Source organism: Pseudomonas sp. PDM05, assembly GCF_014851685.1.
In the GTDB taxonomy this organism is placed as follows: domain Bacteria; phylum Pseudomonadota; class Gammaproteobacteria; order Pseudomonadales; family Pseudomonadaceae; genus Aquipseudomonas.
Genome location: NZ_JACVAC010000011.1, coordinates 112,560 through 170,230, shown reverse-complemented (window position 1 = coordinate 170,230; position 57,671 = coordinate 112,560). Strand labels below are relative to the sequence as shown.

Below are 57,671 nucleotides of genomic sequence, written 5' to 3'. Positions count from 1 at the left end.
TATACATAGTTGTCGCTACGCATATAAAGACTGACCAGTTCTTCGGCGGCGACAAACACCATAGCTATCGCATCTTGTTGTTCAGGGAGACTATGGTTCGAAGCGTTGTCTTTCATGTCTGCCAGGCAGATCAGTTCAAGTAGATATTTTATCCCTCTACGGGCTGACACTGCGTAGCCCTGCCAGAATATTTCTTCCTCTTTAGGAAGCAGGCCGAGTTTGTATTTATTGGAAATTTGTCCGTAGCGTTCATATTGCTGCACTAAGAATGAAGCGAACCCCCTGGAATTTATTATGCGTAGGTGTTCGGCAAGGATTTTCCGATACAGTTCGAACATGTGATTCACGATGTTTTTTATTTCGGCCCTGTCGGTGTAGATCCCGGGTTCGAATTGTTCGAATACGCCTCTTTTGATTCGTTGGAAGATAAGGTCTTCATGACGTTTGCTCGCCCTGTAGATTTCAATCCCGCCCAACGCTTTCGGTACGAACATCCTATTATTCCTGTCGTAAGTGACTTGCCGATTTTGTGGCTAAATTCGCCACCCGAGGTTCGCGGCCAACCCATTCACTCGGTTGCAATCGTCCACATAGTCGGCATTGCTCAACGCCGCTCGGCGGTTATCTCAACCCAGGCTAAGGGGAAGAAAGAGGTCATTGCTCCCACTGCTCCAGCAGTATCGAGACGAATTTTTCCGCTGCCGGAGAGAGTGAGGCGCCTCTTCGGTACACCAGTCCCAACGATCGGTTGACGATGGGCTCTATCAACGGGACGCTCACCAATGTTGGATGATCCTCAGCAGGCATTGCCAGGCTCGGCATTGCCGAGACGCCTAATCCAGCTTCTACCAGACCCAGCGATGTAGACAGGTGTTGCACCTCATAGAACCACTGTGGACGCCAGCTCAAGCCCGACAACGCGTGGTCAAGCAGCATGCGGTTGCCGCTCAGGCGACCGACCCCGATAAGGCGGTAATTGCTGAGTTCCGACCAGGTGACTGCGCTGCGCTCAGCCAGCTCATGGTCGCGTCGACACGCTAAAACAAAAGGCTCGTTGACCAACGGCACGAACTCTATGTCGGGGTGCTGGCCGCTCATCATGTTGATGCCAAAGTCGGCTTCGCCACGCAGAACGGCCTCCAGGCCTTCGTTTGCACTGAGATCGAGCAAGCGAATGCGGATTTGTGGATAGCGCTCGTTGTAGAGGCGGATCACCGTCGGGAGGAAGTAGAAAGCGGCGGTGGGGATACAGGCCAGGGTTACACGGCCGCTCTGCCGCTCCGCCAGTTCCCGGATGTTAAGGATCGAGTCGTCGAAGTCATCCAGTAAGCGTCGTGCCTTGGGTAGGAAGTCTCGCCCAACGCTAGTAAGACTTACCCTCCTTGTCGTGCGATCGAGGAGGGCTGTTCCTAATCCCTCTTCGAGCTTCTTCATTCTCCGACTTAGGGCTGGCTGGGAGAGATGCAGTGCATCGGCAGCCTCGTGGAAGCTGCCAAGTTCTGCGATTTTCACGAAAGATCGGATGTCGTTCAGCTCATAATTCACGTTTTTTATCTCAGCAGACGAGAGTTGTTCAGTCCGCTCATCCTAAAATCATCATTCGTCAAACGCAATAATCAGGCTGATATTTGCATTGGAAACAAATTTTAAAGCCTGCGACTCTTGCTCACAAGGCAACAATTACCCCGATTGATCAACAAGAGTCAGTATTCATGCAACGAATTCCCTGTGTGCTAATGCGCGGTGGTACTTCCAAAGGCCCGGTGTTTCTCGCCTGGGATCTACCTGTTGCGATCGACGAGCGTGATGAGCTGCTGCTCAACCTGATGGGTTCTGGCCATGAGCTGGAAATTGACGGCATCGGTGGTGGTAGCCCACAAACCAGCAAGGTGGCGATCGTCAGCCCATCGCTGCATCCTGAGGCGGATGTCGATTATCTGTTTGTGCAAGTCATGGTCTCCCAGCGTCGAGTCGACACCGCACCCAATTGCGGCAACATGCTTTGCGCCGTTGGCCCATTCGCTATTGAGCATGGGCTGGTAAAAGCCTGCAAAGATCTGACTCGCGTGCGGATTCGCAACCTCAACACGGGGACTTTTGTGAACGCCGAGGTACAGACCCCCGATGGGCAGGTCAGCTATGAAGGCGACACCGCCATCGACGGTGTGCCGGGTACCGCCGCTCCTGTGCAACTGACCTTCCTGGATGCTGCGGGCAGCAAGACCGGCAAACTCTTCCCGACTGGGCAAACGCAGGATTTGATCGATGGCATTCCAGTGACCTGCATCGATATGGCAATGCCGATGATGATCATCGAAGCCGGCCAACTGGGTAAGCGCGGTGATGAAAGTCCTGCTGAATTGGATGCCGACAAAGAGTTCTTGCGCCGCCTGGAAGCCTTGCGACTGCAAGCCGGGTTGGCAATGGGCCTGGGTGATGTCAGTGACAAAGTGATTCCCAAGCCTGTACTGGTGTCTCCGGCCAAGGCTGGCGGCACCATCCAGGTGCGCTACTTCATGCCACACAACTGCCACCGCGCCTTGGCGATCACCGGCTCCATCGGCCTGGCCACCGCGTGTGTCACGCCAGGCAGTGTTGTCGCACAATTGCTCGGCGGGGCTAGCGAGCCGCGCTTGAAGCAAGTACGCATTGAACATCCAAGCGGCGGGATAGATGTCGTATTGTCCTACACCGGTGCTCAGGGTGAGACAATTCGTGCCTCGGTGGTGCGTACATCACGCAGGCTGTTCTCCGGTTTTGTCTACGCCACGGCTTCCCAACGACTCGCCGGATAATTTCCTCTAGTCATTGCCGTCTTTGCATCAGCACAATTCTAAAAATGGGTGATGCCATGAAAGTTGTAAAATCGCTCTACTTCCAGATTCTCTTCGCCGTGTTGTTGGGCGTGCTGGTCGGGCACTTCTGGTCGCAACAGGCCATTGCCTTGAAACCGCTGGGTGATGCCTTCATCAAACTGATCAAGATGATGATCGCTCCGGTGGTGTTCTGCACCATCGTCACCGGTATCGCCGGCATGAGCGACAAACGTGCGCTCGGTCGTCTGTTGAGCAAGACCATGTTGCTGTTCCTGGCGTTGACCGTGATCAGTTTGATTATCGGCCTGGTGGCGGTCTACCTGTTCAAACCCGGTGTGGGCATGAACATTGACCCCACCCAGTTGAGCACCAAGGGCCTGACGCAGTACACCGATTCCGCCGCGAAGTTGGGAGTGGTCGAGTTTTTCATGCACATCATCCCCGATACTTTCATCGGTGCTTTCAATAAAGGTGAAGTGCTGCCGGTGTTGTTCATCGCGGTGCTGTGTGGTTTTGCTCTTTCAGCCATAGGCGAGCGTGGCAAGCCGGTACTGGATGTACTGGAATCCGCCTCGCACATGGTGTTCAAGATCTTCTCCTACCTGATGCGCGTTGCTCCGATCGGTGCCTTTGGCGCTTTGGCGTTCACTGTGGGCCAGTACGGTATTACCTCGTTGGGTTCGCTGGCCAAGCTGATCATGACGTTGTACATCGCCTGTGCCTTCTTCGTCTTCGTGGTGCTGGGCAGCATTTGCCGGGCGAATGGCTTCAGTCTCTGGAAGTTGCTGCGCTACTTGCGCGAAGAATTCCTGGTGGTGCTAGGGACTTCCTCCACCGAGCCGGTGATGCCGCGGATGTTGGAAAAGCTGCAGGCCTTAGGCTGCAAAAAAGGTGTGGTGGGGCTGGTGCTGCCAACGGGTTACTCGTTCAACCTCGACGGCACGGCGATCTACCTCTCGCTGGCAGCGGTGTTCATTGCTCAGGCCTGCAACATTGAACTGAGCCTGATGCAGACCGTAACCATGCTGGCCATCATGCTGTTGTCCTCGAAGGGTGCAGCAGGTGTCACCGGCGCCGGTTTCGTCGCACTGGCGTCGACGCTGACGGTGATCCATGACATTCCCCTGGCTGGCCTTGCCCTGCTGATCGGGATCGACCGCTTCATGTCGGAAGCCCGGGCGCTGACCAGCCTGGCCAGCAACGCCGTGGCTACCGTGGTGATGGCCATCTCGGAGAACGCCTGCGATCGCGAAACACTGCTGCGGACGCTGGACGGTAAACCTTCGCCCGCTGTGAACCCAACCCCGGTTCAGAACGCGGACTGGGATGGCCTGAGGGTCACGGAACACGTCTAACCGGCCGCGGCTGACTCAAGACCCTTTAATTACCTCAAGAACAACCCCCCGCCAGGTAACGTTGATCGGGCCATCTGGCGGGCACGGGGTCGTACGCCTGCGCGTCGGCCACGCTACTCATAAGAACAAGAGAACTTACCTATGCTCGCATTGCTTGGCTTGGCCATGGTGGTGGTCTTCACCGTCCTGATAATGACCAAACGGTTGTCGCCGATTGTCGCCCTGACAGTGGTGCCGATTGTGTTTGCCGTCATTGGCGGTTTCGGTGGCACTACCGGCAAGATGATGCTCGATGGCTTGAAAATGGTCGCGCCTTCGGCTGCGCTTCTGCTGTTCGCGATCTTGTTTTTTGGCTTGATGATCGACGCTGGCCTGTTTGACCCGCTGATTCGCAAGATCCTCAAACGCGTCAACGGCGACCCGATGAAAATCGCTGTTGGCACAGCGTTGCTGTCGCTGGTGGTGGCCCTGGACGGTGATGGCACCACCACCTACATGATTACCTGTGCGGCAATGCTTCCCCTATACAAACGTATCGGGATGAATCCAATGATTCTGGCGACCATTGCCATGCTTTCTCTGAGCATCATGAGTGGCATGACCCCTTGGGGAGGGCCAGCGACCCGGGCGATCGCGGCGCTGGGCCTGGATGCCGGTGCCTATTTCGTGCCCTTGCTGCCGACCATGATCGGCGGTGCGATGTGGGTGGTCTTCACCGCCTTCCTGCTGGGTCGTGCCGAGCGCAAGCGTATCGGTAATATCCAATTGGAAAGCGGCGGCGGCGACTGCTACATCAAGGCGATTCTTGAAGACACTCCGCACAAGCGCCCGAAGCTGGCCTACGTCAACCTGCTGTTGGTGATCGCGGTGATGATCGCACTGGTGATGGGGATCATGCATTCCGCGATCCTGTTCCTGATCGGGTTCGTACTGGCGCTGATGATCAACTATCCGCAACTGGATATTCAGAAGGAGCGCATCCTTGCCCATTCGGGCAACGCGATGACCGTCGTACTTCTGGTATTTGCCGCCGGTATCTTTGCCGGGATTTTTTCGGGCACCAAGATGGTCGACTCTCTGGCGCAAACCCTGGTTGACTGGATTCCGCCGTCTTGGGGGCATCTGTTCCCACTGGTAGTGGCAATTACCAGCATGCCGCTGACCTTCGTGCTGTCCAACGATGCTTACTACTTCGGCGTGGTGCCCATCCTGGCGAATGCCGCTGCGGCGTATGGCATTGACCCGGTGGAGATCGCCCGCGCATCGATTCTCGGCCAGCCGGTACACCTGATGAGTCCGTTGGTAGCTTCAACCCTGTTGCTGGTGGGCATGGTTGATCGCGACATCGGCGACTTCCAGAGAGCCACCGTCAAATGGGCGGTACTCACTTCCCTGGTGATTACCGCGCTAGCCCTGCTGACCGGGGCGATCAGTCTCTTCACCTGAATCAGCCTACACCACCTGTTTTTTCCTGACGCGCCTCGCAAGCGAGGCGCGCACTGTCCTGCACTCTAAAAACAACAATGAGTAGTTTGCCATGACCACTTTGCACACCCGACGGGCGCTGTTTTCACTTCTTGGTTTGTTGCCGCTGACCAGTGCCAATGCAGAAGGATTTATCGATGACAGCAAGCTCAAGCTGCAATTGCGCAACGTCTATTTCAATGAAAATTTCCGCGACGAGCATGGTTTGAGTGCGAAATCGGCAAGCACGGCCAAGAGCGAGCGAACCGAGTGGGCCCAAGGATTTCTGTTGGATTACCAGTCAGGGTTTACCCCCGGCACCATCGGGTTTGGGGTGGATGCCCTTGGCCTGCTCGGGGTCAAGCTCGATTCCGGCCGTGGCCGCAGCGGCACTGGCTTGTTGCCCGTCCATGATGACGGTCGCGCGGCTGACGAATTCGCAAGCCTGGGTATGACTGCCAAGGTCCGGCTGGCCAAGACCACGGTCAAATACGGCACCTTGTTACCCAAGACTCCAGTGCTGATCTACAACGATGCGCGACTATTGCCGCAAACGTATCAAGGCACACAGATCAGTAGCGTCGACATCGAGAACCTCACTCTCACCGGGGGTTACCTGGATCGATTCAAGCTGCGTGACTCCACCGACAGCATGCCGATCGTGCCCGACGGTTATCGCGGAGATAAATCAGGGGACTTCAGCTATGCCGGGGCCGAATACAAGTTGGGGAAAAGCGTTCGTTTGAGTTACTTCTACGGCGAACTGGAAAACTTTTATCGTCAGAATTTTGCAGGTATCCAGCACGATCTACCCTTGGGCGGCGGCGTGCTGACCAGTGATTTACGCTACTTCAACAGTATCGATACGGGCTCTGCCTACGGGGGCAAGATCGACAACGACATGCTCAGCGGGCAACTGTCCTACGCCATTTCCGGCCATACCTTCGGTGGCGGCTACCAGACCCTCAGGGGTGATGCCGGATTGCCTTTTATCAGCGGTGCAACGATCTATTCCTTCAGCAACGCCGGCATAGGTAAGTTCGTCGAGGAGGATGAAAAAACCTGGATGCTCAACTACGGCTATAACTTTGCTGCCGTCGGCGTGCCGGGCCTGACGTTCTCCACCCGGTATCTGAGTGGTAACGACGGTAAGTCCAACACCGCGGTAAAAGAGTGGGAGCGTGATGCCGAACTGGCGTACGTCGTGCAACAAGGCACCTTCAAGGGTCTGGGTGTGCGGTTGCGTAACTACGTTTATCGCTCTGATTATTCCCGTGGCCGTGACAGCAACCGGATCTACTTTACCTACGACATCGCCCTCTGGTGATCTCCTGAACGCGGCCTTGCGATTGTCGCAGGCCGCCTCTTCTGCGGCGGCTTCATAGGATTGGGTAAAGGATTTCAACGATGTCGTTCAAAACCAAAATACTGTTGCTGACCTTATTACCAGTGATGTTGTTTGCTCTGGTTTTAGGTTTGAGCGCCCGCGGCACTTTGCAGTCCCAGGCCGAGCAGGAAGTCACTCAGACCCGCGAGCGACTGCTTGAGGAGAGCCGCATACGGCTCAAGGATTACGCGAGCATTGCGCGCACTTCTATAGCCGAGCTTTATGATCGAGCTGCTCCCGGGGATTCCTCCAGCCGAGCCTTGGCAATCAGCCGCTTGTCGAAAGTGAAGTATGGTGATGACGGCTATTTCATCGGGTATGACAGCCAGGTTGTGCGCCTGTTTCGCGGTGACAGCAGCGAAGGCGTGGGCATTAACATGAGTGACCGCAAAGACATCAACGGGATTTTCTTGAACCGTGAAATGGTTGCAGCGGCAAAAAATGACACTCACTTCGTCAACTATTCAGGTGGAGTGGTCAACACCGATAAAGTCGTGCCGAAGCTCGCATACAGCTTTTATTTGCCCAAGTGGGACATGATCGTGGTCACCGCGATCAACCTGGACAGCATTGAGGTTCAGGTCGCCAAGGTGCGGGCCGACGTTGATCTACGGGTACGCCATTTGATGTACAGCATTGCCATCACCGCTACCGCACTGATTGGCATTATTGGGGCTCTGACGCTACTGCTGGTCAGGCGCAGTTTGCGGCCCCTGACCCTGATCCGAACCCATCTTGACGAAATCGCGGCGGGTGAGGGTGATCTGACGCGGCGTCTGCCGCGTGTCAGTCGAGATGAGCTGGGACAACTTGCCGGTTCGTTCAATGCGTTTATCGAAAAGATTCACAGCCTCGTCAGCCAGATCGTTGCCATGAGCGAGCACTTGAATGGATCGGTGAGCCATGTGGCCGAGCAGAGCAGGCAAATCGACCGCGCTATGGATCAGCAGCGCCAGGAAACCGACCAGGTGGCTGCGGCGATAAACGAGATGTCATCGGCGGCACAAGAAGTGTCGGTCAGTGCACAAAGTGCTGCAGATGCAGCCGTCGAGACCGACAGACAGTCCCGCCACGCCAGGCAAATAGTCAATGGCAGCATGACTCGAATTCAGGCGCTGACCGTGGAGCTTGATGAGAGCGGCGTCGCCATGAAGAGTCTTCAAGACGATGTGACCGCAATCGTCACCGTGCTGGATGTCATTCGCTCGATTGCGGAACAGACCAATCTTCTGGCACTCAATGCAGCCATTGAAGCTGCCCGTGCCGGTGCTGCCGGGCGCGGGTTTGCGGTGGTGGCTGATGAAGTGCGAGCCCTGGCCAGTCGTACTCAGCGCAGTACCGAGGAAATCCAGGCAATGGTTGAGCGTCTCAAGGGCACCACGGGTGGCGTAGTCAGTGCCATGCACCAATCCACCCAAGCCGCTCAAGGCGCTAATGCTCAGGCCGATCAGGCGGGGGAGTTTCTGGGTAACACGGTTGAACTGATCGCCACTATCAATGCGATGAACGCACAAATCGCGAGCGCTGCAGAGGAGCAGACCTCGGTGGCTGAAGAGATCAACCGCGGGGTGCATCAGATCGCACGCGCCATTGACAGCGTGGCCGGCCAGACTCAGCTCGGGGTCAAGACAGTCGATGAGTTGTATATGATCGGTAATCGCCTGCAAAGCTTGCTGGGACAATTCAAAATCTGATGCCGTGCTGTACGGCGCCAGTCAGGTCGATGGAGGGGCAGGGCGTTGGACGGGATAGGTGCGTTGTCGGCCCGCATTGATACGTAGACGAGTCAATGCAGGCCAAGGCCAGATATTTATTCAGCGCAACGTCCTGATTTCCGCCCAGCCCTCGCTTTCATCAAGCGTTGACGGGCAGTGCTTTTGGCCTGCGATACAGGATCGTTGTCGCTGTGAATCCGCACAACGCTGCAAACATCAGCCAGTAGGCGGGCGACGCCTTGTCACCTGTTGTCTGCACCAGGATTGTTGATACGGCGGGGGTAAAGCCGCCGAACACAGCCGTCGCCAAACTGAATGCCAGGGAAAACCCTACGACTCGTACGTTCTGAGGCATCACCTCGGTCAATGCCGCAACCATCGCGCCGTTGTAAATGCCAAAGAAGAAAGAGAAGTACAGCAGCACAGCGAGCAGTCGTTCGAAACTTGCCGCCGCGGCCAGCCAATGCATGGCGGGATAGGCGGTGAAGATGCACAGCAAGGAGACCGCCAATAGCAAGGGGCGACGGCCAATGCGATCAGAAATCGTACCGCCGATGGGCAGCCAGATGAACTTGCTAAGGCCGACGAAGAGCGTGACCACCAGACTGTCACTGGTACTCAGGTTGAGTACCGACCGGCCGAAAGTCGGGGTGTAGACGGTAATGAGATAGAACGTGGTGGTGGTCATCGACGCTAACAGACCACCAGCCAGTACCGTGCGCCAGTTGTCCCGCATTGAGCGAAAGACTTCACTGGCGCTTGGGTGATGGCTGCGCGCTTTGAATGCATCGGTTTCCTGTAGCGAGCGGCGAATAATGAAGATGAACGGGATAATCAGGCAACCAATGAAAAATGGGATACGCCAGCCCCAGGCGGCAACGTCGGCAGCCTCCATGGAGGCGTTAATTGTATAGCCCAACGCAGCCGCAAGAATGATGGCCACTTGTTGGCTGGCCGACTGCCAACTGGTAAAGAAGCCCCGGCGTCCGGGCGTGGCAATTTCAGCCAGGTACACGGAAACACCACCCATTTCCGCACCCGCGGAGAATCCCTGCAACAGGCGCCCGAGCAACACCAATATCGGCGCTGCGATGCCTATGCTGGCGTAGCCTGGAACCAAGGCGATCAAGACAGTGCCCGCGGCCATGATCGACAGCGTCACGATCAGCCCCTTGCGCCGGCCCACCTTGTCGATGTAAGCGCCCAGCACGATAGCGCCCAGCGGTCGCATCAGAAATCCCGAGCCGAATACGGCGAAGGTCATCATTAACGAGGCGAACTCGCTGGTAGTCGGAAAGAATGTCTGGGAGATGTAAGTTGCATAGAACCCGAACAGGAAGAAGTCGAACTGTTCGAGAAAATTGCCGCTCGTGACCCGCAGGATGGCGCCCAGTTTCGACCCTTTGGATCGAGTGTCTTGAGTTGTTGTTTTCATCATGGCTACCGTGGTGATCAATATTGTTTTTGGAATGAGTGGTGCTGCGATCAATCGCTTGTGGCGTTAATCGGGTTGGGTTGGCGTTTTTCGATGGAGTACTTGAGCAGCGCGGCGCTGCGGAAAATGCCATGGGCGAATTTGCTGTAGGGCATGGTCAGGAAAAACGCCATGACCAGGCCGAGATGGATCGCCAGCATCAAGCCCAGGGCAGCGCTTTCGCGAAACGCCAGGAGTGCCAGGCCGCTGGCGCTGACTAGAAACAGCAGCGCGATAAAGCCACGATCCATGGGCTTCTGGTGTTCGTCGCCGTGCTCAGGATTGCGACGCAGGTTCAACCACAACAGGCCTGCGGGGCCTATCAGCAGGCCAACTCCACCTGCGATGCCCAGCATCACCGGCAAACTCAGGACGGGGTAGGGCGCCGACCAGTCCAGCAGGAAATGGTAAAGCGTGGCGACACTGGTGGCGGCGAAGCACAACATGAAGCCGTAGAAGGTGAAGTGGTGGAAACGCCGCCGCCACAGGGTGAACTGATCGTCGGCGTTATTGCAGCCCTCGCCATGACCTCCGTCCAGGTATTTGAGGCGCGCGACGTTGGCTGTGGCCTCCAATGCAGCGGCGGTCTTTTCCTGCGGGGACGCATCCGCCGGTGAAACGTTGCGCCAGAAGCGCCGCACGCCAATCGTCAAGGCAAGTACCGCGAAACCGAAGACCGCACCGAACATCAGCGCCAGCGTGTTATGCGGAAAGATCCCGTAGAAATTCCCCCCGGGCATTGCGGTAAACAGATTGCCCATCGCCAACAACGTGAGGCACAGGAACAGTGCCAGCCCTGCACCGGATGCCAGCGCCAGAGCCAACCCGTTGCGCCGGTACAACTTGCCCATCACCTGTGGCCAGGCGTACTCGGCATAAGTGTCGAGACGGACTTTGGCCATGGCCTTGGGCACATTGATTTCGAATTCGTGAGGGGCAGCGTACTGACAGGCATGCAGGCACGCACCGCAGTTATGGCAAAGGTTCGCCAGGTAGTGGATATCCGCCTGAGAAAACTCCAGACGCCTTGTCATGGCTGGGAATACAGCGCAGAAGCCCTCGCAGTAACGGCAGGCGTTGCAAACGGTCATTTGTCGCTGAACTTCGCTTTCGTCAAGGTTGAGTACGGGAATCAAATTGCCCGGTGCCTTGGGGTCAAACAGCTGCATGTTGGGGCTCCGTGGAGGAAGGGGTCAGGAAGCCGGCCGCAGCCGCGGCTTGCACACCGGCGATACGACCGAATGCGGTACCAATGGCCATGCCGATGCCGGCGGTATAGCCCTTTCCCAATACGTTGCCCGCCATCATTTCTCCTGCGACAAACAGGTTGGGGCTGGGCTTGCCGTTGAAATGAACGGCGGCGGTATCGTCGGTAGCCAGCCCCAGATAGGTGAAGGTCACGCCTGGCTTGAGTGGGTAGGCGCAGAAGGGGGGCTTTACCAATGGGCGGGCCCAATGGGTTTTGGCGGGTGTCAAACCTTCGGTGTGGCAGTTGTCCAGCGCGGTGTGGTCGAACGTGCCGACGCGGCAGGCGGCGTTGTATGCCTCGATGGTTTTGACAAATTGCGTCACGGGAAGCTTCAACTGGCGCGCCAGGTCTTGCAGGGAGTTGGCTTTAGTGCCCGGAAACACCGGAGGCATGAAGCGGCCGAGGGCTTGTTGATCGATGATTGAGTAGGCCTGTTGACCGGGTTGACCCGCCACCAGGCGGCCCCAGATCGCATAGCGCTTGGGCCAGAAATCCTCGCCTTCGTCATAGAAGCGTTCGCCGTCGCGATTGACCACTACGCCCAGCGATACGCAATCGATACGGGTACAGATACCGCCGTCATACAGGGGCGCACGCGCGTCGATGGCCACCATATGCGCTTGGGTGGGATCGCCGATAAAGTCGGCGCCCAGGTTCTGCATGCGTTGCAGCAGCACGCCGGTATTGAAGCGCGTCCCACGAATCAGAAAGTTGTCAGAAGGCCATTCTCCGCGCTCGTTCTGGCCCCAGGCCTCGCGCAGCCACTCGCGGTTCGACTCGAAACCGCCAGCCGCCAGAACACAGGTCCTGGCCTGGATTCGCTCGGCAGGCAAACGCTGTCCGTCGACCTCACGCTCACCGAGATGGGCCGCGACGAATGCTCCGTCCTTCAACTCGATGTCGGTGACTTGAGCGTTGTAGCGGATTTTCACGCCCAGCCGCTCGGCGCTGCGGAAGTACGCGTTGACCAAGGCTTTGCCGCCGCCCATGAAAAACGCATTGGTACGCGCAACATGCAGAGCACCGGACAACGACGGCTGAAAATGCACACCGTGGGAGCGCATCCAGTCACGGCAGTTCGACGAGGCGCGGATCACAATACGAGCAAGCTTTTCGTTGGTAATCCCGCCGGTGACCTTCAGCAGATCCTGCCAGTATTCTTCTTCGGGATAGGCATCGACCAATACATCTTGCGGTGCTTCGTGCATGCATCGCAGGTTTCGGGTGTGTTGCGAGTTGCCGCCGCGCCAGATTTTCGGTGCGCCCTCCAGCAGCATCACGCTAGCGCCGGCCTCTCGCGCCATCAACGCCGCACACAAGGCGGCATTGCCGCCGCCAATTACTAATACGTCGATCATCATCACTCCTCAATCGCAAGGAGGCATGAACGAAGTGCTCCTCGCGAGTGGGGAGAAGGTAGGGCGGTCAGCGTGTTGTCGAAAGGCGCAAAACCAGTCGAGGTGTTTAGTTTTTATAAAGGCTTTGCTGCGGATCACACCATTCTTGGCAGCCGAGAGGAGGAGGGCGCCGGGATCATGGGGCGACGCCCTCGATCCACGAGGCCCCCGGCCATTGTTGATCAATGACCAACTGTCGAGCGACATCCGTAATAACTACCCGCGCCGCCAGCGCAGCGGGAGCAAGCTCATCATCCGGCAGTGTCGCCAACAGGTTTCGTCGACCTACGTGAGCATCGGATATTTCCACCACTGAAAGTCCCGACTCACCTTTGAGCGCCGCTGCCGCACCGGGCTGGATGGTCGCAGCATGACCTGCGCGTACGGCGTTCATCAATACGGCAAGACCATCCACTTCCATGATGATGTTGGGCGCCAACCCCGAACGTTCAAACGCAACCATCAGCGTAGAACGCAAACCGTGTTGCGCGCTCGGCATCACCAGTGGAAGTTGGCCCAGATCCGCCAGTTGCATGCGCGTTCCTTGTGGTGCATGGGGCAGGTGCGGTGAACTGATGACAAATAGTTTTTCGTCGAGCAGCGGTGTCACGCTCCAGCGCTTGCCCCCTTCGAGTTGAAACACAATGGCCAGGTCGATCTGGCGAGCATTGAGTTGCGTGGCCAAATGCCCGGACAGCATCTCGACCAGGTGCAATTGAATATCCGGGTAGCGCTCTCGCATTGCGTTGATCAATGGCAGGGCAAGCACAGTGGCAGTCGTGGGCGCCATTCCGACGGTGACATAGCCACTCATTCGCCCACGGTGAGCGGCCAGGATCGCATTTTCGGCTTGCCGCAAACACAGCTGGGCATGGTGCAGGAACGCCATGCCAGAGCTGGTCGGCGTGACACCCGTAGTGGTGCGATTAAGGAGGCGGGTTGACAGCTCACTTTCAAGTTTCGCGATCTGTTGGCTAAGGGCTGATACGCCGACGTCCAGTTCAAGGGCTGCGCGTCCCAAGCTGCCGTGTTCGAGGATTTTTACGAAATAGCGCAGTTGTCTTAATTCCAAACGTTGCCGCTCCACGTCAAATGATGGTTGGGATGCCTATCGATGGCCACAGGAGGCTGTTCAGACATTCTACGAATGGCAGCTTTCAAACGGTAACCTGAGGCCAATCAGGCAATGTCATGGGCGGCTCGCGTTCACTTATACAAAATCGCTTGATGAATATCCTCCAGTGCCATGATGCGTTGAGCGGCGTTGAGTTTGATGGCTTCCTTGGGCATGCCGAACACCACGCAACTGGCTTCGTCCTGGGCGACTGTCGCGGCGCCGGCGTCGAGCATTTCTTTGAGTCCGCGCGCGCCGTCGTCGCCCATGCCCGTCATGATGATGCCGGTGGCGTTCCTGCCCGCAAACCGGGCCACCGAGCGAAACAGCACATCCACCGAAGGGCGATGCCTGTTAACCAGCGGTCCGTCGATAACCTGGGCGTGATAATAGGCACCACTGCGGGTGACCATCAGGTGCTTGCCGCCAGGCGCGATGAGGGCCAGGCCCGGCAGGATGCGGTCGTTGTTGCGCGCCTCGCGCACCTCGAGCTCGCAGATGCTGTTGAGACGCTCGGCGAACGAAGCGGTGAACTTCTCAGGCATGTGCTGCACGATCACTATACCCGGGCACACCCGGGGCAGTGCGGTCAGCACCGCTTCCAGCGCTTGGGTGCCGCCGGTGGAGGTGCCGATGGCGACGATACGCTCGGTGGTCTGAGCCATCGCATGGCCATTGCCGGCGGGCAGGATCGCATCCGCACTGAGTTTGCTGGCCGGAGGCGGTGATGGCGCCGGCCTGGCGCTGCGCTTGCCCAGGTTCCTGACGTTGGAGTTCGCGGCAGCACGGATGGCGGCCACCAACTCGGCTGCCGATTCGATCAGGAAACTCTTCAACCCCGTACTCGGCTTGGTGATGATTTCCACAGCGCCCGCCGACAGCGCCTGCAGCGAGGTTTCCGCGCCTTTCTGCGTCAGCGAGGAACAGATCACCACCGGCGTCGGCCGCTCACTCATGATTTTCTTGAGAAAAGTGATGCCGTCCATGCGCGGCATTTCTACGTCCAGCACGATCACGTCCGGCCATTCCCGCGAGAGTTTATCCATGGCAAAAATCGGGTCGGAGGCAGCGCCCATCACGTGAATATCCGGCGTATCGCTGAGAATCGCCTGCAGTACCTGGCGCACCACGGCCGAGTCATCGACCAGCAGTACACTGATTTTTTTGGTAGGCATCTTCTTGAAGTGTTCCCATTGGTTGGTGCCGAACCCAGACGTTGCCGTTCCATAGGTCGAACATGATCGTGCGGTAACCGGTACTGCCCATGTCCTGGGCCGTCAGGTGCAGGTGATGACGCTCGGCCAGGGCCAGCGCTGCGCGGATATTCTGGCTGGCCACGTTCTGCGCCGGCAGTTGGCGCCGCAGGTTGGGAAACATCTCGCCGCCGCCGAACAACTTGACTTGGTAATCGAGTGCCTGGGTGCCATTCGCCTGGGCGTGGCGCAGCAGCAGTTCCAGAGCTTCGTCGGCATATCTGCCGTCCAGGCACTGATGATTGCGCAAGCGCCCCGGCAGCATGAAGTGGCACATGCCGCCAATCAGTCGTTGCGGGTGCCAAAAGGTGATCGCCACGCAGGAACCGAGCAAGGTCCGCAGGCGCGTCGGCCGCGTCGAAAAACACACCTGGCCAGGTGCCAATACTACTTCGGCTACACCGATAGGCTTTTTCATGGCTTGCGGTAAATCGACGGTGCCACCAGCTTCAAGGTGTCATTCACACCGTGGAGGCTTTCCGAGTGACTGATGATCAAATAACCGCCGGGTTTGAGCAGCGGCAGCAGGCGTGCGACCACTTGGCGCTTGGTCTGCTGATCGAAATAAATCATCACGTTGCGTAGGAAGATCACCTCGAACTCCCCCAGGGCAGGCAACGCCTCGTTAAGGTTGACCTGGACAAAATTGACGCGGCTACGCAAAGCCTTGTCGATCAGGAAGGTGCCCGCCTGGCGGCCAATGCCCTTGAGGCAATACTTGGCCAGCAGCGGCTGGGGCAATGTCTCGGTGCGTTCCATGGAGTAATGGCCCGTGCGCGCCTTGGCCAGCACTTGGGTGCTGATGTCCGAGCCGGTCACTTCCCAAGGCGTGGTGCCGAGGCTTTCGGCCAGGGTCATCGCCAGGCTGTAGGGCTCTTCGCCCGAGGAACTGGCCGCGCTCCACACGCGAAACACTTTGCTCGGCGCGGCGTGGGGCAGTACCTGCTGACGCAGGAATTCGAAGTGCTTGGGCTCGCGAAAAAAATACGTTTCGTTGGTGGTCAATAAATCCAGCGCAACCTGCAGTTCGCCCTTGCGCTGGTCATTCATGATCAGCTTGAAATACTCACTATAGCTCTGCAGCTCATAGTGCTTGAGGCGCTTGAACAGGCGCCCGGCCACCAACGCTTTCTTGGTTGGCGAAAGGTTGATCCCGGCCGCGCGGTACAGCCAGCTCTGGAACTGACCGAATTCACGATCATCGATGCAAGCGTTATCTGGCATGGTCGGGGCCTCAACGCGGGTCGAGGTCGAGGGTCGGCGCCTGGCCGGCCTCGGCGAGGCTGGACATCTCATCGATGGACAACACCTTGTTCACCTCCAGCACGATCACGAACTTGCCATCGACTTTGGCCATGCCACTGATGAAATCGGCACGAATTCGCGCGCCGAAGTTGGGTGGCGGCTCGATCTGCGTGACCGGGATCTCCCGCACCGCAGACACCGTATCGACCAGCAGCCCGATATCCTGGGGCTGGCCATCGTCGGTACTCGCTTCGATGATGATCACGCAGGAGCGTCGGGTGATCGCCGAGTTGGCCCGCCCAAAGCGAGCGGATAAATCCACCACCGGCACCACCGCGCCGCGCAGGTTGATTACCCCGCGCACGAAAGCCGGCATCATCGGCACCACCGTCAGGCTGCCGTATTCGATAATTTCCTTGATCCCCAGAATGCCGATGGCGAACATTTCGCCGCCAAGCATGAAGGTCAGGTACTGCGCATCCTCATCTACCGCCACAGCGGTCTGCCGAGTCGTCATTACTGCGCCCATATCACTCTCCCTAGTAGGCCCACCTTGATCGTGCGATCAGAAGCGGGTGAAATCCGCTTCGTCCGGGGCACTGGCCATGGTGTAGGCGAATGCCTTGCGCGGTGCCTGTGGTTTGGGCTGTGGCTGCTGGCGGTTAGGCTTGCTGCCGGGGCTGTCCACGCTGCTGCTTTGAACCGCGGCCTTGGGCGCCGAATCCAGCACGAAGAAGCTCATGGCCTGTTGCAGTTGCTCGGCCTGGCTGCTCATTTCTTCGGCCGTGGCCGCCAGTTCCTCGCTGCTCGAGGCATTTTGCTGGGTCACCTGGTTGAGCTGGGTCATCGCTGTGTTGATCTGCGCGACTCCGGCCGCCTGTTCCTCGGACGCGGCGCTGATTTCCTGCACAAGGTCGGACGTCTTGTTGATGGAAGGCACCATTTCGTCGAGCAACTTGCCGGCTTTTTCGGCCATGTCCACGCTGCTGGAGGACAGCTCACCGATTTCCTGGGCGGCTACCTGGCTGCGTTCAGCCAGCTTGCGCACTTCGGCGGCGACCACTGCGAAACCCTTGCCATGCTCGCCGGCCCGTGCGGCCTCGATGGCGGCATTGAGTGCAAGGAGATTGGTCTGGTAGGCGATGTCATCAATGATGCTGATGCGCTGGGCGATTTTCTTCATCGCCACCACGGTCTGCTGTACCGATTCGCCGCCCTCGGTGGCTTCCTTGGCGGCCTTGCTGGCCATGCCATCGGTGACCTTGGCGTTTTCGGTGTTCTGGTTGATGCTGGCGCTCATCTGCTCCACCGACGCACTGGTTTCCTCGACGCTGGCGGCCTGTTCACTGGTGGCCTGGCTCATCGATTGCGCGGTGGCGCTGACCTCCTCGGAGGCGCTGGCCAGGTTATCGGCGGCATTGCGCACTTCACCGATGATATGTGCCAGCTTGCCGACCATGTTGCGCATGGCGTTGAGCACCATGCCGGTTTCATCTTTGCCACCGGGCTCGATATGGGCGTTGAGGTTGCCTTCGGCCAATTGCTCGGCGGCGCTCGCGGCCTGGCGCAACGGGCGGGAAATGATCCGTGCGATGAATACCGCCAGGCCCAGGCCGATCAGCAGGGCCGCGACCAGTACCGCGATGATTGACACACGTGCGCTTTCATACAGCGCCGAGCCTTTGTCGCCGGCGGCGCTCGCGCCGGCGTCGTTGAACTCGACCATTTTCTGCAGCCGAGCGGTCACCTCATCGAAATACCCCCTGGATTCTCCCCTGAGCAAACCGCTCGCCTGGGCGTTCTGGTTCTGGCGAGAAAACTCAAGCACCTGCTTGCTGCTTGCAAGGTAGGCGTCCCAAGCGCTTTTGACGCTGGCCAGGAGTTGACGGTCTTCATCGTTGGACAGCAATTGCTCGTAGGTGCCCATGCGGGTTTCGAACTGCTGGCGCGCTTCGGTGGCTTCGTGTTCGGCCTGGGCCTTTTCCTCGGGAATTTCGGTAGCGATGTGGCGGTTTTCTTTCAAACGGTAGTTGGCGGCAAAAAAACGCATGCCGGCGGCTGCGCGCATGGAGGGCATCCAGTTGCCCTTGATGTCCTGGGCCGCATGGTTGACCGCACCGAGCTGGTGGATGGCGAAGCCGCCCATCGCCCCGGTGAGCACCAGGACCAGCAGGAACGAGCTGATCAACTTGGTGGAAATCTTAAGATCGTAGAACCATTTCATCGGGGAACCTCCATGGAATTGCAAATGCGTCAGCGGGCAACGACCGTTGGCGACTGAGGCGCCTGGGTTGTGCGGGCTTCCAGTTGTACGATTTGGTTGAGCAGTACCGGTACATCCAGAATCAAGGCCACCGCGCCGCTGCCCAATATGGTCGAGCCGCTGATGCCGCGCAGTGCGCCGAACAACTTGCCCAGGGGTTTGATCACGGTCTGGAACTCGCCGAGCAGGTCATCGACCACCAGCCCGGCCTTATGCTCGGCATTGCGCACTACCACTACATTCTGACGTCGGGCGGCCGGGCCTTCGTGATTGAAGTGATCGCGCAGGTGCACCAGTGGCAACACTTCGCCACGCAGGTCCAGATATCCCGTGTCACGGCTGGACTGGCGCAGGTCTTCATCCAGCTCGATACACTCCTGGACCATGTCCAGCGGAATCACATAGGTGGATTGGTCGATGCCGACCATGAACCCATTGATGATCGCCAGGGTCAGCGGCAAGCGAATGCGCACCACGGTGCCCTTGCCGGGGCGACTGTCGAGGTCGACGGTGCCGCGCAACAAGGTGATATTGCGCTTGACCACGTCCATGCCAACGCCGCGCCCGGACAGGTTGGTCACGGCCTCGGCGGTGGAGAAACCCGCTTCGAAGATCAGGTTGTAGATCTCCTGGTCGGTGAGCAGCGCACCACTGGCCACCAGCCCGCGTTCCTGGGCCTTCTGCAGGATGCGCTCGCGGTTGAGCCCGGCGCCGTCGTCGGCGATCTCAATGACGATGCTCCCCGAGTCATGGTAAGCATTGAGGCTCAGATGGCCCTTCGCCGACTTGCCGGCCGCACGCCGCGCATCGGCGCTTTCGATACCGTGGTCCATGGCATTGCGCAGTAGATGCATCAGCGGGTCGCCGATCTTCTCGACCACGGTCTTGTCCAGTTCGGTTTCCGCACCGCTGATGATCAGTTCGATGTCCTTGCCCAGCTCCTGGCTGATATCGCGCACCACGCGGCGGAAGCGGTTGAACGTGTCGCCGATGGGGATCATGCGCAAGTGCAGGGCGCCATCGAGGATCTCTTCCACCAGCCCCGAGACCGTCGAAGCCGCCTCTTGCAGCGGGTCATTGTTAGAGGAGCGGGCCAGCAGGTTAGCGCCGGCGCTGGCGATCACCAACTCGCCGACCAGATTGATCAACTCGTCGAGTTTGTCGGCGTTGACGCGCACGTAATTGCCATCGCGGGTCTTCACCTCACTGGGCGCCGGACGCGGCGATGCTGCTGGCATAAAGGCGGGCTCGGCCTGGGTGACCAGGTCGCGAGCGATGGCCGCCGTGCGCTCAGGCGCTTCATCTACGGCGCTGATCTGCACTTCACAGTCATCACGCACAAAGTCGAATACCTCCTTGAGGGTGGCGTGGCTGGCCGTCGAGCGCAGGTCAATCTCGAAGCCCAGATAGCAGCTTTCCGGGTCCCAGCTGGCGGCGGGCGGAATGTGCTGAGTCAAGGTGGTGACCTGCAACAGCGTGCCCAGGGTGTCGAGGTAACGCAGGAACGACAACGGGTCCATGCCGTTGCGGAAGACATCCACGCCGAAGCGCAGGTCAATATGCCAAAGCACTTCCACCGCCGCGTCGTCGCCCACCTCAGCGGTGTCGACGCTGACAGCGGTGGTTGGCAGCGGCGAATAGGCACTCAGTGCCTCGCGCAATGCCTCACCGCGCTCCAGCGCGGCGGGCGTCGGCGTCTCACCGCGGTCGGCGACCACTTCGATCAATTCGAGCATGTGGTCACCGCACTTGAGCAGCAGTGCGATCAAAGCGGCGTCCACCGCCACACTGCCTTCGCGCAGGTGGTCGAGCACGTTTTCGACGATATGCGTGAACCCCACGATCGACGCCAGACCGAATAGGCCCGCCGAACCCTTGATGGTGTGGGCGGCGCGGAAAATCGCGCCAATGGCATCCTGGTCGTCGGGCTCGCTTTCCAATTGCAGCAGGGATTGCTCCATGTCCTGCAACAGCTCGCGTGCCTCAACGATGAATGTCTGCTGTGCCTGATCGAGATTGATGCTCACCGGACCTTTCCTTGTCGATCAAAAAACGTGGGAAGCGCTGACTATGAGGCCTCACTCCGACACAGTTGGAGCGCCTGGATGACCACCTGGCTCTGGCCGGTCACGCTCAAGCCTGTACCGCTGATGCCGGCCTCACGCCGGATGACCGCAAGCAACTGCAAGCCGGCGCCATCCATTTCCGTGACCTGGGACAGGTCCAGCTCAAGGCATGGCGACGCGCCGATCTGCGGCAGCAGCGCACCTGCCAGTTCCGCGACGGTGTAAATCGTCAGCTCACCGTCAATGCGCACGCGGGCAGTGTCGTCGAAGGTTTCGATGGTGATCGGCATGGGAGCCTCCCTGGCGCCGGGGTTCAGGGCAGTATCAGTTTGGACACCGCTGCCAGCATCTGCGCCGGCTGGAACGGCTTGACCACCCAGGCCTTGGCGCCAGCGGCCTGACCCTCGGCCTTCTTCGACTCCTGGGACTCAGTGGTCAGCATGATGATAGGCGTGAACTTGTAATTGGCCAGCTTCTTGACCTCCTTGATGAAGGTGATGCCGTCCATGTGGGGCATGTTCACATCGCTGATGATCAGGTGCACCTTCTGCCCGGTGAGCTTGCCCAGGGCATCCCGGCCGTCGCAGGCTTCGATCACGTCGTAACCGGCACTTTTCAAGGCAATACCGACCACCTGCCGCACACTGCTGGAGTCGTCGACCACTAATACATTCTTCGCCATGAGGTACTCCTAAAAGAAAGTAATGTCTTGAGAATTGTGCTGCGCGGCCGCATCGCCATGGTGGATGCGCCGTTGCTCGTCGGTGGCATAGGTGGCTTCCATGCGCGCCAGCCACTGCCGGGCGTCGACGGCGACCGCCTGGTCGGGGGCCAGGCTGGCTTGCAGGAGGTGTTCATGCAAAGCGTGCATGTTGTCGCGCACGTGACTGAGGATCTGGCTGACCCGATCCTGGAATTGCAGGTTGACCAGCACCTCGGTCATCTCATCGCGGATGCCGTAGCTTTCCTGCTTGAGCAGGTCGGCGGAGTCGGCCAGACGCCCGGTGATGTTCTGGAAGCGCTCAAGCACCACTTGAATACTGTTTTCGGATTCGGCCACCGAATGGCTGTCCTGGTCGGCGTTGCTGGACGCAGCGTGCACCAATTGCGTAATGGCGTTATTGATGATGTCGACCTTGGCCGACATCTGCTGGCCGGTTTCACTGGATTTGCTCGACAGGCTGCGCACCGCATCGGCCACCACCGCGAAGCCACGACCGGCCTCACCGGCCCGCGCCGCCTCGATGGCTGCGTTGAGGGCCAGTAGGTTGGTTTGTGCAGCAATCGCCGCCACATCAGCGGCCATGGTGCGCAGTTCGCCGGTGTAGGCGGTCAGGCTGCGGACCTGGGCCAGGGTTTGATCACGGCTGCTTTGCGTGGCCTTGAGCGAATTGATCACCTGGCTCAGTTCACTGTCGCTGCGTGCCAGCGCCTCAAGCGGCCCATCGGCGGCGTGCCCATCCAGTTCTCCGGCAGCGTGCTGCGAGGCGTGTACCGTTTCCTGCAAGCGCGTGGCGATCCCGGTAAACCGGTTAGCCAGGCTCACAATCGCTTCTTCGGTCTGATGGCGCGAGCTTTCCACCTGCTTGGCCCAGATCGGCATGGCGCCCAGCAACACCTCATCCAGCTGTGCCCGCGAGGCCATACCGTTGCGCGCCACGCCCGCGTCGGCCTGAGCCGCCTGCACCTGCGCGATGCCTAGCTGCACGGCGTTACGCTGCGAACTCGCACTCCAGGCGCAGGCACCGAGGCCGATCAGCACCAGTACCGCGCAAGCCGCCAGGTTGGCCGCAGAGGTTGATTGCACCAGTGTCCAAATCACGGCAGGTACCACCGGGATCAAAGCGAACCAGCGAAAACGCGGATGAGCGAGAGGGGGAGTGCGGCTGGATTGACGCTGGGTCATGAGTTCGATCCTTGAACTGTGTTGCGCGTGGAGATGACATACGACTTATCTGCGCCGTGCGTCACAACTTTAGACAACCTAAGTGCCATCTGTCTGATTTATGACCAGCAGGCGACTGTTTCTCGGGTGTACTCACCGCATCCAAATCTCGCATGAGCCAAACCAACGACACCAGCAGGGACAGCTTGCTCCACAAAGGTATTCTTGGCGATTAAAGGCGCCAGTGTCTTAGCGTAGATCGTAATCACCAGGCGCGCTCAAGCCCGAGCGATCGAGCGCCTAGCGTACAGCCACGCAACCGGGCGCCTTGCTATACCGCCGTCGTAACGAGAGCCCGGCCCTCGAACACCTAGGCCGGAAGAGAGGAGGAGGGTGATACCTGTTCGTGGTCGGCCTCGGCCCACTTCAACATGCCATCAAGCACCGGACAAAGCTTTTGTCCCCAAGCCGTCAGGCGGTAGTCCACTCGAGGTGGTTTTTCGTCGTAGACGGTACGTATCACCAGCCCATCTTGCTCCAGCCCCCGCAGTTGTTGAGCCAGCATTTTTTGAGATATGCCACTGACCACGCGTTCGAGATCTGAAAAGCGCTGAACCTTGCCATCGAAGAGATGAAACAAAATGACCAGTTTCCATCTGCCGCGCAGTAGTGCAAGTACGGCATTGACATCTTCGGCAGCTGAATCAGGCGTGTAGACCTTGTTATGGCTCATTGGTAGTCACTTACTTTTTCGTGCGTTCTTGTCGAGTTTGGCTGAGGCGCCGATCATGAGTAGCACTTGTCTATCAGGAGAATAACTCGATGAGTATTAGTCGGCATCCAGCCATTGAAGCCTATTTTACAAGTGAGACCGGCACCGACGTCGGCACCTTAAACACAGTATTTACGCAGGATGCGACAGTCCTGGATGAAGGAAAAACCATCGTGGGTATTGATGCCATCACCGCATGGAGAGCGGCAGCGAAAGCGAAGTACCAATACACGGCCGAACCCGTGGACAGTCAGGAGGATGAGGCAAAGGCGGTGATCAGCGTGCGGCTCTCCGGTAATTTTCCCGGCAGTCCTGCGGTAGTGACATACACCTTCAGTGTTCATGATGGAAAGATAAACGCCCTGGAGATTGGTTGATGACTGCCGGCAATGGGTTGGAAGGTTGTCGCGATCCCGTATCCGGACGTGACCACGGGTGGTTGAAGGTCTACAAAAAACCGCACACCGGCGAAGTCGTCGAAACCAACGGCGGCAATCACAAGACCTTGAAAGAATGGAAAGCAGAACACGGCTCCGCCACAGTTGAGTCCTGGCTGACAAAGTGAGTTTGGTTTGAGTACAAGGGGCCCTTCGGGGCCTTTTTTATTGGATGCATTATCAGTCGCTGCCCACCCTGGCCCAGAATTCTTCGGCAGTTGGGCTGAGTGGCGCTGCTGGACGGGTCAGGTGAATTTCCAGATAGCAAGGTGGTTCAGCATTATTGCTCCAGCATTAACGTGCGCCAGGCTATGGTTGGAGGCGTTGGCGGAGCGGGTTTGGACGGCGGCTCAAATTTTCCTGGCGGTGAAACAGGGTTACTACAGGACACTTCTGATAAGTGAGCTTCACGTATCGCTGTACCAGAACTCTCGTCTGGCAGAAGGGTCGAGTCACAGACCAGTGAGACAACGCTACCTGCCTGACCTTGATCTGATTCATGGGGTGGCACGGATTTGCGTGTCTTCAGATTATCGACAGTCATTCGCTTGTTTCCTGACCTGCTCGCACGCATCGAAATGCGATAAACATAAACCCTCGTCCAGGGTTTTGGTTATTGATTGCCTGCTTGGTCATATGATCTTGATGACCACCTTGCCTTTGGCTCTGCCACGTTCGACATAGCTCAATGCCTCAGCCGTTGCTTCGAAAGGGAAGGCGCGGTCGATCACTGGTGTGATAGCGCCGGACTCGACAAGCGCAGTGATATTTTCCAACTGGGCGCCGCTCGCACGCATGAACACGAACGCATAGTTGATGCCTTGCTTGCGGGCTTTTCTGCGTATGCCGCTGCTTAACAGACGCATGACCCAGCCCAGTCCCCAGAACAGCTTTTGCTCCCGTGCGAACTCTGCCGTCGGCGGCCCTGAGATGGAGATAAGCTGACCACCAGGCTTGAGAATGCTGAGTGATTTTTCCAGGTCGACAGGGCCTAGGCTGTTTAATACGACATCGTAGTCGCGCAAGACGTTTTCGAAGTTTTGCTGCTTGTAATCGATGACAACGTCCGCCCCTAATGCCTTGACCCAATCCACGTTACTTGTGCTGGTCGTAGTGGCAACGAAAGCACCCAGATGCTTTGCAAGCTGGATGGCAATTGTGCCGACACCACCGGAACCCGCGTGGATAAAGACTTTTTGCCCCTTTTTCAACCGGGCTGTATCAACCAACACCTGCCAGGCGGTCAGCGCAACCAAGGGAAGAGAAGCAGCTTCTTCCATGGAGATATTTTTGGGTTTCAGCGCAAGAGCACTTTCATCCACCGCAATCAGCTCGGCAAAGGCGCCAATGCGTGATTGAGGAGGGCGGGCATAGACCTCATCTCCGGGCTTGAAGTCGCGCACCCCTGACCCCACGCGGACGACGACGCCGGCTAAGTCGTTACCCATAATCAGCGGGAATGTATACGGCAGGATCAGTTTGAATTCACCTTTGCTGATCTTCGAGTCCAGCAGGTTGACGCTGCTGGCATGCACCTTGACAAGGACGTCGTTGATTCCCGGTTCCGGTTCCGGTACCTCGCCAATACGTCCATGATTTTTGCCGTAACGGTCGATCAGGAAGGCTTTCATGATTCGGTTCTCATGGTTCAATGGGATGGCAGCATGCCCAAGCCAGCGTGCTGCTGTAAGGCGAGCCGAAGGTGTTCAGGCATTCAAAAATGCGGTCGCTCTCGTCACGAAATCAGTGTGGTATTGGAAGATTCCGCCATGACCCGCGTCGGGGTAAATGATCAGTTGTGAATTTGGAATTCGGTTCGCCAACTCGGCAGAGTTCACAGTAGGAACCATGATGTCGCTATCACCGTTTACGATCAGCGTGGGTATCTGGATGCGGCTGAGATCCTGTGGCTGTTGCCGGCCCCAGGTTTGAATCGCCTTCAGTTGCCGCATGAAGGCAGCAGGCGTTGGGTTTTTGTCTCGATATGTCTTGCGCTCCTTCAGGCGTTCTAAAAAATCCTTGGCAGCTTTTCGCCCATTGGCCGTAGCGGTGAAGAAAAGGTAAAACTTCGGGTCGCGCACTGTCAGGAGCCCCTTAAGCATCAACGGCCACGACACAGACCACACCTTATCTATACCTTCGCCGCCCGCCGGCCCGGTACCGGTCAAAATAAGTTTGCGCACCCGTTCAGGGGCTCTCAGCGCAATGTCCTGTGCGACGAACCCACCCAACGAAAACCCCAGCAGGTCGACTTTTTTGAATCCCAGAGCACGGATCACGGCGATGGCATCGTCTGCCATCTCACTGACGGTCAAAGGGGCGGTTCCACCCGATGCGCCAATTCCCCGATAGTCAGTGGCAATGATTCGTCGGGTGCGGGCCAGTCCATCGAGGATGCGTGGGTCGAAGTTATCCAGAACGGCGCCCCAATGATTCAACAGAACGAGCGGTAATCCGTCTCTAGGCCCCAAGTCTCGATAGGCAAATGCTGTTCCTTCGACAGTCACCTGCTGGTTCGCGGCGCAGACGAACTGCGCTGGCAATCCAAGGTCACGATTTGTGGCTTCAACGATCATGTGCACACCGTGCCCTGATGAGGGGCGGCTGAGTGAATGTAAGAAAATCTGCAGCAAGCGCCTTTACATCAAGGAATGCGTATCAGCGCCTGCAGCCTGATAATCACGCCTTGGCTTGATAGCGCTCGGCGACTACAGATTGGCGAATCTCAGAAAGCAAACCTTGGCGGGCAGCCTGCAGAGCATCCCAACGAGCGGCGTCTTGTAACGGTGGAATGGTCACAGGCTCGCGACGATCAAAACCGACCAGCGCAGCATCGACCAGATCGCTCACATCCATAATTTCGCTCAAGGTGTTGATGTCGATGCCCGCACGTTCCCAGATCTCCGTGCGGGTGGCCGCAGGGAGAACAGCTTGTACGTAGACGCCTTTAGGCGAGAGCTCAAGGCTCAGGCCTTGCGATAGAAATAGGACAAACGCCTTGGTCGCACCGTAGACGCTCATTCCGAATTCCGGTGCCAGCCCCACGACCGAGCCAATATTGATAATTGCGCCATTACCGGCTTGTGCCAGGCGTGGAGCGATTGCGCTGGCGAGTCGTACCAGGGCGGTGGTGTTAAGCGCGACCAGGTTGGCAACGCTGTCGGTAGATTGCTCAATGAAGCTGCCAGATTGGGCGGCTCCCGCATTATTCACAAGGATGCCGATACTGGCGTCATCACGCAGGCGAGCTTCCACGGTGGTCAGATCACTGAGTTGAGTCAGGTCGGCCTGGATCACGTCAATGGAAACCGCGTATTTCTCACGCAGCTGGGAAGAGAGTGCGTCCAGCCGGTTTTTGTCGCGGGCAACCAGTACCAGGTCGTGCCCACGTTGGGCAAAACGCTCAGCGTAGATCGCGCCAATGCCTGTTGAGGCGCCGGTAATCAGTACGGTTTCAGGTGTGCTCATAAATAGATGCTCTTGAGTGGATGTATATCAGCGATTTTGTTTCCAGGGCTGTTCAGCCCTGCGCGGAGCGGGACTCGGCAAGTGTCGGGTAGTCGATATAGCCCGCTGCACCGCCGCCATACAAAGTTGTAGGGTCGAATGCGGACAAAGGTGTGTGGTTCTTGAGCCGCTCGACCAAATCAGGGTTGCCAATGAACGGACGTCCGAAGGCGATCAAATCAGCCTTGTTGTCGTTGAGTCGCGAAGCCGCCAGATTCAGGTCATAGCCGTTGTTGGCAATGTAGGTATTTTTGAAGCGCTGGCGCAGGGCGCCAAAATCGAAAGGGGCGACGTCGCGCGGCCCACCTGTTGCACCTTCAACCACATGCAGGTAAACCAGGCCCAAGGCATCCAACTGGTCGACGACGTAATTGAATTGCTGCTGCGGGTCACTGCTGGAAACGCCGTTGGCAGGTGACACTGGAGAAATACGGATTCCCGTTCGCTCGGCACCGATCGCGTCCACCACCGCAGCCGTGACTTCGAGCAGCAAGCGAGCACGGTTTTCAACTGAGCCACCGTAGGCGTCAGTGCGAATATTGGCGCCGTCCTTGAGGAACTGATCCAGCAAGTAGCCGTTTGCGCCGTGGATCTCTACGCCGTCAAAGCCCGCAGTGATGGCGTTTATCGCCGCTTGGCGAAAGTCATTAACGATCCCGGGCAACTCTTCGATATCAAGAGCTCGGGGAACTGAAGCATCTGCGAAGGTGTTGTTGACGAATACCTTCGTCGCGGCTTGCAAAGCAGAAGGCGCTACCGGAGCTGCACCGTTCTCCTGAAGGTCGACGTGGGATACGCGACCAACATGCCACAACTGCAAGAAAATGCGTCCGCCTTTGGCATGAACTGCGTCGGTAACTTTGCGCCAGCCATCTATCTGCGCCTGTGTATAGATACCGGGCGTATCTTGATAGCCCTGACCTTGTTGCGAGATCTGGGACGCCTCGGAAATCAGCAGACCTGCCGACGCTCTCTGGCTGTAATAGGTTGCAGAGTGCTCGCTCGGAACACAGCCTGCCCCAGCGCGATTTCGCGTCAGTGGCGCCATTACGATTCTGTTGGAAAGCGTCAGCGAGCCGAGCGTGTAGGGCTCAAACAAGGTCTTGTCGTTCATATCGATTCCATACTCGTTGATCAATGACGGCAATCTGCGCCGTGGTGGCAAAGACATGTGGCACTGGATTTATGATGTCGATCATAATCAAAGCTGTCAACAGTTTTGATTGTGATCGACATCAGAGTATAGTCAGGCCATTGTTTAAGAGGCATAGGAGCGCGCAATGAAGATCACCAAGACGCAATCACTCGCCAACCGGGCCCATATTGTGGAGACGGCTTCAGAGCTGTTTCGTGAGCGTGGCTACGATGGTGTGGGTGTGGCAGAACTCATGGCTACTGCCGGTTTTACCCAGGGAGGTTTCTACAAGCACTTCGGCTCCAAGGCAGATTTGATGGCCGAAGCAGCGGAAAATAGCCTTTCGAAATCCCTTTCGAGTACCTGCAATCTCGACGTTCCTGGATTTGTAAATCTGTACGTGTCGAGGGATCACAGAGACGGCAGGGGAGCCGGATGCACCATGGCAGCGCTGTGTGGTGACGCCGCCCGTCAGTCAGACGATTTGAAGGCGACCTTTGCCAGTGGAGTTGAAAACACGCTTGCAGCACTCGAGGAAAAGTACACAGCGGGTTTGGATGTGACGAAGCAAGGAGCTCGAGCGAAAATGATAGACCTGCTAGCCCATGCAATCGGCGCAGTTATGCTGTCACGGGCGTGTCCGGATGACTCGTCTCTCGCGGATGAAATACTGGAGACTTGTCGTGCCGAGATAATTGCGTCATTGCCGCTGTCTTCGGCTAGTGAGTCGCGGGAGAGCACCTAACGACCGGCTCACGATTTATTTTTCTCCGTTCCTTAACTGCTCTGGCGTGGCATTGGGGGAGCACCTCCAAGCGCGCAATCCCCGCGTCGGAATTTCACTAAAATTCACCAAAATCAGAATGAGTATTTCGCGGATGCTAAAAAAGCGAAATGAATGCTCTATTGCATGTCGTTTTTGTTAATGAAAATGCGCAAAAAAAACCCCTAGCATCTGCCTAACATGAGTCGATCGACTATCGACCCATCACGAAGCTAGGAGACCTACCGTGCACTTTGTAAATCCCATCAAGCATAGTTTAAAGAGCGGCAAACCGACCGTTGGCTGCTGGCTGACGCTTGCGAGTCCTGCCGTCGCTGAACTGATCGCTCATTGCGGTTTTGATTGGGTGGTCATCGATGCTGAACACGGTCCTAGCGACACTCAGGATCTTGCTGCTCAACTCAGAGCAATTGATGCCGCCGCCTTTAACGGGGCAAAAGCCGTAGGTGCAGTGCGAGTCACTGCCAACGATCCTTCATTGGTCAAGCGTGCAATGGATTGCGGAACGCAAACTATTGTTTTTCCCAACATAAATAGTGCGACTGATGCAAAAGCTGCAGTGGCATCGATGCTATTCCCTCTACCCGAACAATGTGGGGTCAGGGGCGTCGCAGGGATGGTAAGAGCAGGGAGCTATGGTTTAGACGTCAACTACGTCAAAGCCGCAAACAACCAGGCTTGCGCCATTGTCCTGATTGAGTCAGTGGATGGGGTAGCGAACGTTGAGTCTATAGCTGAAGTCGAGGGCGTGGATTGCTTGTTCATCGGTACAGCTGACTTGTCTGCAAGTATGGGTTATCTCGGGCAGACCAGGCACGATGACGTCAAGGCCGCCGTCGAGAAAGTGTTGACCGCAGCACGCAAGCACTCAAAAGCAGTAGGAATCTTTGCAACTTCGGTGGAAGAGGCTCGCCAATACAGGGAAAAGGGCGTGACCTTTATCGCGCTTCATTCTGATACTGGATGGTTGACCAAAGGGGCGACAGACGCCTTGGATGCTCTCAATTTGAGAAGTTAATTTCTAATTGATCATTGAGCAATCTCGTTGAGTACTGTTGTTTGATTTATTATTGGATATAGTAAATGTCGATGTCGGATCGTGATGGGAAAATCTGGAAAGATGGTGAGTTGGTTGAGTGGCGTGATGCCAATACTCACATTTTGACCCATACACTTCACTATGGCATGGGCGTGTTCGAGGGAATACGCGCATACGAAACGGCGCGCGGCCCGGCAATTTTTCGTCTGAAGGAGCATATTCGTCGTCTCTTCAACTCAGCTAAAATTTTTCAATTGGAAATTCCATTTGATGAAAAAGCTGTAAGTAATTCTTGTGTAGAAGTCATTCGCGCAAATGAGTACGACTCATGCTATCTGCGACCATTAGTATGGATCGGCTCAGACTTTCTGAGCATCGCGGCAAAGAACAATAAAATTCACGTTGCAACAGCTGCGTGGCCCATGGGCTCTTACCTAGGGGAAGAAGGGATGGAAAAAGGCATTCGAGTAAAAACCTCCTCTTTTACCCGTCATCACGTCAATGTTTCTATGGTTCGTGCAAAAGCTTGCGGTTATTACATCAACTCAATCCTGGCAAACCGTGAAGTCACTTCTCTTGGCTTTGATGAGGCTCTGCTGCTAGATACTGAAGGCTACGTAAGTGAAGGTGCTGGCGAGAATATCTTCATGGTTCGCGGTGGGGTCATTTACACCCCGGACTTGGCGTCGTGTCTTGATGGCATAACCCGTGACTCAGTTATGGTTATCGCCAGGGATTTAGGTTTGGAAATCAGGGAGAAACGAATCACCCGTGATGAGCTGTATTGCTGTGATGAGGCCTTTTTCACAGGTACCGCTGCTGAGGTCACTCCTATTCGTGAACTTGATGGCAGGACAATTGGCGCTGGCTCGCGAGGCCCTATTACACAGCAGATTCAAGAGATCTACTTCTCCGCTGTACGTGGCACTAATGAAAAGTATGCCCATTGGTTGACTTACGTCTGACGGTTGAGCGTGAGTAAGTATCCGTGCAGTTGGGGCGGCGCACGCTGGAACGATTAAAACTGCAATCGCGGGGCCGATGAGTGGGCCAGTTGCGCAATATGGAAATATGGTATCCGCTGGTGCTTTGACTGCAATTGAGCAAATAAATGCAGCGGGGGGAGGGGAGTGAGCAGTAAAACATTTTTGATAATGTGATAGCACTAAGCGATGGTGTGACTTCTTGATATAGAAGGGGATGTGGATATAGCAGGGAGATTGCCCAGGCTCACTGCTCCCCATTCCCTAAGAACAAGTCAAAAACTCAGAGATTTGTGGTGTTGCAGATGAAAACTCCTAAGTGTCGCATAGCGATGATGGCAAATAAGCTGAATTCGCTAAGTGTGGCAGACTTTCGAGCAGTCTCATTAAAGGTGCTATTAAATCCACCGCTGTTGTTGATTGTATTAATTTGTATTGTACGATTGCGAGAGTGATGACGCAATTCTAGCTTTCAATCCAGCCAATGTGTTCGCAATGAAATTGGGTTCAAAAGTCGACTTGGATGTTATTTTTTCTTAGGCTTGGTAACTAAGTAGAAATAAGAAAAGGGAGGCCGGTTGCTACTGCTTTCGGGTGAACCCCTATCGCCGCCAAACAACGCTAGTCGTTTAGTTTCCGATATGGCGATTCTCACCTCAATTGTCCCTTGTGGGGTCGCTTCAAGATATCAGGATCTCAACCCAAAGCAGCAAGCGAACCGGCGGAAAGATACTACATTCTTCCAGAAAAAAGATATGCTAAAATCACTAATTCTATTAAGTAGATACAGAATGAAAATTCTGTATTTGTGGGGTTTTTGAAATGATCATTCCAAAAGTTAAAATAGACGGTACCGATCGCCGTATTCTGGGGGCGCTCCAGCGAGATGCAAGGCTTTCTAGTGCAGAGCTTGCGGAGTTGGTGTCTTTAAGCGCCTCTCCATGCTGGCGCCGGGTCAAAAGGCTTGAGGAAGTAGGTCTAATACGTGGTTACCATGCAAGCATAAATACCGAGATGCTTGGATACGCTATAACTGCCTTCGTGCAGGTGGCCTTAGATCAAAAGGACACCAGTCATATGAAGTCTTTTGAGGAATCTATAACGTCATTTGAGCAAGTAATAGCCTGTCACTGTGTCTCTGGTGTTTATGATTATCAGTTGACGGTCTTGGCAACAGATTTGGCAGCGTTTAGCGAGTTCGCTAGAAAAAATATAAATGGTTTTCCGAGCGTCAAGGATGTTTGTACCGCTTTTGTCGTTAAGGAAGTAAAAGCGCCAGTGAACTTGATGGTCGGCTAGTAGGAAGGAGCAGTTACCGCTATTTTGTGAGCGTTGGTTTCAACTGCCACTCAACAATCAGCTGTCACCGGTAGAGTTTGAAAAGCGTTACGCAATGAGCTTGCAAGGTGTCTAGAGAATCCGGGGCGATTCAGAGAGTGAGCAGTCGTCGTCTGTCTGTTCGTCATCAGGAAACCATTCGGCGATCTCGACGTTACCAACCGAAGAGGGCCGCCGGCGCAGCTTCGAGATCTTTCGCAACGCCTGTAAGGACGTCAAGGTCGTCACATTTGACGAGCTGCTTGGTAAGCTGCGGATACTGGCTCAGCACTTGGTACCCGTAGATCCAGTCGACATCCCAGACATTTCCTGAAGAGCAGGCCGCGTGAGATCCCGAATGAAGATACACAGCGAGGGAACGCCGCGGCCCATCAGAGTCTCTTTATTTCGCGATTGCCTCACCATCTCATTCACAGCTTATGAACATGTGATACGCAGTACACGATTTAACATAATATACATTATGCGTAATACCATGCACACCCAACAGGGGCGTTACAGGCCAGATTGCAAATCTCAAACCAAGGGTTACTCCCTGGCCAATGGCAATCCTCTCAACCCTCAACTCTTCTCGCTTCAAGGACTGTGTGTAGTGGTCAACTAATCCCGGACACGACGTTAAGTTTTTTCTCGGCCTGAGCCGGGGCCAGCCCATCGTTGAACTGGTGCGGTCGAATCCAGTCGTACCGATGCATCAGGTGATAACTGATGTAGTGATACTCAAAAAAAGGCGCTCCGAAGAGCGCCTCATTGTTCACCTTACTGCTCACTGACCGGCTTAGAGTCAGTAGACTCAGCCCCTCCGATCATGATGCGCTTAGGCTTCGCCTCCTCCGGTACAACTCGGAGCAAGTCAATATTCAGCAAGCCGTTGGCGAGCTTCGCGCCCTGCACCTCAATGTGATCCATCAAGCGGAACGACAGCCGGAACGCCCGCTGAGCGATACCTTGATGCAGGTAGGTGACATCTTCGTTGCTTTCTCGCTTATCACCAGCGACCGTCAAAACGCCTTTTTCAACCTGGATGTCTAAATCCGCCTCAGCAAGGCCTGCCACCGCGATGACAATTCGATAATGGTCATCGCCGTGCTTTTCGACGTTGTGGGGAGGATAGGAAGTTCCGGCCTCACTGCGAAGCGCCGATTCGAAAAGGTCATTGAAACGGTCAAAGCCGACCGAATGGCGGAAAAGTGGGGCCAACGAAAGAGTAGTAGCCATTGCTAAATCTCCTGAGTTTTCTCCAAGTGATTTGAGACGTGACCCTCATTCGGCATCACGTAAAACCCTAGGTAGGAACAGAAGACAAAAATTCAAGGGCGTTCGGAAAAATTTCCCTGCGCAATGATCTTTATTTGTAATTTCGTGGCCTTTCAACGACATAGCAATGTTTGGGGCTCGGCGCTACTGACAAAAAGGCGCCCTGACCCGCCTGGCACTATTCAAATAATATATAACTAAACTAAATAGTCATTTAGTTTAGTTATAACCAACCTACAATCTGAAACGATCCACCGACTGCGAAAGCTCCCCCGCCAACGATGACAATTCATCTGTCGTCGACGCAGTCGTGGCAATCACTCGGCTATTATTCTCCGACATGCCCGCAATCATCTCCACTTGATGGGCGATTTCATTGCTGGCCAGGCTTTGTTCGCCGATGGTGCGGGAGATGTCGTTGACCAACTCCGTGGTGCTCAACGTGGCCTGCAAAATCTCGCGGATAGCGCGTTCGACTTCCGCCGTCACCGCCATGCCTTTATCCACCTGTGCGACGCCCTCCTCCATGCTGGTCACTGCTTCCCGGGTGTTTTGCTGGATGCGTGCGACCATGCTGGCAATTTCCTGGGTGGACGTGCTGGTGCGGCCTGCCAGGCTGCGCACTTCATCGGCGACCACCGCGAAACCCCGTCCCTGTTCGCCGGCGCGGGCTGCTTCGATCGCGGCATTCAACGCCAGCAGGTTGGTTTGGTCGGCGATGCCCTTGATCACTTGGATAATGCTGAAAATCGCCTCGGACTCCTTATCCAGCGTACGGATAACCTGGGCCGATTGCTGCGCCGAGCGGGCGATACCGTCCATGTCACTGACGACTTGATGAATCACCCGGCCGCCGTCCTTGGCCAGGGACTCGGCCTGATGCGCCATATTCAACGCTCGACCGGCGTGCCGGGTGATTTCCTCGATGCTGGCGGTCATTTCACTCGCCGCTGCCGCCATGGTGCTGGCCGCCGCGCTTTGTTGCTGGCTGCTGCCGGCCACTTCATGGCAGCCGTGGCTGAGTTTTTCACTCATGCCGTTGACGCCATGGGCGTTGCTGCGCACCACTTCGATCATGCCGCGCAAGTCGCGCTGCATGGTGGCGAGGCTGCGGATCAATGTGCTGGCTTCATCCTTGCGCGCCGGTTCGACAATCGGCTCGCTCAAGATGCCTCGGGCGATGCTGGCGGCAATGCGGCTGGCGGCCTGCAGCGGCCCCATAATGCTCAACATGACCCAGCGGCCTTGCGCCAGCAGCAACAACAGGCTGGCAATCAGCACGGCGCCCAAGGTCAAGTTGGCGTTGCTGATCGTCTGCCGCGTGCCGACGCTGGTTTGTTGGGTGTTGGATTCGATCAGTTCGCTCAGGCCTGCCATTTGCTCTTCAAGCTGAGTGAAGGCGCTATTAAAGGTGCCCAGTTGCTCGCGTGCCGCTTCCGGATTGGCCAGGGCCAGGGTGACGATGCGCTCGCCGGCACTGATATAGGTGTCGAGGCTGGGTTTGATTTTTTCCAGGCTGGCCCTGAGTGAATCATCCAGCGGCAGCTTGAGGTTGTCCGCCAGGACCTGGCGAAAGTGTTCGGCGTGTTCCTTCAGCGAGCTGTTGACCTCGGCCTCGGTACTGGTGCTTTTGCCCAACCCCACCAACATCGCCGACAACACGTCCGCCCGCAGCGCGTCGTGCATCATGTCGGCCTCCATATGATTGCGCAGCACCGTCATGCTCTGCTCATTGTCCTGCACGGCGCTGCTCATCCGGCTGTTACCTACGTAGCTGGCCAGGCTCATGATCAAGGCGGTAATCAAACCTGTCGCAATCAACAGCATCAAGCGTAGTTTAATCGTCATGCTGGTATCCCCGTGCCTGGCCGCCAGTTAGGCTTCGCCTGAACTGTTATCGGCATCAATTGCTTGTTATTGAAGCCTAAGTTTGCGGATTTGCGCGGATACCTTAAGCTGGCCGCCCTTTGCTTGGCCTGGAATAGCCCATGTCTCGAAGTATTGCTCGCCTCGCCCTGCTCCTGGGCTTGATCACCGCCGTCGGCCCGTTCGCCATCGACAGCTACCTGCCCGCGCTCCCCACCCTCGGCGCCAGCCTGCACGCCTCGCCGGCTGCGGTGCAGATGAGCCTGACCGTGTTCTTCATGATCATCGGCGTGTGCCAGCTGTTCTATGGGCCGATCAGTGATGTATTCGGGCGCAAACCGCCGATTTACGCCGGGCTGGTGATTTTTGCGGTGGGCAGTGTCGGTTGTGCGCTGGCCCCGAGCATTGAAGTGCTGATCGGCTTTCGTGCGCTGCAGGCGTTTGGCGCCTGTGCAGGGATGGTGATTCCCCGGGCGATTGTGCGCGATCTGTACACCGGCCACGAAGCCGCACGCCTGATGGCCTTGCTGATGCTGGTGATGAGTGTTTCGCCGATTCTTGCGCCGCTGGCCGGCAGCGTAGTGATTTCGATCTGGAGTTGGCGCGAAGTGTTTGCACTGCTCGCCGCGGTAGCCGTGGCGTGCCTGGTGATGACGGTCGTGCAGTTGCCCGAAACCCATCCCGCCGAACGGCGCCTGGGCAAAAACCTGGGCAACGCGTTTGGCAGTTACGGGGCGCTGCTGCGTGATCCGCTCTTCACCGGGCTTTCGGTCGTCAGCGGTTTCGGCCTGGCCACGTTCTTTGTATTCATCGGCAGCGCGCCGTTCGTGTATATCGAATACTTCGGCCTGACCCCCGCCCAATTCAGCCTGTGTTTTGCGCTGAATGCGGCGTCGTTCTTTGCCATGAGCCAACTGACCGCACGCCTCAGTGCGCGCTTTGGCCTCGCATCGGTGATTCGTTGGTCAGTGGTGGCAGTGGCAAGCGTATTGGGCACGCTGGCCGTGACCACACTGTGGGTCGATAGCCTGCCGTTGATGATGACGCTACTGTTCATCGGTTTCGGTTTTCTCGGCCTGTTGCTGCCGGCGGCGGGCGTTTTGTCCCTGGAGGACCACGGCGCGGTGGCGGGTTCTGCCTCTGCACTGCTGGGGGCGATTCAGATGATCACTGCAGCGGTGTCCATGACCGTGGTCGGCGTGTTTGCTGACCATACGCCGGCGCCAATGTTGATCGGCATTGCACTGTGTGCCGTCGCGGCGCTGCTGGTGACCCTGTGGACGTTACGCCGCTTGCCCGCTCACTTTAGCAGTGCCCCACCCTCCTCCTGATCCCGGGCAAGGCCCATCACAAATCAAACCGATCCACCGCCCGGCGCCGCTCGTTGTCCTCGCGCACGTCATAGCTGGCGGTGGTCTGGATATTGGTGTGGTGCGCCAGTTTCTGCGCAATCGACAGGTCATGCTCCTCGATCACCCGCGTGATAAATGAGCGGCGGAAATCATGGGGCATGATCTTCACGCCGACTTGCTCACCGCGCTGGCGGGCAATGTAGTAGATCGCGTGCTTGGTGATGCGTTCGCGGGTGATGTGGCTGCCCCGGCGGATGCGGTTGAACAGAAACGTGTCGTCGCTCTCGCCTTCTTTAAGCTGTTCACGCCGAAAATCCAGCCACGCCTGCAATTTGGCAAAAGCCCAGGCCGGCGCGTACTTGATCAGTTCCTTGTTGCCCTTGCCGATCACCCGCAGGCTGCGCTCTTCGAAGTTGATCTGCGCCAGGTCGAGGTTGACCGACTCCGACTTGCGCATGCCCGAACCGTACAAAATCCCGATCAGCGCCGCATCGCGCAGCCCTTGGGGGCGTGGGTCGGCGGCGCAGACGTCCATCATCTCGCGGATCAGCGTGCGCCGCAGGTTGCGGCCCTGGCTCAGGCGCGTACCCGGCGTGGCCTTGACCGTGCGCATGCGCAACAGGTGTTCCTGGCTGATCAGGCTGAGGCGCCAGGCTTCATTCATCACGCCGCGCACTGCGTTCACGTACAGCGAAGAGGTGTTCGGCGCATAGCCGTCCTCGCGCAAGGCGGCGACCAGGGCGATCACATGTTCAGGTTGCAACAGGTGCCAGTCGATGTCTTCGAGGTTGATGTCCTCGAAACCCAGGCGGTCGGCGGCGTCCTGCAGCACGTAGCGCATGGTCAGTTGGCTGGAGGGGGCCAGGCGGGTGAGGTAGAGGGTCAGAGGATTGCGAATGGACTCAGTCAAAATAGATCAGCCTTTGGATTAAATACCTCGAACAAGCCATTGTTTAATCGAGGTATTTAGTGAATTGGCGAGGGCCGAGTCTAACCCAGCAACGGCCCTCGCACAAAGTCACGGCGCGACGTCGTCACCCTCGACAGAATCTTGCGGCTGGGTCTGGGTTTGGGTCTGGTTCCATTCGGTGTCCTGTTTCTGCATCAGGGCAAACCAGTGTTGGCGCATGAAGGTCAGGTACGCCTCGGGGGCCTTGGCGAAGTCTTTTTCTTCGCTGTAGCAACCCGGCAGCGGCAATTCGGTGCCCTGCTCCTTGTACTGGCTGACCAGCGCCTGCTGGGCGGCCACACTGCAATCCTTGGGCAGCGGCATGCCGCGCAGTGCGCCGGCCTCCTCGTCCCACCAACTGGCGCCATAGCGGTCGACGCCGCGCAGGCGGTATTTCTGGGATTTGCCCACGTGCATGATCAGCTTGAATTCGTTGGGGCTCACGTCACTGGTGCAGGTACGCGAATAACCCACGGTGGCCTGGGTGATGCCATCACCGGCCAGGTCGGTGACCTTGGTGGCGTCCCGGTCGAAGCGTAGCGCCGCGTCGAATTCGCAATGCTGCACATCGTCGTAGAGCATCCACACGCGCTTGGGCCGGTTGCCATCGAGCAAATATTGCGCGGCATAGACAAATGCCGATTGGGTGCCATCGTCGTCGCGCTCGCTGAGTTGCTCGGCGAGTACCAGCAGGTTTTTGCCCTGGCGATCGTCCCATGTGTACGCGGCGATCTGCTTGCCGCGCACTTCGACTCCATCCGGCAGTTGCTCAATGCTGGTCAGCGCTACCCCAGCATCGGCCCGCACCGTCGTGACACACGCCACGGTCATCAACAACCCCATCAACACTGGCCGTAAAAGCTGCACGCTATTCATCCGATTACCCTGGCAAGAGAGCGCTTACTTTACCGGCACTTGGGGGGTATTGCAGAGAAGATTGTTGAATAAAATCGGTTACGGGCCCCCACACGCGAGCGCTTGGCGCGGTGTGTGGATCTTCTAGCTGAACACGGGCTGTCTACCTGTCAAATAAACGAGTTTTTCATATGCCTTTCATATTCGTTGCACATTTTTGCGCTTAATCTTGGCTTCAGGACTTGAGAGCGAACCGCGACTTCCCCGACTAACCTGTTGATTCCCCTTTACCTTTGCGTTTTATGAGCTTTACTTTAACCGCCTCCATGGAAGACCCCACGCCGTCTCAGGAAAGTCGAATGAATACGCCACTCCACCTAGTGTCAAGTCAGGCACGGCGCTGCCCGCCACTGATGACTGCTGTTTTCACGTTCCAAGTTGCTCTAGCCCCGAGGTCATGAATCTTTGAAACCCTACCCTATTCATTGTGTGTCGATCGTTATCCCGGTCTACAACGAACAAGAGAGCCTGCCTGAGTTGCTGCGTCGCACGACCGCTGCGTGCAAGCAACTGGCTTACGAATACGAAATCATCCTGGTGGATGACGGTAGCCGCGACAAATCCGCCCAAATGCTCGAAGACGCAGCCGCCGAAGATGGCAGCAACGTGGTTGCGGTAATCCTCAATCGCAACTACGGCCAGCACGCGGCGATCATGGCCGGTTTCGAGCAGTGCCGGGGCGAGGTGGTGATCACCCTCGACGCCGACCTGCAAAACCCGCCTGAAGAGATCCCGCGCCTGGTGGAGCAAGCCGCCCTGGGTTACGACGTGGTTGCCACCGTGCGCAACAATCGTCAGGACTCGGCCTTCCGCCGCTGGCCGTCGCGCCTGATCAACCTCGCGGTACAGCGCTCTACCGGCGTGGCCATGAGCGACTACGGCTGCATGCTGCGCGCCTACCGCCGCACGATTGTCGACGCCATGCTCGCCTGCCGTGAACGCAGCACCTTTATCCCGATCCTGGCCAACGGCTTTGCCCGGCACACCACGGAAATCCTGGTGCACCACGCCGAGCGTGAACACGGCGAATCCAAATACAGCGCCATGCGCCTGATCAGCCTGATGTTCGACCTGCTGACCTGCATGACCACCACCCCGCTGCGCCTGCTGTCGATCGTCGGTTTCAGCCTGGCCGGCCTTGGCCTGCTGTTCGCCCTCGCGTTGATCGTGCTGCGCCTGGCCTTCGGCGCCCAATGGGCCGGCGATGGCATGTTCGTATTGTTCGCGGTGCTGTTCATGTTCACCGGTGGCCAGTTCATCGGCATGGGGCTCTTGGGTGAATACCTGGGCCGCATGTACAGCGATGTGCGCGCCCGCCCACGCTTCTTTATCGAAAAAGTGCTGCGCAACACCCCGGCAGCACCGGCCCCCGTCGTCGTCGTTGACGGCCTGGTGTCCTCCCATACCACTTCTACTTCTCCTTCCGATCAGGTTTCGTCATGAATTCAAAAGCCGTTGTCTTCGCATACCACGATATTGGCTGTGCAGGTATTGAAGCCCTGCTGACTGCCGGCTACGACATTGCGGCGGTGTTCACCCACGCCGATGATCCCAAGGAAAACAATTTCTACGGTTCCGTCGCCCAACTCTGCGCCCGCAACGGCATCCCGGTACACGCACCGGAAGACGCCAACCACCCGTTGTGGATCGAGCGCATCGCCAAGCTGAACCCGGAGTACATCTTCTCCTTCTATTACCGCAACCTGCTGAGCGAGCCGCTGTTGGCCACTGCCAGCAAAGGCGCGTTCAACCTGCACGGCTCGCTGCTGCCGAAATATCGTGGCCGCGCACCGGCCAACTGGGTCCTGGTCAACGGCGAAACCGAAACCGGCGTGACCCTGCACCGCATGGTCAAGCGTGCCGATGCCGGCGCAATCCTGGCCCAGCAAAAAGTGCTCATCGAGCGCACCGACACCGGCCTGAGCCTGCACGCCAAACTGCGTGATGCCGCCACCAACCTGCTGCGCGACGCCCTGCCGCAACTGGCCGCCGGCAAACTGAGCGAAACCGCCCAGGACGAAAGCCAGGCCACCTACTTCGGCCGCCGCACCGCCGCCGATGGCAAGCTGGACTGGAAAAAACCCGCTGAACAACTGTTCAACCTGGTCCGTGCCGTGACCCAACCTTACCCAGGCGCCTTCTGCGCCGTGGGCGAGCACAAGCTGATCGTGTGGCAAGCCGAGGTGGTCAAGGGCAATGAAGGCCTCGCCCCAGGTCGCGTGATCAGCGTCAACCCGCTGCGCATCGCCTGCGGTGAAGACTCCCTGGTGGTCAAGTTCGGCCAGCGCAACGAGAACGGCCTGTACCTGGCCGGCCCATCCCTGGCCGACGAACTGGGCCTGGTCGATGGCTCTGTACTGCGCGGCGCCGAGTCCGGCCGCAAGCCGCGTCGTACCCGGGTACTGATCCTGGGTGTGAACGGTTTCATCGGTAACCACCTGTCCGAGCGCCTGCTGCGTGACGATCGCTACGAGATCTACGGCCTGGACATCGGCTCCGACGCCATCGAGCGCCTGCGCAGCCACCCGAACTTCCACTATGTGGAAGGCGACATCAGCATCCACACCGAGTGGATCGAGTACCACATCAAGAAATGCGACGTGGTCCTGCCGCTGGTGGCCATCGCCACCCCAATCGAATACACCCGCAACCCGCTGCGCGTGTTTGAACTGGACTTCGAGGAAAACCTCAAGCTGGTGCGCTACTGCGTCAAGTACAACAAGCGCGTGATCTTCCCGTCGACCTCCGAGGTCTACGGCATGTGCCAGGACCAGTACTTCGACGAAGACACCTCCAACCTGGTGGTCGGCCCGGTCAACAAGCAACGCTGGATCTACTCGGTCTCCAAGCAACTGCTGGACCGCGTGATCTGGGCCTACGGCGACAAGGGCCTGAAATTCACCCTGTTCCGTCCATTCAACTGGATGGGCCCACGCCTCGACCGCCTGGACTCGGCCCGTATCGGCAGCTCCCGCGCCATCACCCAGTTGATCCTCAACCTGGTGGAAGGCACGCCAATCCGTCTGTTCGACGGTGGCGAGCAGAAACGTTGCTTCACTGACATCGCCGACGGCATCGAAGCACTGGCACGCATCATCGACAACGACAACGGCGTGTGCGACGGCCAGGTGATCAACATCGGCAACCCGGAAAACGAAGCCAGCATCCGTCAACTGGGCGAAGAGCTGTTGCGCCAGTTCGAAGCCCACCCACTGCGCGGCAACTTCCCGCCGTTCGCCGGTTTCCGCGACGTGGAAAGCAAGGCGTTCTACGGCACTGGCTACCAGGACGTGGCGCACCGCAAGCCAAGCATCGAAAACGCCAAGCGCCTGCTGAACTGGGAGCCAACCGTTGAGATGAGCGAAACCATCGGCAACACCCTGGACTTCTTCCTCAAGGAAGCCATGCTCGAAATCGCGGACAAGCGCTGATGCAGGCAGGTCTTCGCATTGACGTCGACACCTACCGTGGCACCCGTGAAGGTGTGCCGCGGTTGCTCGAATCCCTGGATGAAGCGGGGGTAAAGGCGACGTTCTTCTTCAGCGTTGGGCCGGACAACATGGGGCGCCACTTGTGGCGCCTGATCCGCCCGCAGTTCCTGTGGAAAATGCTGCGTTCCAATGCGGTCGGCCTGTATGGCCTGGACATCTTGCTGGCCGGCACCGCCTGGCCGGGCAAGCCGATTGGCCGCGACCTGGGGCATTTGATGCGCCAGGCCAAGGCCGCCGGGCATGAAGTCGGCCTGCACGCCTGGGATCACCACGGCTGGCAGGCCAATACCGGGCGCTGGAGCGAGGCGCAGTTGGTGGAGCAGATCCGCCGGGGCGTCGACACCCTCAGCGACATCCTCGGGGAGCGCATCGACTGTTCCGCCGCCGCCGGTTGGCGCGCCGATGAACGTGTGGTGCAAGCCAAGCAAGGTTTCAACTTTCGCTACAACAGCGATTGCCGGGGCACCAGCCTGTTCAGGCCGACACTGGCCGATGGCAGCGCGGGCACTCCACAAATTCCGGTAGACCTGCCGACCTTCGACGAAGTCGTCGGGCCGGTGGTGGCTGCCAAGGATTTCAATGGGTTCATCCTTGACCGCTTTGCCGAGTCGAAGCTGAACGTCTACACGATCCACGCAGAAGTAGAAGGGATTCTGATGGCCAACGATTTTCGCCAATTGCTCGCCCAGGCAGGGCAGCGCGGCATCGACTTCAAACCCTTGGGCGATTTGTTGCCTGCGGACCTGACCACCCTGCCCCAGCAACAGCTGGTGCGCGGCGCCTTGCCCGGCCGTGAGGGTTGGCTCGGAGTGCAGCAGGCATGATCCGGCGTCTGGCATTGCCTCTGTTGCTGTTGGCCTTTGGTGTGTTCTACCTGTTGCCGCTGGCTACCCATGGCCTGTGGATCCCGGACGAAACCCGCTACGCCCAGATCAGCCAGGAAATGCTGCTGACCGGCAAGTGGGCATCGCCGCACTTCATGGGCATCCGCTACTTTGAAAAACCGGCGGCGGGCTACTGGATGATCGCGCTGGGCCAGGCGATCTTCGGGCAGAACCTGTTCGGCGTGCGTTTCGCCTCGGCGTTGAGCACCGGCCTGAGCATCCTGCTGGTGTACCTGGTGTCGCGCCGGCTGTGGAATGATCCGCAGAAAAGCCTGGTCAGCAGCGTGCTGTACATGAGTTTTGTCAGCGTCGCGGCCCTCGGCGGTTATGCCAACCTCGATCCGCAGTTCACCTTCTGGGTCAACCTGACCGGCGTGGCCTTGTGGTACTGCTTCGACAGCACCACGCGCAATGGCCGCTTGGCCTCCTGGGCGTTGTTGGGTTTGGCCTGTGGCATGGGCTTCATGACCAAGGGCTTCCTGGCCTGGCTGCTACCCGTGCTGATCGCCCTGCCCTATGCCATCTGGCAGAAACGTTTGCGTGAACTGCTGGGCTACGGCCTGGTGGCCGTGGTGGTAGCGGTTGTGGTCAGCCTGCCGTGGGCGTTGGCGGTGCACCTGCAAGAGCCTGACTACTGGAACTTCTTCTTCTGGCACGAGCATATCCAACGCTTTGCCGGTGAAGATGCCCAGCATGCCGAGCCGTTCTGGTACTACTTGCCGCTGCTGGTGGCGTTCTCGCTGCCGTGGGTTGCGCTGCTGCCATCCACCCTGAAACAGGCTTGGTTGCAAAAACGCCTGCCGAAAACCGCGTTCCTGCTGTTGTGGCTACTGATGCCTCTGGCGTTCTTCAGCCTGGCCAAGGGCAAGCTGCCTTCTTACATCATGCCGTGCCTGTTGCCGCTGGCCTTGTTGATGGGCTCGACCCTGGCCGACAAACTCGCCGAGGGCCGCGGCCGCGCACTGCGCATCAACGGTTGGTTGAACCTGGTGGTGGGCATCGTCGCGTTGCTGGCACTCACGTGGTTCCAATTGAAGAAGCCGGTGTACGAACCGGGCCAGGAAACCCTTAGCCTGGTGCTGGTGTTCGTGTTCCTGTTCGGCTGGATCATTGCCAACCTGTTGCAGGCAGCGCGCCCGCTGAAACTGTGGGCCGCACCGGTGCTCGGCAGTTGGTTGCTGGTGGCACTGGTGCCCGCCGCACTGCCCCATTCGGTGGTCTACAACAAGACCCCGGACCAATTCATCATCGATCACCTGCAAGCCCTGCGGCCGGCCACGGCACTGCTGAGCAATGACCTGGGTGCGGCATCGGCCCTGTCCTGGCGCCTGGCGCGGCCGGACGTGACGCTCTACAACACCGTCGGCGAAGTCAAATACGGCCTCACCTACCCGGATGCGACTCGTCATAAGGTCGACACCACGCAGGTCCAGGCATGGATGAGCGATGCGCGCAAACAAGGTCCGGTCGGCGTGGTGATGCGCGTTAAAGGTGACGACGAAATCGCCGAAGTTGCACTGCTGCCAGACGACGGCCAGCGCTTTGAACAAGGCAACATCGTGATTCTGATCTTCCCACAGGTTGCTCCATGATCACCCTGCTTCTGTTATTGACCGCCTGCCTGCTCACGTGCATGGGCCAGGTCTCGCAAAAATTCGCCGTGGAAAGCTGGCGCGACCTGCCGGACGGTTGGGCGCTGAAACTACGCTCGCCGTGGCTGTGGGCCGCATTGGTGTGTCTGGGTCTGGGCCTGCTGGTGTGGTTGCTGGTGTTGCAGCGCCTGGAAGTCGGTATCGCCTACCCGATGCTCAGCCTGAACTTTGTGCTGGTCACGCTGGTGGCACGTTTTGTCTTTCATGAACCCATCGATGGCCGCCATTGGTTCGGCGTGGCGCTGGTGATTGCTGGTGTTGTGCTGCTGGGGCGTCAGGTATGAGCCGCGTGCGTGGTTTTGCCCTGGCCTTGGCCAGCGTCGGCCTGGTCAGCGCGGCCCAGTTGGGCATGCGCTGGAGCATGACGCGCCTGCCGCTGCCCCACGAATGGCTGAGCACGCCGATCGATCTCGGTGCCCTGGGCGTGGTGATCCTGGCGATCTTCGCCTATGCGCTGTCGATGCTCTGCTGGCTCGGCGCGCTCAAGCACCTGCCCCTGGGCCGTGCCTATTCATTGCTGAGCATCAGCTACGCCCTGGTGTACCTGCTGGCGGCCAGCCTGCCGGTGTTCAACGAACATTTTTCGCTTTCAAAAACCCTGGGGGTGGCGCTGGTCATCCTCGGAGTTCTGGTTATCAACTCCCACCGTGCTAGCCCCGCAAGCTCCAGGAATGCCCCATGAAAATCAGTGTATTTGGTAGTGGTTACGTCGGTCTGGTGCAGGCCACCGTATTGGCCGAAGTCGGTCACGATGTCATCTGCATGGACGTCGACAAGAACAAGGTCGAGTCGCTGCAAAAGGGCCATGTGACCATCTTTGAGCCGGGGCTGGCGGCGATGGTCAAGGAAAACCTGGAAAGCGGGCGGCTGCACTTTACCCATGACGAAAAACTCGCGGTCGAACACGGCGAAGTGTTGTTTATCGCCGTGGGTACGCCCTCGGACGAAGACGGCTCGGCGGACTTGAAATACGTGCTGTCGGTGGGCGATGCCGTGGCCCGTCACCGTGTCGACCCAGTGATCCTGGTGGAAAAATCCACTGTGCCCGTCGGCACCGGCGACACCCTGCGTGCGCACATTGAAAAAGCCCTGCACCTCGCTGGCCGGCACCTGGAGTTCGATATTGTCTCCAACCCGGAATTCCTCAAGGAAGGCTCGGCAGTGTCCGACTGCCGCCGCCCGGACCGCATCGTCATCGGCTGCGAGCGCGAAGAAGTGCGCGAGGTCATGCGCGACCTGTACGCGCCGTTCAACCGCAACCATGACCGCATCATCTTCATGGACCTGCGCAGCGCCGAGCTGACCAAGTACGCCGCCAACTGCATGCTGGCCACCAAGATCAGCTTTATCAACCAGATCGCCGAACTGGCCGAACACCTGGGGGCCGACATCGAAGCCGTGCGCCTGGGCATCGGCGCCGACTCGCGCATCGGCTACCACTTCATCTACCCGGGCTGCGGCTACGGCGGTTCGTGCTTCCCCAAAGACATGCGCGCCCTGATCCACAGCGCCAAGGAAGCCAATTGCTCCAGCGACCTGTTGGAAGCCGTGGAAGCGATCAACCAGCGCCAGAAGAGCAAGCTGTTCGAACGCGTCAATGCATTCTTCAAAGGCAACCTCAAGGGCAAGACCTTTGCCATCTGGGGCCTGGCGTTCAAACCCAACACCGACGACATGCGAGACGCGCCCAGCCGTGTGCTGATGGAAGCCCTGTGGGCCGCCGGTGCCAACGTGCGTGCATTCGACCCGGAAGCCATGCAGGAAACCCAGCGCATCTACGGCGACGACCCGCGCTTGATGCTGATGGGCACACCGGAGTCCACCCTCAGCGGCGCCGACGCGTTGATCGTCTGCACCGAATGGCAGCAATTCAAGGCGCCGGACTTTGATTTGATCCTCCAGCGCCTGAAAACCCCGGTGATCTTCGACGGCCGTAACCTCTACGACAGCGAGCGCCTTGCACGCAAAGGCTTCCAATACTTCCCGATCGGCCGTGGCGACTCCTGCCAATTGCCGATTCCCCAGCAACAGTGGGTGCCGCAGGTTGTGGAAGCCTGATACGTGAACAAAGCCCAACCGCCCTTGATGAGTGCCCTGATCCGCCGACAGTCCCTGGTGCTTGGGCTGTTGGCGCTGCTGTTGTTTATCGCCGGCAACTGGCACCAGGCGATCATCGGGTTTGACTCGCGCTTCGTGCTATTTGCCCAGGAAATGCTGCGCCATGGGCCGAGCTTTTTCCCGACGACCTATGGCCAGCCGTACGCCGATTACCTGGCCACCTCGACGTTGTTGACCTGGCTGTTGTCCCTGCCCTTGGGCCAGGTCACCAGCTTTACCGCGTGGTTGCCGACGGCCATCGCCTCGGCGTTGATTGTGATCCTGGTGTACCGCCTTACGGCGCCCTACTCCACACGCTGGGGCCTGTTGAGCGTGGCGATGTTGGCGCTCAGCAGCACCTTCATCAGCGAAACCCGCGCCGTGTCCCTGGACCAGATGCTCGCCGCCGTGGCCCTGGCGGTGTTCTACCTGGGCTACGCCCACGATCACTTCGGCGCGAGCAAACGCCTGCACCTTGTGTATCTGTTGCTGATTGTCGGTTTTTCGATCCGCGGGCCGATTGGCCTGGTGGTCCCCACGGGCGTGCTCTGCAGTTACTACCTGCTCAACCGCCAATGGCGCCAGTTGTTCAGCTTCGGCCCATTGGCCCTGGCATTGCTGGTGGCGTGCGTCGGCCTGCTGTTGCTGTTGGCCAAGCTCAGTGGCGGCGAAGTATTCATGCTGGACGTGATCCGCATGCAGTTCCTGGGGCGCATGGACGGCAGCGAAGGCTCCAGCGGCGTGCTGTATTACTTCACCAGTTCCATGGGCAATTACGCCCTGGCCTACCCGGTGGCGCTGCTGGTACTGCTGGCGGTGGCCGTCGGCGGCAAACGCACACCGGACCCGGCGTTGCGACTGGTGCTGTATTGCGCGGCGGCGGGTTTGCTGGTGATGCTCGGTCTGTCGATTCCCCAGGCGAAAAAAGCCCGTTATGTGCTGCCGATGTTGCCGATGGCGGCGATCATTGCGGCGTACCCGTTCCAGGTCACCCAAGGGCGTTTGTTTGCGCTGTTGCGCAGCCTGATGCTGGGCCTCTGGACTGTGTTGCCGGCGCTGCTGGTGGTCGGTTTGGTAGTGTTACGCCGCCGTTACCCGGATGCTGTCGGCAACCTGGGCGTGATGTTTGGCGTGCTCGGTGCGCTTCAGGTCCTGGCGCTGCTGGCGTGGTTGAAGCCGCACCTGCGCACAGGCGGTCCGGCACTGGCCGCGGTATTGGCGTTATGGACAACCTACATCGTGGTGGTCGAACCGCTGGAACGCAGCCTGTACGACACGCGTACCTTCAGCCTGGCGGTCAAGGCGCGGATTTCCCAGGACCCGGCACCTGTGGTGCTGCACGGGCTGGGGAAAGACGCCAAGGCAATCAAGCTGATGGTCAACCTCGATTGCGACCGGGTGCCGCTGTTCACCCAGTCGAGCAGCGACCTCACACCTTTACAGGCTCCGGCGTGGCTGGTGATGAGTGCGGCGGATTTTGAAGGTTTGCAAGAGCCACGCTTGCGCGCACTCACGCCGACCGTCAGCGGCGAATTCGACAAGAACCCCTACGTGCTGCTGCACCTGAGCAAACCCCTACAACCGTGATCCTGCCGGCTTCGGCCGGTATTCCCGCGAAAGCTCCTACGCAGCTATGCGTAAAGGCTGGTGCCGATTCCCTTTCCCGCTCCTGAATTCAAAATGTAAACTCGCTTGCCAGTTACGGTAACTATTTACTACCCCTTGGTTGAAGGGGACAGGACAAGGACGTTGTAACCCGCGACCTACATCGCCGTTACATCCATGAAAGGACTCTGCCGTGCCCACTGAATCATTCCCCGATACCCCCTCAACGCCTGCGCGTGAGCAGGTCCATGTCAGCTATGTGCCGATGCCGAGCCTGGACCGGCTGATGGGCCTGCGTGATGCCCTCGTCGCGCTGAAAGGTCCGCTGTCCAACGACCCCAGGGTGCGCGAGAGCCTGCAACGCCGGCTGTTAAGCGAAGAGCATTCCAAACGCATACTCGGCAGCGCGAGCCCGCAACCGTCGGTTCACCCCTAGCGCTTGAATTCAGTTTTTTTGCATTTAACCTGCATTAATCTGCATTGGCGTGCGGCAATCCAGGTCGGCACACTATGTACGTTCCTTCCCCCAATGTTGGAACTTTCCAAAGGCTTAACGGGAATGCCCGGCAGGCCTTTTTTTTTGCCCGCTGTTTCAGGACCTTTTTAATGCTCGCTCGCTGGTTACCCACTGCCATCAATACCCGTCCCGCCGAATGGAGTCGTGCCGCCATCGGCATGGCCTTGGGCACGCTGCTCAGTGTGTGGGTGTGCGGCCAAGTATTCGGTATGGACGTCGCCCTGCATTTGCTCGGCCCCCTGGGCGCGTCGGCGGTCTTGCTGTTTGCAGTGTCGTCCGGCGCGCTGGCGCAACCGTGGTCAATCATCGGCAGTTACCTGTGCGCCGGGGTGGTCGCCTTGTTGGTCGCGCGGGTACTGGGCCGGACGTTGGGCAGTGCCTGCCTGGCGGCGGGCATGACCGTCATCCTGATCTGCTGGCTGCGCTGCCTGCATCCACCGGCCGGCGGGCTGGCGATGACCCTGGTGCTGGCGGACCCAGCATCCATCGCCCTTGGCTGGCAGGAACTGGCCCCGGTCATGCTCGGCGCCGCAGCGCTGCTCGCCTGCGCACTGGCCTACAACAATGCCACCCGCATGCGTTACCCCAAGGGGCAAGTGGCACCACCTGCTGCAGTGCTGGGCAACACACCCGTGGTGACCGACCCGGCAATCACCGCTGCCGACCTCAAGCTGGCCCTGGCGGAAATGGAGCAGTTCTACGATGTGCAGCCGACCGAGCTGGAACAACTGATCCACGCGGCGGAAGGCCATGCGCGGCGCCGTAGTATTGGCGATGTGCTCGCCAGTCGCGTGGCCTGAGCGGCGTCGTTCGCGCGACGAGCGGCGTATTGCACCTGACCTGGCAGCGGCTAGAGTCATTACAGCACTTGAAGTTGTCTGCTGTTCACCACGCTGTCTGGGCACCGCTGTACCAGTAACGAAGACAAGGACTACCTGGCTTTGGGACGGTATAACGCGAGCCCCGACGTGTGCCTGTCGCCATCTTCCCGCCGGTTCTCCTGTTCAGGTGTATCGAAAGATCCACTCGGAACAGGAGACAATCCATGGGCGTTACCCTGCAAACTCTGTTGCGCTCGCCGCTGTTCGAGCCGCGTCTGCGCCATCGGCTGACCCTCAAGGCCTACATGGACCTGACGATCCAGCGCATGCACGCGATTTTTGCCGGGCAAATCGTCAGCAATGAACAGTGGCTGGGGCAAGCGCAGCAATCGGAGTTCTCCAGGCTCTGCGAGTGGATGGGCTACTTCGGCGCCTTCGACTATGCGCTGCACTCATCGCTGGTCGATCACATGATTGCCGTCGATGCACTCCTGAACCACGCCAGCCCGACGCAAATCGCGCACTACCGCGACGAAGCGATCGGCATGCACAAGGTCTACTCCTTTGGCTGCACTGAGGTCGGTGGCGGTTCCGACGTGCGCAATACGCAGACGACCGTGACCTACCACCGGCAAACCCATCGCCTGATACTCGATTCCCCCTCCCCCGAGGCCTGTAAATGCTGGATTGGCAACGCGCTGTATGCGGCCCAGGTGGTGATGGTGCTCGGGCGCCTGATCGTCGATGACGAGGATCAAGGCCTCCACTGGTTCCGTGTGGTGATCCGCCAGCGTGAAAATGGCCGCCTGCGCAAGGGCGTGAAGATCATGGCCTGCGACCCCAAGGGCGGCATTCACGCCAATCAAGTCGCGGCGATCCGGTTCTGCCAGTTGGAACTGTCGGTAGACGCGCTGTTGCAACGCCACGCACATTTCAACGACGAGGGGACGTTCGTCAGCGATTTGCCGCGAGATCGACGCTTTATCGCGGCGCTGAAAACCTTTCTGCAGGAGCGTGTGCTGTTTCTTACCGGGATTCGCCAAAATGCGGGGCTTGCGGCGCACCTGAGTTACCGTTTCGCCTGCCACCGTCAACTCCACCGTGACGGCGGCACCGTGGCGCTGCTGAGCCAGCCGTTGTTTCGCCAGCGTCTCTATGCGGTCCAACTCAAGGCACTCGCGTTGCGCCTGCTGGAGCAGGCGGTAATCCGGCGTTTCGAGGCGCACTGGGCGCAGGTGCCGCGACGTCAGGAACTGCACGTGCTGGCCGCGCTGAGCAAGGCCGTAGGCGCATGGATGGGCCTTGACGTGATTCGTCTCTGCCGCGAACTGTGCGGGTCCCAGGGCTTTCATCAGTTCAACCAGATCGCCACGCAAGTCATCGACTGCGAGGTTGGCTGCACCTTCGCCGGGGACAGCACGATGATGGCGTATCAGGTGATCAAGGATGCGATGGCGCGCCCGCGGTTTATTCTCGATGCCCCCACTAACCTTGGCCAGCAAGTCGAGGCAACCCTCGTCGCGCGGTGCGCCACGGACGCAACGTTCACCCACGAACAGGCGTTGGGCCTGGCATACGCCAGGGCCTTGGACCTGGTGATTGAAGAAGCCGAGGCCCAGCATCTGCTGGACAGCCCGACACTCGACGACCTGATCAATAGTTTCGCCGCGCCGCTGCATCCCTGGGCGATGTTCAGCCGCGAAGGGCTTGCCCGGCATGCCACCCAGGCACAGGTCGAAATGCTGGCAGCCTGGCTTAAACCGCCCCAGTGCTTGATCAGCGCATATATCGACGCGCCGGATTACGCCCGGCAATTCACCCATAAACTCTACGAGGAGCAGTGACATGGCCCTCCCGGATTTTTCCAACCCTGCGACCATTGGCGAGCCTTACGAGGCCTTTGCCTACCTGCGCCATCACCATCCACTGTACTGGTGCGCACACCACAAGGCCTGGTTTTTGACACGGTTTGACGACGTTTCCGCCGCGTTGACCGATACACGACGCTTTTCGTCCAACCGCATGCGTGCATTGGTCAACGCACAGCTGCCCGCCAAGCAGCGTGCAGCGCTGGAGCCCTTTATCGAAAAGGCCTCGCGGTGGATGTATTCCCAGGACGGCAAGGACCATGAGCGCGGGCGCAAAGTGCTGGCCAAGGCCTTCACGCCCCGGGCCATTGATGCGCTGGCGGGCGACATAGAGCGCATCGTTGACCACCTGCTGACGCAACTGGGCCCGCAGCCCGAGTTGATGAGCAAGCTGTTCAACAAGGTCCCGGCGCTGATCCTGGCGCAGATGTTTGGCATTGCGGCCGAGGACGCGCTGAAAATCCGGCATTGGACGGATGCCATTATCGTGTTCATGGTGGGCAGCACCGACCCCGCGTTTGGGCCGCGCGAGGCGTTGCAGGCCATGGAGCAGATGTACGCCTTCTTCTCCCGACTCGTCGAAGCGCGGCGCCTGGCGCCGGGAGACGACCTGGTCAGCCAGGCTATTGCCAGCGGCGACCAGCTTGCAATGAGCCACGAGGACCTGTTGGCGCAGCTGGCGTTTGTGCTGGTCGCGGCGACGACGACCAGCGCGGACCAACTCGGCATCATCTTGTTCTATCTGCTTACCCATCCCGCCAGCCTGGCCGAAGTCAGGGCCGACCCGAGGCTGCTCCCCGGCGCTATCGAAGAAGCCTTGCGCATCTGCCCGGCGGGTCAGCTCAGCCATCGCGTGGCAACGCAGGACGTCACCTTGCATGGTCAGACCATCCACACAGGTGACGTGGTGTTCCTGATCCGGGCAGCGGCCAATCGCGATCCCCGCCACTTCAGCGACCCCGACCAGTTCGACATCCATCGCCAGCAGCAGGATCACTTGGCGTTTGGCCGTGGGCCGCATTTCTGCATGGGTTCGATGCTGTTCAAGCGGGAGGCGAAGATTGTCTTCACCCGCTTGCTGGCGCGGTTTGCGCACATTGGCCTGCTTGAGCAAGCACCACCGACATGGCGTACCAACAGTTTGCAGTTCCGGGGTCTGAGCCAGATCCAGGTGCGCCTGGCCCCTGCGGCCAGCGAGATTACCCGCTGTTTCTCCGCCGCGCCGTGGGAGCAAAAAGCCGGGTATTGCCGCGCACTGCGGGCCGGCAACCTGGTCATCACCAGCGGTACGGTGGCGTTTGACGACCACGGCAACCCCTACGCGCCCGGCGATGCCTACCATCAGACCCGGCGCTGCCTGGAGATCATCGAAACCGCCCTCAAGCAATTGGAAGTGGACAGAACCCTCGTGGTCGCCACGCGCATGTACACCACTGACATGCGCCACTGGCCGCACATTGCCAGGGCGCATCAGGAGTTCTTTCAGGCTTGCCCGCCGACCACCCTGTTGCTGGAGGTCAAGGCGCTGATTGCGCCCGCCTACGTGATTGAAATCGAGGCACAGGCATGGACCGGCCACTGATCACCCCCGAGAGCATGCGCGCGGCGGTACGTGCCGCGGTGGTCATGTCGGTCCGGGACCTTGACGTTCCAGGCCCGCACCGCGCGGTCCGGGTGCGCGTCTATCGCCCGGCGAGCCCGACGCCTGCGCCTGCATTGCTGTATTTCCACGGCGGTGGTTGGGTCGCGGGGGACCTGGACACCCACGACAGCTTCTGCCGGGTCCTGTGCGAGTGGGCCGGTTGTGCGGTGGTGGCCACGGACTACGCCAGGCCGCCTGAGCAGCGCTTCCCGGCCGCTGTCGAGGATTGTTACGGCGTCACGCAGTGGTTGGCGCGCCAAGGCCCGTCGATGGGCATCGACGTCAATCGGATCGCGGTCGCCGGTGGCGGATCAGGCGCAGGCCTGGCGGCGGTGATCTGCCAGCTTGCCCGCGACCAGGGCGGCCCCTCGATCGGCTTCCAGTTGCTGCTCTACCCCCTGCTCGACTGCCTGGCCCGCAACCGTTCGCGAGCGGCGTATGCCTCGGGATATGGGCTGACAGCCGAGCTGCTGCGCTGGTATCTGAGCCTGTATGTGCCCGAGGGGGTGTCACTCGCGCACCCGTGGTTGTCACCCGCACGACATGCTTCATTGCGTAACCTGCCCAATGCGCTGATCGTGACGGCCGGTTGCGATCTGCTGCGCGATGAGGGGCGTGCCTATGCACGCCACCTGAAAAAAGCCGGTGCGGCGGTGCGTCACGTTAACTACCCTGACATGCAGCACGGGTTTATCAATTACCCGGCCCAGCACGCCGCAGCGCGCAAAGCCATACAGCTGTGCGTTGAGGCCCTGGCCGGATATTTTCAGGCGCAGCCCGCAGGCCGTGCGTGAACCTGCATAAATGCAACAACGACCTGCATGATTCCACGTTGTACTGGGCAAATTTGCACTGGTAGGATCGCGAGAAGGTTCGCCCGCGAACATCTTGATAAAGACAATAAAAGCAGGGAGTTAGAGATGACTGCTCAGGTTTCATCGCAAGCCAGCCACGCAGCAATTCATCCGCAAGACGTACTGGTCGAAGTCCGCAACCATATCGGCCACCTCACCCTCAACCGCCCCGCCGGGTTGAATGCCATCACCCTGGACATGGTCCGTAGCCTGACCCACCAGTTGCACGCCTGGGCGGATGACCCCGCAGTCTACGCCGTGGTCCTGCGCGGAGCGGGTGACAAAGCCTTCTGCGCCGGCGGTGACATCCGTTCCCTGTATGACAGCTTCAAGCAAGGCGATACCTTGCACGAAGACTTCTTCGTCGAGGAATACGCCCTCGACCTCGCTATTCACCACTACCGTAAACCGGTCCTCGCGCTGATGGACGGCTTTGTCCTGGGCGGCGGCATGGGCCTGGTGCAAGGCGCCGACCTGCGCGTGGTCACCGAGCGCAGCCGCCTGGCGATGCCGGAAGTGGCCATCGGTTACTTCCCGGACGTTGGCGGCAGCTACTTCCTGCCACGCATTCCCGGCGAGCTGGGGATTTACCTGGGGGTTACCGGCGTGCAGATTCGTGCCGCCGATGCGTTGTACTGTGGTTTGGCGGACTGGTACCTGGACAGTGCCAGGCTGACCGAGCTGGATCACAAGCTCGATCACCTGCAGTGGCACGAGTCGGCCCTCAAGGATCTGCAAGGCGTACTGGCCAAGCTCGGCGTACAGCAATTGCCCGACGCCCCGCTGGCACGCTTGCGCCCGGCCATCGACCACTTCTTCGCTTTGCCGGACGTCCCGAGCATCGTCGAACAACTGCAGCAAGTCACCGTAGCCGATAGCCATGAGTGGGCGCTGGCCACCGTCGGCCTGATGCAAACCCGTTCGCCACTGGCCATGGCCGTGACCCTCGAGATGTTGCGCCGTGGCCGGCGCCTGCCGCTGGAGCAATGCTTCGCCCTGGAGCTGCACCTGGACCGGCAATGGTTTGAGCGCGGCGACCTGATTGAAGGCGTGCGTGCGTTGATCATCGATAAAGACAAAGCCCCACGCTGGAACCCGCCGACGCTTCAGGCATTGGACGCCAGCTACGTCGATAGCTTCTTCCAACACTTCAAGCAGGTTGCGAGATAAGTCATGCAAGACATTGAATACACAGAAGAACAAGTGATGATTCGCGACATGGCTCGCGATTTCGCCCGGGGTGAAATCGCCCCCCATGCCCAGGCCTGGGAAAAAGCCGGCTGGATTGACGATGCACTGGTCGCCAAGATGGGTGAGCTGGGCCTGTTGGGCATGGTGGTCCCCGAGGAATGGGGGGGCACCTATGTGGATTACGTGGCTTACGCCCTGGCTGTCGAAGAGATTTCCGCCGGTGACGGCGCCACTGGCGCACTGATGAGTATCCATAATTCAGTGGGTTGCGGGCCGATCCTCAACTACGGCACAGATGAACAGAAACAAACCTGGCTGGCCGACCTCGCCAGCGGCCAGGCGATTGGTTGCTTCTGCCTGACCGAGCCCCAGGCCGGCTCCGAAGCACATAACCTGCGCACCCGTGCCGAACTGCGTGACGATCAGTGGGTAATCAGTGGTGCCAAGCAATTCGTCAGCAACGGCAAGCGCGCCAAGCTGGCCATCGTGTTTGCCGTGACCGATCCCGACCTCGGCAAAAAGGGCATCTCGGCGTTCCTGGTCCCCACCGATACCCCCGGTTTTGTGGTCGACCGCACTGAACACAAGATGGGCATTCGTGCCTCGGACACCTGCGCCGTCACCCTGAACCAATGCACGGTGCCTGCGGCCAACCTGCTGGGCGAGCGCGGCAAAGGCCTGGCCATCGCCCTGTCCAACCTCGAAGGTGGCCGCATCGGCATCGCCGCCCAGGCCCTGGGCATCGCCCGCGCGGCGTTTGAAGCGGCGCTGGCTTATGCCCGGGATCGTGTGCAGTTCGACAAGGCGATCATCGAGCACCAGAGCGTGGCCAACCTGCTGGCGGATATGCAAACCCGCCTGAATGCCGCGCGCCTGCTGATCCTGCACGCCGCACGGTTGCGCAGTGCCGGCAAGCCATGCCTGTCCGAAGCGTCCCAGGCCAAGCTGTTTGCTTCGGAAATGGCGGAGAAAGTCTGCTCGTCAGCGATGCAGATCCATGGTGGGTATGGGTATCTGGAGGATTACCCGGTGGAGCGTTACTACCGGGATGCGCGGATCACGCAGATTTACGAGGGGACCAGCGAGATCCAGCGGATGGTGATTGCCCGTGAACTCAGGCACTACCAACTCTGACTGACACACTGCAAAACAGTGTGGGAGCGGGCTTGCTCGCGAATGCGGTGTGTCAGTCACAGGTATTTCAACTGATCCACCGCTTTCGCGAGCAAGCCCGCACCACATAAGCCGCTTCCACCTGTTGGGAGATCGAATTACCTGTCTTTGAACTGCGGGGCACGCTTGGCCACGAACGCGGCCATGCCTTCTTTCTGATCCAGGGTCGCAAACGCGGCATGGAACACCCGGCGCTCAAAGCGCACGCCTTCGGACAGGCTCACTTCAAACGCGCGGTTCACACTTTCCTTGACCATCATGCTGATCGGCACCGACTTGCCGGCAATCAGCGTGGCGACTTTCAGCGCTTCTTCCAGCAATTCATCAGCCGGTACGATCCGCGCCACGATCCCGCAGCGCTCGGCTTCCACCGCATCGATAAAACGCCCGGTCAGGCACATTTCCATGGCCTTGGCCTTGCCCACCGCGCGGGTCAGGCGCTGGGTACCGCCCATGCCCGGCAGCACACCGAGGTTGATTTCCGGCTGGCCGAACTTGGCGCCATCGCCGGCCAGGATAAAGTCACACATCAGCGCCAGCTCGCAGCCGCCGCCCAGGGCAAAGCCGTTGACCGCCGCGATGATCGGCTTGCGGCGGTTGGCCACGCGATCGCTGTCGCTGAACAAATCGTCGAGATAGATCTGCGGGTAGGTCAGCTCGGCCATTTCCTTGATGTCGGCGCCGGCGGCGAAGGCTTTTTTCGAGCCGGTCAGCACGATGCAGCCGATGTCAGGGTTGGCTTCCAGGCCATCGAGCGCCTGATTCAATTCGCTGACCAGTTGTGCATTCAGCGCGTTCAGGGCTTGGGGGCGATTGAGGGTGATCAGCCCGACGCAGCCCTGGACGTCAAGCAAAATGG

General features: G+C 58.7%; 51 protein-coding genes and 3 pseudogenes (2 of these 54 cut by a window edge). 28 read left to right on the top strand and 26 right to left on the bottom strand.

Annotation, left to right across the window (positions count from 1 at the left end; translation table 11 throughout):
- A protein-coding gene (locus IB241_RS20905; protein WP_192300102.1) for a hypothetical protein crosses the window boundary here: on the bottom strand, positions 1-494 show its 5' portion. 1,153 nt of this gene lie to the left of the window's left edge; only the first 494 of its 1,647 coding nucleotides appear in the window; the start codon lies at positions 492-494; the stop codon falls past the left edge of the window.
- A gap of 160 nt (positions 495-654) precedes the next feature.
- On the bottom strand, positions 655-1,545 hold the full coding sequence (locus IB241_RS20900; protein ID WP_192300101.1) for a LysR family transcriptional regulator: 891 nt from the start codon (positions 1,543-1,545) through the stop codon (positions 655-657).
- Positions 1,546-1,712: 167 nt separating this feature from the next.
- Between IB241_RS20900 and IB241_RS20895 the strand changes: the two genes are divergently transcribed.
- The 5 genes from IB241_RS20895 to IB241_RS20875 all read left to right on the top strand — a co-directional run bounded on the left by IB241_RS20895 (position 1,713) and on the right by IB241_RS20875 (position 8,716).
- Complete coding sequence (locus tag IB241_RS20895; protein ID WP_192300100.1) at positions 1,713-2,795, top strand: 4-oxalomesaconate tautomerase; 1,083 nt, start codon at positions 1,713-1,715, stop codon at positions 2,793-2,795.
- A gap of 44 nt (positions 2,796-2,839) precedes the next feature.
- Complete coding sequence (locus tag IB241_RS20890; RefSeq protein ID WP_192300099.1) at positions 2,840-4,171, top strand: dicarboxylate/amino acid:cation symporter; 1,332 nt, start codon at positions 2,840-2,842, stop codon at positions 4,169-4,171.
- A gap of 141 nt (positions 4,172-4,312) precedes the next feature.
- Positions 4,313-5,617, top strand: coding sequence for a CitMHS family transporter (locus IB241_RS20885; RefSeq protein WP_192300098.1), 1,305 nt, complete (start codon positions 4,313-4,315; stop codon positions 5,615-5,617).
- 91 nt (positions 5,618-5,708) lie between these two features.
- The gene (locus tag IB241_RS20880; RefSeq protein WP_192300097.1) at positions 5,709-6,962 is read left to right on the top strand and encodes an OprD family porin; all 1,254 of its coding nucleotides are present in this window, start codon (positions 5,709-5,711) and stop codon (positions 6,960-6,962) included.
- Positions 6,963-7,042: 80 nt separating this feature from the next.
- Positions 7,043-8,716, top strand: a complete 1,674-nt coding sequence (locus tag IB241_RS20875; protein WP_192300096.1) for a methyl-accepting chemotaxis protein — start codon at positions 7,043-7,045, stop codon at positions 8,714-8,716.
- Positions 8,717-8,876: 160 nt separating this feature from the next.
- Here IB241_RS20875 and IB241_RS20870 read toward each other — a convergent pair whose 3' ends face one another.
- The 14 genes from IB241_RS20870 to IB241_RS20805 all read right to left on the bottom strand — a co-directional run bounded on the left by IB241_RS20870 (position 8,877) and on the right by IB241_RS20805 (position 23,416).
- Positions 8,877-10,175, bottom strand: coding sequence for an MFS transporter (locus IB241_RS20870; RefSeq protein ID WP_192300140.1), 1,299 nt, complete (start codon positions 10,173-10,175; stop codon positions 8,877-8,879).
- 47 nt (positions 10,176-10,222) lie between these two features.
- The gene (gene tcuB, locus IB241_RS20865; RefSeq protein ID WP_192300095.1) at positions 10,223-11,380 is read right to left on the bottom strand and encodes a tricarballylate utilization 4Fe-4S protein TcuB; all 1,158 of its coding nucleotides are present in this window, start codon (positions 11,378-11,380) and stop codon (positions 10,223-10,225) included.
- Positions 11,367-12,818, bottom strand: a complete 1,452-nt coding sequence (tcuA, locus tag IB241_RS20860; protein ID WP_192300094.1) for an FAD-dependent tricarballylate dehydrogenase TcuA — start codon at positions 12,816-12,818, stop codon at positions 11,367-11,369. The genes tcuB and tcuA overlap by 14 nt, the downstream gene beginning before the upstream one ends.
- A gap of 175 nt (positions 12,819-12,993) precedes the next feature.
- Positions 12,994-13,929 carry a LysR substrate-binding domain-containing protein gene (locus tag IB241_RS20855; protein ID WP_192300139.1) on the bottom strand — a complete coding sequence of 312 codons (936 nt, stop codon included), beginning with the start codon at positions 13,927-13,929 and terminating at the stop codon, positions 12,994-12,996.
- A gap of 134 nt (positions 13,930-14,063) precedes the next feature.
- Entirely contained in the window at positions 14,064-15,146 is a 1,083-nt protein-coding gene (locus tag IB241_RS20850) for a protein-glutamate methylesterase/protein-glutamine glutaminase (protein WP_192300093.1), read from the bottom strand.
- Positions 15,109-15,642 (bottom strand): chemoreceptor glutamine deamidase CheD, encoded by a 534-nt coding sequence (gene cheD, locus IB241_RS20845; RefSeq protein ID WP_192300092.1) that lies wholly within the window; start codon positions 15,640-15,642, stop codon positions 15,109-15,111. The genes IB241_RS20850 and cheD overlap by 38 nt, the downstream gene beginning before the upstream one ends.
- Positions 15,639-16,448, bottom strand: coding sequence for a CheR family methyltransferase (locus IB241_RS20840; RefSeq protein WP_192300091.1), 810 nt, complete (start codon positions 16,446-16,448; stop codon positions 15,639-15,641). Before IB241_RS20840 ends, cheD begins: the two co-directional genes overlap by 4 nt.
- A gap of 10 nt (positions 16,449-16,458) precedes the next feature.
- Positions 16,459-16,998 carry a chemotaxis protein CheW gene (locus IB241_RS20835; RefSeq protein WP_192300090.1) on the bottom strand — a complete coding sequence of 180 codons (540 nt, stop codon included), beginning with the start codon at positions 16,996-16,998 and terminating at the stop codon, positions 16,459-16,461.
- A 36-nt stretch (positions 16,999-17,034) separates the two neighbouring features.
- Positions 17,035-18,693, bottom strand: a complete 1,659-nt coding sequence (locus IB241_RS20830) for a methyl-accepting chemotaxis protein (protein WP_192300089.1) — start codon at positions 18,691-18,693, stop codon at positions 17,035-17,037.
- A gap of 29 nt (positions 18,694-18,722) precedes the next feature.
- A complete protein-coding gene (locus IB241_RS20825; RefSeq protein WP_192300088.1) occupies positions 18,723-20,759 on the bottom strand; it encodes a chemotaxis protein CheA in 2,037 nt (678 codons plus the stop codon).
- A gap of 41 nt (positions 20,760-20,800) precedes the next feature.
- A complete protein-coding gene (locus tag IB241_RS20820) occupies positions 20,801-21,088 on the bottom strand; it encodes a lipid asymmetry maintenance protein MlaB (protein ID WP_192300087.1) in 288 nt (95 codons plus the stop codon).
- A gap of 23 nt (positions 21,089-21,111) precedes the next feature.
- Entirely contained in the window at positions 21,112-21,480 is a 369-nt protein-coding gene (locus tag IB241_RS20815) for a response regulator (protein WP_192300086.1), read from the bottom strand.
- Positions 21,481-21,489: 9 nt separating this feature from the next.
- Entirely contained in the window at positions 21,490-22,401 is a 912-nt protein-coding gene (locus IB241_RS20810; protein WP_412547882.1) for a methyl-accepting chemotaxis protein, read from the bottom strand.
- Positions 22,402-23,053: 652 nt separating this feature from the next.
- A complete protein-coding gene (locus IB241_RS20805; protein WP_192300084.1) occupies positions 23,054-23,416 on the bottom strand; it encodes a winged helix-turn-helix transcriptional regulator in 363 nt (120 codons plus the stop codon).
- Between the two features lie 89 nt (positions 23,417-23,505).
- On the opposite strand from IB241_RS20805, the gene IB241_RS27700 reads away from it, so the two are divergent.
- Both IB241_RS27700 and IB241_RS27695 read left to right on the top strand, forming a co-directional pair.
- Entirely contained in the window at positions 23,506-23,832 is a 327-nt protein-coding gene (locus tag IB241_RS27700) for a nuclear transport factor 2 family protein (RefSeq protein WP_192300083.1), read from the top strand.
- A 62-nt stretch (positions 23,833-23,894) separates the two neighbouring features.
- A pseudogene (locus tag IB241_RS27695) lies at positions 23,895-24,020 on the top strand (transcriptional regulator); the annotation flags it as partial.
- A 504-nt stretch (positions 24,021-24,524) separates the two neighbouring features.
- Here IB241_RS27695 and IB241_RS20790 read toward each other — a convergent pair.
- From IB241_RS20790 to IB241_RS20775, 4 genes are all read right to left on the bottom strand, one after another.
- A complete protein-coding gene (locus tag IB241_RS20790; RefSeq protein ID WP_192300082.1) occupies positions 24,525-25,523 on the bottom strand; it encodes an NADP-dependent oxidoreductase in 999 nt (332 codons plus the stop codon).
- A gap of 75 nt (positions 25,524-25,598) precedes the next feature.
- Positions 25,599-26,468, bottom strand: a complete 870-nt coding sequence (locus tag IB241_RS20785; RefSeq protein WP_192300081.1) for an alpha/beta fold hydrolase — start codon at positions 26,466-26,468, stop codon at positions 25,599-25,601.
- A gap of 103 nt (positions 26,469-26,571) precedes the next feature.
- Positions 26,572-27,360 carry an SDR family NAD(P)-dependent oxidoreductase gene (locus IB241_RS20780; protein WP_192300080.1) on the bottom strand — a complete coding sequence of 263 codons (789 nt, stop codon included), beginning with the start codon at positions 27,358-27,360 and terminating at the stop codon, positions 26,572-26,574.
- 52 nt (positions 27,361-27,412) lie between these two features.
- Positions 27,413-28,513, bottom strand: a complete 1,101-nt coding sequence (locus tag IB241_RS20775) for an alkene reductase (protein WP_192300079.1) — start codon at positions 28,511-28,513, stop codon at positions 27,413-27,415.
- Between the two features lie 166 nt (positions 28,514-28,679).
- Between IB241_RS20775 and IB241_RS20770 the strand changes: the two genes are divergently transcribed.
- From IB241_RS20770 to IB241_RS20750, 5 genes and pseudogenes are all read left to right on the top strand, one after another.
- Positions 28,680-29,279, top strand: coding sequence for a TetR/AcrR family transcriptional regulator (locus tag IB241_RS20770; protein WP_192300078.1), 600 nt, complete (start codon positions 28,680-28,682; stop codon positions 29,277-29,279).
- 265 nt (positions 29,280-29,544) lie between these two features.
- On the top strand, positions 29,545-30,336 hold the full coding sequence (locus tag IB241_RS20765) for an HpcH/HpaI aldolase family protein (RefSeq protein ID WP_192300077.1): 792 nt from the start codon (positions 29,545-29,547) through the stop codon (positions 30,334-30,336).
- Between the two features lie 65 nt (positions 30,337-30,401).
- Entirely contained in the window at positions 30,402-31,322 is a 921-nt protein-coding gene (locus IB241_RS20760; RefSeq protein WP_192300076.1) for a branched-chain amino acid transaminase, read from the top strand.
- Between the two features lie 19 nt (positions 31,323-31,341).
- Positions 31,342-31,482 (top strand): annotated as a pseudogene (locus tag IB241_RS20755) (leucine ABC transporter subunit substrate-binding protein LivK); the annotation flags it as partial.
- 680 nt (positions 31,483-32,162) lie between these two features.
- Complete coding sequence (locus IB241_RS20750; protein ID WP_192300075.1) at positions 32,163-32,639, top strand: Lrp/AsnC family transcriptional regulator; 477 nt, start codon at positions 32,163-32,165, stop codon at positions 32,637-32,639.
- A 798-nt stretch (positions 32,640-33,437) separates the two neighbouring features.
- On the opposite strand, the gene IB241_RS20745 is transcribed toward IB241_RS20750, so the two are convergent.
- The 3 genes and pseudogenes from IB241_RS20745 to IB241_RS27980 form a co-directional block, all read right to left on the bottom strand.
- Positions 33,438-33,896: an Hsp20 family protein gene (locus IB241_RS20745; RefSeq protein WP_192300074.1), complete on the bottom strand. Its 459-nt coding sequence runs from the start codon at positions 33,894-33,896 to the stop codon at positions 33,438-33,440.
- Positions 33,897-34,169: 273 nt separating this feature from the next.
- Positions 34,170-34,895: a methyl-accepting chemotaxis protein gene (locus tag IB241_RS27985; protein ID WP_412547881.1), complete on the bottom strand. Its 726-nt coding sequence runs from the start codon at positions 34,893-34,895 to the stop codon at positions 34,170-34,172.
- Positions 34,896-35,027: 132 nt separating this feature from the next.
- Positions 35,028-35,783, bottom strand: a pseudogene (locus IB241_RS27980) (MCP four helix bundle domain-containing protein); the annotation flags it as partial.
- A 140-nt stretch (positions 35,784-35,923) separates the two neighbouring features.
- Between IB241_RS27980 and IB241_RS20735 the strand changes: the two are divergent.
- Positions 35,924-37,132, top strand: a complete 1,209-nt coding sequence (locus IB241_RS20735) for a multidrug effflux MFS transporter (protein ID WP_192300072.1) — start codon at positions 35,924-35,926, stop codon at positions 37,130-37,132.
- A gap of 16 nt (positions 37,133-37,148) precedes the next feature.
- Here the strand turns inward: IB241_RS20735 and xerC are convergent, their stop codons facing one another.
- Together xerC and IB241_RS20725 are read right to left on the bottom strand one after the other, a co-directional pair.
- Complete coding sequence (gene xerC / locus IB241_RS20730; protein ID WP_192300071.1) at positions 37,149-38,063, bottom strand: tyrosine recombinase XerC; 915 nt, start codon at positions 38,061-38,063, stop codon at positions 37,149-37,151.
- 108 nt (positions 38,064-38,171) lie between these two features.
- The gene (locus IB241_RS20725) at positions 38,172-38,978 is read right to left on the bottom strand and encodes a M949_RS01915 family surface polysaccharide biosynthesis protein (protein ID WP_192300070.1); all 807 of its coding nucleotides are present in this window, start codon (positions 38,976-38,978) and stop codon (positions 38,172-38,174) included.
- 444 nt (positions 38,979-39,422) lie between these two features.
- Between IB241_RS20725 and arnC the strand changes: the two genes are divergently transcribed.
- The 15 genes from arnC to IB241_RS20650 all read left to right on the top strand — a co-directional run bounded on the left by arnC (position 39,423) and on the right by IB241_RS20650 (position 56,773).
- Complete coding sequence (gene arnC, locus IB241_RS20720; RefSeq protein ID WP_192300069.1) at positions 39,423-40,460, top strand: undecaprenyl-phosphate 4-deoxy-4-formamido-L-arabinose transferase; 1,038 nt, start codon at positions 39,423-39,425, stop codon at positions 40,458-40,460.
- The gene (gene arnA, locus IB241_RS20715; protein ID WP_192300068.1) at positions 40,457-42,448 is read left to right on the top strand and encodes a bifunctional UDP-4-amino-4-deoxy-L-arabinose formyltransferase/UDP-glucuronic acid oxidase ArnA; all 1,992 of its coding nucleotides are present in this window, start codon (positions 40,457-40,459) and stop codon (positions 42,446-42,448) included. The genes arnC and arnA overlap by 4 nt, the downstream gene beginning before the upstream one ends.
- Entirely contained in the window at positions 42,448-43,332 is an 885-nt protein-coding gene (arnD, locus tag IB241_RS20710; RefSeq protein ID WP_192300067.1) for a 4-deoxy-4-formamido-L-arabinose-phosphoundecaprenol deformylase, read from the top strand. The genes arnA and arnD overlap by 1 nt, the downstream gene beginning before the upstream one ends.
- The gene (gene arnT, locus IB241_RS20705; protein WP_192300066.1) at positions 43,329-44,984 is read left to right on the top strand and encodes a lipid IV(A) 4-amino-4-deoxy-L-arabinosyltransferase; all 1,656 of its coding nucleotides are present in this window, start codon (positions 43,329-43,331) and stop codon (positions 44,982-44,984) included. Before arnD ends, arnT begins: the two co-directional genes overlap by 4 nt.
- Entirely contained in the window at positions 44,981-45,328 is a 348-nt protein-coding gene (gene arnE / locus IB241_RS20700) for a 4-amino-4-deoxy-L-arabinose-phosphoundecaprenol flippase subunit ArnE (protein ID WP_192300065.1), read from the top strand. Before arnT ends, arnE begins: the two co-directional genes overlap by 4 nt.
- Entirely contained in the window at positions 45,325-45,726 is a 402-nt protein-coding gene (gene arnF / locus IB241_RS20695) for a 4-amino-4-deoxy-L-arabinose-phosphoundecaprenol flippase subunit ArnF (RefSeq protein WP_192300064.1), read from the top strand. The genes arnE and arnF overlap by 4 nt, the downstream gene beginning before the upstream one ends.
- Positions 45,723-47,102, top strand: coding sequence for a UDP-glucose dehydrogenase family protein (locus IB241_RS20690; RefSeq protein WP_192300063.1), 1,380 nt, complete (start codon positions 45,723-45,725; stop codon positions 47,100-47,102). The genes arnF and IB241_RS20690 overlap by 4 nt, the downstream gene beginning before the upstream one ends.
- Positions 47,103-47,105: 3 nt before the next feature.
- Positions 47,106-48,728, top strand: coding sequence for an ArnT family glycosyltransferase (locus tag IB241_RS20685; RefSeq protein WP_192300062.1), 1,623 nt, complete (start codon positions 47,106-47,108; stop codon positions 48,726-48,728).
- A 211-nt stretch (positions 48,729-48,939) separates the two neighbouring features.
- Positions 48,940-49,182, top strand: a complete 243-nt coding sequence (locus IB241_RS20680) for a type VI secretion system contractile sheath small subunit (RefSeq protein ID WP_318652607.1) — start codon at positions 48,940-48,942, stop codon at positions 49,180-49,182.
- A 170-nt stretch (positions 49,183-49,352) separates the two neighbouring features.
- On the top strand, positions 49,353-50,063 hold the full coding sequence (locus tag IB241_RS20675; protein WP_192300061.1) for an HPP family protein: 711 nt from the start codon (positions 49,353-49,355) through the stop codon (positions 50,061-50,063).
- Between the two features lie 245 nt (positions 50,064-50,308).
- Positions 50,309-51,928: an acyl-CoA dehydrogenase family protein gene (locus tag IB241_RS20670; protein WP_225595628.1), complete on the top strand. Its 1,620-nt coding sequence runs from the start codon at positions 50,309-50,311 to the stop codon at positions 51,926-51,928.
- A gap of 1 nt (position 51,929) precedes the next feature.
- Positions 51,930-53,534 carry a cytochrome P450 gene (locus IB241_RS20665; protein ID WP_192300060.1) on the top strand — a complete coding sequence of 535 codons (1,605 nt, stop codon included), beginning with the start codon at positions 51,930-51,932 and terminating at the stop codon, positions 53,532-53,534.
- On the top strand, positions 53,519-54,388 hold the full coding sequence (locus tag IB241_RS20660) for an alpha/beta hydrolase (RefSeq protein WP_225595627.1): 870 nt from the start codon (positions 53,519-53,521) through the stop codon (positions 54,386-54,388). Before IB241_RS20665 ends, IB241_RS20660 begins: the two co-directional genes overlap by 16 nt.
- 126 nt (positions 54,389-54,514) lie before the next feature.
- Complete coding sequence (locus IB241_RS20655) at positions 54,515-55,618, top strand: enoyl-CoA hydratase/isomerase family protein (protein ID WP_192300059.1); 1,104 nt, start codon at positions 54,515-54,517, stop codon at positions 55,616-55,618.
- Positions 55,619-55,621: 3 nt separating this feature from the next.
- Complete coding sequence (locus tag IB241_RS20650) at positions 55,622-56,773, top strand: acyl-CoA dehydrogenase family protein (RefSeq protein ID WP_192300058.1); 1,152 nt, start codon at positions 55,622-55,624, stop codon at positions 56,771-56,773.
- 137 nt (positions 56,774-56,910) lie between these two features.
- On the opposite strand, the gene IB241_RS20645 is transcribed toward IB241_RS20650, so the two are convergent.
- A protein-coding gene (locus tag IB241_RS20645; protein WP_192300057.1) for an enoyl-CoA hydratase crosses the window boundary here: on the bottom strand, positions 56,911-57,671 show its 3' portion. Its footprint extends 13 nt past the window's final position; 761 of the gene's 774 nt are visible here — the last part of the coding sequence; its start codon lies beyond the right edge, outside the window; its stop codon occupies positions 56,911-56,913.

Coding starts and splice junctions, on each gene's coding strand:
- IB241_RS20735 (WP_192300072.1), top strand. CDS start 35,924: ATGTCTCGAAGTATTGCTCGCCTCGCCCTGCTCCTGGGCTTGATCACC.
- IB241_RS20815 (WP_192300086.1), bottom strand. CDS start 21,480: ATGGCGAAGAATGTATTAGTGGTCGACGACTCCAGCAGTGTGCGGCAG.
- IB241_RS20655 (WP_192300059.1), top strand. CDS start 54,515: ATGACTGCTCAGGTTTCATCGCAAGCCAGCCACGCAGCAATTCATCCG.
- IB241_RS20850 (WP_192300093.1), bottom strand. CDS start 15,146: ATGCCTACCAAAAAAATCAGTGTACTGCTGGTCGATGACTCGGCCGTG.
- IB241_RS20650 (WP_192300058.1), top strand. CDS start 55,622: ATGCAAGACATTGAATACACAGAAGAACAAGTGATGATTCGCGACATG.
- IB241_RS20895 (WP_192300100.1), top strand. CDS start 1,713: ATGCAACGAATTCCCTGTGTGCTAATGCGCGGTGGTACTTCCAAAGGC.
- IB241_RS20725 (WP_192300070.1), bottom strand. CDS start 38,978: ATGAATAGCGTGCAGCTTTTACGGCCAGTGTTGATGGGGTTGTTGATG.
- IB241_RS20835 (WP_192300090.1), bottom strand. CDS start 16,998: ATGGGCGCAGTAATGACGACTCGGCAGACCGCTGTGGCGGTAGATGAG.
- arnD (WP_192300067.1), top strand. CDS start 42,448: ATGCAGGCAGGTCTTCGCATTGACGTCGACACCTACCGTGGCACCCGT.
- IB241_RS20830 (WP_192300089.1), bottom strand. CDS start 18,693: ATGAAATGGTTCTACGATCTTAAGATTTCCACCAAGTTGATCAGCTCG.
- IB241_RS20840 (WP_192300091.1), bottom strand. CDS start 16,448: ATGCCAGATAACGCTTGCATCGATGATCGTGAATTCGGTCAGTTCCAG.
- arnA (WP_192300068.1), top strand. CDS start 40,457: ATGAATTCAAAAGCCGTTGTCTTCGCATACCACGATATTGGCTGTGCA.
- IB241_RS20785 (WP_192300081.1), bottom strand. CDS start 26,468: ATGATCGTTGAAGCCACAAATCGTGACCTTGGATTGCCAGCGCAGTTC.
- IB241_RS20880 (WP_192300097.1), top strand. CDS start 5,709: ATGACCACTTTGCACACCCGACGGGCGCTGTTTTCACTTCTTGGTTTG.
- cheD (WP_192300092.1), bottom strand. CDS start 15,642: ATGAAAAAGCCTATCGGTGTAGCCGAAGTAGTATTGGCACCTGGCCAG.
- IB241_RS20670 (WP_225595628.1), top strand. CDS start 50,309: ATGGGCGTTACCCTGCAAACTCTGTTGCGCTCGCCGCTGTTCGAGCCG.
- tcuB (WP_192300095.1), bottom strand. CDS start 11,380: ATGCAGCTGTTTGACCCCAAGGCACCGGGCAATTTGATTCCCGTACTC.
- IB241_RS20875 (WP_192300096.1), top strand. CDS start 7,043: ATGTCGTTCAAAACCAAAATACTGTTGCTGACCTTATTACCAGTGATG.
- IB241_RS20780 (WP_192300080.1), bottom strand. CDS start 27,360: ATGAGCACACCTGAAACCGTACTGATTACCGGCGCCTCAACAGGCATT.
- IB241_RS20675 (WP_192300061.1), top strand. CDS start 49,353: ATGCTCGCTCGCTGGTTACCCACTGCCATCAATACCCGTCCCGCCGAA.
- IB241_RS20870 (WP_192300140.1), bottom strand. CDS start 10,175: ATGATGAAAACAACAACTCAAGACACTCGATCCAAAGGGTCGAAACTG.
- arnF (WP_192300064.1), top strand. CDS start 45,325: ATGAGCCGCGTGCGTGGTTTTGCCCTGGCCTTGGCCAGCGTCGGCCTG.
- IB241_RS20810 (WP_412547882.1), bottom strand. CDS start 22,401: ATGCCGATCTGGGCCAAGCAGGTGGAAAGCTCGCGCCATCAGACCGAA.
- IB241_RS20690 (WP_192300063.1), top strand. CDS start 45,723: ATGAAAATCAGTGTATTTGGTAGTGGTTACGTCGGTCTGGTGCAGGCC.
- IB241_RS27700 (WP_192300083.1), top strand. CDS start 23,506: ATGAGTATTAGTCGGCATCCAGCCATTGAAGCCTATTTTACAAGTGAG.
- IB241_RS20760 (WP_192300076.1), top strand. CDS start 30,402: ATGTCGATGTCGGATCGTGATGGGAAAATCTGGAAAGATGGTGAGTTG.
- IB241_RS20775 (WP_192300079.1), bottom strand. CDS start 28,513: ATGAACGACAAGACCTTGTTTGAGCCCTACACGCTCGGCTCGCTGACG.
- IB241_RS20885 (WP_192300098.1), top strand. CDS start 4,313: ATGCTCGCATTGCTTGGCTTGGCCATGGTGGTGGTCTTCACCGTCCTG.
- tcuA (WP_192300094.1), bottom strand. CDS start 12,818: ATGATCGACGTATTAGTAATTGGCGGCGGCAATGCCGCCTTGTGTGCG.
- IB241_RS20805 (WP_192300084.1), bottom strand. CDS start 23,416: ATGAGCCATAACAAGGTCTACACGCCTGATTCAGCTGCCGAAGATGTC.
- IB241_RS27985 (WP_412547881.1), bottom strand. CDS start 34,895: ATGGCGGCAGCGGCGAGTGAAATGACCGCCAGCATCGAGGAAATCACC.
- IB241_RS20745 (WP_192300074.1), bottom strand. CDS start 33,896: ATGGCTACTACTCTTTCGTTGGCCCCACTTTTCCGCCATTCGGTCGGC.
- arnT (WP_192300066.1), top strand. CDS start 43,329: ATGATCCGGCGTCTGGCATTGCCTCTGTTGCTGTTGGCCTTTGGTGTG.
- IB241_RS20790 (WP_192300082.1), bottom strand. CDS start 25,523: ATGAAAGCCTTCCTGATCGACCGTTACGGCAAAAATCATGGACGTATT.
- IB241_RS20820 (WP_192300087.1), bottom strand. CDS start 21,088: ATGCCGATCACCATCGAAACCTTCGACGACACTGCCCGCGTGCGCATT.
- IB241_RS20665 (WP_192300060.1), top strand. CDS start 51,930: ATGGCCCTCCCGGATTTTTCCAACCCTGCGACCATTGGCGAGCCTTAC.
- IB241_RS20890 (WP_192300099.1), top strand. CDS start 2,840: ATGGGTGATGCCATGAAAGTTGTAAAATCGCTCTACTTCCAGATTCTC.
- arnE (WP_192300065.1), top strand. CDS start 44,981: ATGATCACCCTGCTTCTGTTATTGACCGCCTGCCTGCTCACGTGCATG.
- IB241_RS20660 (WP_225595627.1), top strand. CDS start 53,519: ATGGACCGGCCACTGATCACCCCCGAGAGCATGCGCGCGGCGGTACGT.
- IB241_RS20770 (WP_192300078.1), top strand. CDS start 28,680: ATGAAGATCACCAAGACGCAATCACTCGCCAACCGGGCCCATATTGTG.
- IB241_RS20750 (WP_192300075.1), top strand. CDS start 32,163: ATGATCATTCCAAAAGTTAAAATAGACGGTACCGATCGCCGTATTCTG.